The organism is Pseudomonas sp. MYb185, assembly GCF_002979975.1.
GTDB lineage: Bacteria > Pseudomonadota > Gammaproteobacteria > Pseudomonadales > Pseudomonadaceae > Halopseudomonas.
In genome coordinates this window covers 1-56,929 of record NZ_PCQD01000012.1, presented here as the reverse complement: position 1 = coordinate 56,929, position 56,929 = coordinate 1, and the positions used below count along the sequence as shown (strand labels likewise).

Here is a 56,929-nt window from a genome sequence, read left to right as displayed (position 1 = left end):
GGCCCACTGAGTGTGACCCACAGATCAGTCATTGTTTCAGTGAAAAGGACCCGAGGTGGCCGCAGCAGACGGTCGCTGGGTCATGCGGCGAGCAAGGGCAGTACCACTAGCGGTGCCAGCAGGCTGACCGGTACCACCAGGCGCGGCTGATAGCTCAACAGCAGTGCCTGCCCGGCCGCGGCAATGGTCAGTGCCGAGGCCCAGAGTGCCAGCCCTACGGAGGGGCCGAGGGCCTGGACCGCGGGCAGGATTGCCAGCCCCAGCAGCAGCCAGCCGAGCCAGCGCAGGGCGCGTTGGGCCAGTGGCTGCGGCTTGCGCTTGAACACCTGCTCGAAATGCCGCGGCATGCCCAGGCACAGGCTGCCGAAGGCGCTGACGCACAGCGCCAGACTCAGACTGATCATGCCGACACCTCCGTATGCACTGGCGCCTTGCGTGGCTGGCGTTGTGGACTGCGGGCGGGTTGGTGGCGGCTCAGGGCAAAGGCGGCGTAGGCCAGCAGCGCGGCACTGGCCAATAGCGTCAGGTCCATGCTCGCCAGCAGCCAGTTGCCGGCGGCCAGAGTGCTGGGCAGACCACTGTAAGGCAGGCTGAGGCCAAACAGCGGCAGACCGGCGAACAGTACGGCGGCGGCCAGCAACTGCTCCTGCCAGGCGCGCTTGTGCGAGCGCAGCAATGGATGCAGCAGGCACAGCAGCCAGGCGATGAGGAAGCTGCGAATCTCCCAGTCGCTGCGTTGTGTCAATCCGGCCGGTAGCAGGCGGTTGGCCCAGAAGTACACGGCAATCGCCACTGGCAGGCCGGCGACGGTGCCGACATTCAGCACCTCGACCAGGCGATGACCGAAGGGCGTACGGCCCAGCTTTCTGCGTTCGGGCAGGCGCTTGACCACCCACAACACCAGCCCGGTGGCGATCATTGCCGTACCCAGCAGGCCGCTGAGAAAGAACAGCCAGCGCAGCGGCGGACCGGCGAAACGGATCAAATGCAGGCTGCTGAACACGTTGTACACGGCATTGGCGCCCGGTATCGCTGCGGCGGCCGGTGTTGCCAGCGCGGCGCCGGTCACCCCGTTGAAGCGCAGCTGTCTGCTGCCACCGCGTTCGATCAGGCTGTCACCGCCACGCTCGCGCAGTTCGATCTGCGCCCGCTCGGTATTCGGATTGCTGATCTGGATGCTGGCTGCACCGCGTGGCCATTGCTGCTGCGCCTGGGCCAGCAGCGGCGCGAGGGCTGTCAGCTCCGCCGCCAGCGACTCGCCAGTGGGCCGCTGGACCCCGCGCTCGGGGGCGCCCCGGCGATTGCCGGCTTCGCTGAAATAGGCCTGCATATCACCCTGGTAGGCGCTGCTCACGCCCCAGGGCATGAGCATGTACATGAACAGCAGCAGGCCGCTGTAGGTGATCATGAAATGGAAGGGCAGCGCCAACACGGCAGTGGCGTTGTGCGCATCCAGCCAGGAGCGCTGGCCCTTGCGCGGTCGGAAGGTGAAGAAGTCCTTGAAGATCTTCTTGTGGGTAACCACGCCGCTGACGATGGCGACCAGCATCACCATGGTGGCGATAGCGACGATCCAGCGTGCGGTTACCCGGGGCATGCCATAGAGTTCGAAGTGGAAGCGATAGAGGAAGCCGCCGCCGCGGGTTTCGCGCACGGTCAGCGGCTCGCCGGTGGCGGCATCCAGCGTCAGGCGCTGGCCGCTGCCCCTGCCAATGCGCTCGCCCTGGGCAGCCCACTGGATCTCCAGGGCCGGGTTGCGCTCGCTGGGCAGATTGATGTTCCACTGCGCCGCATTGGGCGCCACTTGCTGCAGGCGCTCGATCGCACGCACGGCGGAGCTGCCGTCCGGGACCGAGCCATGCAGCTCGGGCTTCATCCAGAAGCCGATTTCCTGCTGGAAGAAACTCAGGGTCCCGGTGAGAAACACCGCGTACAGCAACCAGCCGAGCAGCAGGCCGGTCCAGGTATGCAGCCAGGCATTGGTCTGGCGAAAGCCGAGCTGTTTCATGACAGGGCTCCGCTGAGCAGCAGATGGGCGGCCGGTACTGCGCAGAGTACCGCCGTGACCAGCCAGGCGCGACGGGCAGTGGAGGCGGCATAGGCCCAGATGATCAGGGCGCAGTACAGGGCAAAGGACAGCTGGGTTGCGGTCAGCACCGCCTGTGTCCGGGGCAGCGGCAGGGCAAGAGCCAGGCTGGCGGTGCTCAGGGCGGTGAACAGATAACCACCGACGATCGCGAGCAGGGTCCGTGACAGGATGACGAGCCGGTAGCGCGCGGTCGACGACAGGTCAGTAAGAAAGCGGTATGACATGAGCATGGAAGGGTTTTTCCTGGGCTTCACTCAATGGACGGGCTTGCAGCTGAATGCTCAGCGGTTGCGACAAAGCTGCCTAATATACAAATAAGAATACTAATCATATGCATTTTGTTACATTCTTTACATCTGACTATTCCAGTTCCAACTGACCGGAGCCTGACAGGGCCCCGGCCGCGTGAAATTCATGAAGTTGCTTGTTGTTGAAGACCATCCGTCGTTACGTGACCTGTTGTCGAAGCATCTGCAGCGGGGCGGCTTTGTGGTGGATGTGGCCGAACACGGCCAGCAGGCCATGGCCATGCTCCGGTTGAGTCGCTACGACGCCATGCTGCTCGATCTCGGCTTGCCCGACATGGACGGGCTGTCGGTGCTGGCCGCGCGTAACTCGACGCGTAACAGCGACCTGCCCTGCATCATCCTCACGGCCTACGATTCCCTGGACCATCGCGTCGCCGGCCTGGATGCCGGTGCCGATGACTACCTGCTCAAGCCCTTCGCCATGCCCGAGCTGGAGGCGCGCCTGCGGGCGGTACTGCGCCGCGCCGGTCCACGCAGCGAGAAATGCCTGCAGTTGGGCAACCTGTCGTTCTTCCGGGAAAGCCGCGACGTGCTGGTCGGCACGCGCCCGATGCTGTTGTCCAAGCGCGAGCTGGCGCTGCTGGAGGAACTGCTGCGCCACGCGCCCCGGGTGGTGGTCAAGGATCATCTGGAGGATCGCCTGTATTCATTGAGTGAGGCCGTGACGCCCAACGCCATCGAAGCGCTGGTCTCGCGGCTGCGGCGCAAACTGGCGGCAGCCGGTGCCGATAGCGGCATCGAGACCCTGCGAGGGCTGGGCTACCGGCTGGCGGGCCCGGCCCAGGCACTCAGAAATTGAACGCCACCCCGACATTCAGGCGCCTGCCATCCAGTGTCTTGCCGTAGTCCTCGGCGGTGACTTCCTTGTCGAACAGGTTGTACAGGCCGGCATAGACGTCGAAGCTGTCGCTGACCCGGTACAGTCCTCCGATGTCCACCAGGGTGTAGGACGGGATCCGGCTTTCGCTGTCTTCCACTGTCTTGCTCTTGTAGCGAGCCTTGGCCCAGAGCCCCAGCGCGTCGGTAGCCGCCCAGTCCAGGCCGACGTTGAACATGTGCCTGGGCAGGTTGTTGAATGGCTGGCCGACGCTTTCCGGCGAGTCCTGCGAGTCGGTGATTTCGCTGTCCGAGTAGGTGTAGTTGGTCTTCAGCTGCACCGGGCCGAGGGGCACGTTGAAGAACACCTCGACCCCACGCAGTTCGGCCGAGTCGTGGTTGATGTACTGGCTGATGTACTCGCGGGTAACGCCATTGACATCGCACACCGGGTCGGAGCCATCGCGGGTGTCGCAGATGACGCGCTTGCCGATCTGGTCCTCGAACTCGGTGTAATAGACGGTCACGCCGGAGTTGATGCCATTGGCCGCATCCCACATCAGCCCGGCTTCATAGTTGATGCTGCTCTCGGGCTTGAGATCGGCGTTGCCCATGTCGAAGGCGCGGCTGCGGGCAGCGTTCTCGACGATATTGGGATCGGACTGCTTCAGCGTCGGTGCCTTGTAGCCACCGCTCACGCCACCTTTGACTACCCACTCGTCGGTGATGCGATACACACCGTAGAGGCGGGGGATCAACTCCTCGCCATAATGTTCGTTCTCGTCGTAACGCAACCCACCGGTGATCGACAGGTTATCGGTGACGTAGTACTCGTTCTCGATGAACAGCGCGCGCTGCCAGCGCTCCAGTTCCAGATTGTTGGCGCGACCATAGAAGCGGCTGGCATCGTGGTCGGTGGTTTCCCATTTGTACTCGGCACCCAGGGTCAGGGTCTGGTTGCTCAGTGGCAGCACCGTCTTGGTGTTGACCAGGGTGCTGCTGTACTGCGACTCGACGCTGCCGTTCTCGATCTCGACCTTCTCATTGATGGCGAAACTGCGGGTCTCGACGTTGTCGCCCCAATCCAGCTTGTGGGTCAGGCCATAATGGGTGCGGATATTGTTCATCTCGCCGGGCGCGCCGGATTTTTCCGTGCGCTCGTTGTCATGCTCGGCGCGACCGGCTTCCAGCTCGATGCTGTTGGCCTGGTTGAGCACCAGGTTGAGCTTGGCGGTGCCGTCGATGCGTTCCTTGTCGGTGTAGCCGCCCTGGATCCTGTCCTCGTCGCGCTGGTACTGCGAACCGAACAAGGTCAGGCCCAGACGATCCTCGACCAACGGGCCGCTGAGATAGAAGTTGGCCTGGTGTGAGCCGCCGGCGTCGCTGTCCTCGTGGAACAGCCTGTCGTAGCTGAGGCGGCCGCTCCACTTGTCACCCACGTCCTTGGTGATGATATTGATCACCCCGGCCAGCGCGCTGGAGCCATACAGCGAGGACATTGGCCCGCGAATCACCTCGATGCGCTCGATCGCCGCCAGCGGCGGCAGCCAGCCGACCTGCGTGGCCGAACCAAACCCGTTGTAGTAGGCCTCGGTGGAGGCCCCCAGCGGCTTGCCGTTGATCAGGAACAGGGTATAGGACTCGCCCAGTCCGCGGATATTGATACTGGTGCTTTCCAGTTTTCCGCCAGCCCCACCTTCAATGGAAACGCCGGGAATATCCTGCAGCGCATCGGTGACGTCGCGGTAGTACTTGCCTTCCAGGTCTTCCTTGCCGATCACCGTGATCGAGGCCGGAGCGTCGATCAACTGCTGCTCGTAGCCGGCGGCGGTCACCACCATATTGCTGAGCTGGACGGTCTCGACCTCGCTCGGTTCGGCACCCTGCGCCGACGTTGCGGCAATTGCCAGGGCGAGGGCGGCAGGTGAAAAGATCTTGTGGCTGTAGTTGGTTTGTGCTGGCATGCGCAAGTCATTCCCTGTAAGAAGAAATACAAATGATAGGTATTCTCACTTTGATCGGCGGCGAATATGCCATCACTAGCTGACAGCAACCTGACGGGCAGGGTGATGTCCCTGCTTGGGCGCAGCCTGCGCGCGCGCACCTTGATTGCCCTGTCGTTGGTATTCGTGCTGGGCTTCGGGATTTCCGCCATGCACATATACGGCACGCGGGATGAGCTGCGCCGCGCCGTATTGCTGATCCAGGCGAGGGCGGTCAGTGAGGGCTTCACCAGCGATCAGGCTCTGGAAGGGCTGCCGCGCTATCACGCCGGCGGCGAGATGGAATACACCTTGTATGCGCCAGATGGCCAGCTACTTGGCTATTCCGATTACATGAGCCGTCCCCGGCGCCTGCGCACCGCGCTGTTGTCGCGCGAGTCATCCTGGTGGCGCTGGAGCCCTTACGGCGGTGCGAGCATCAATGCCCCGGTACGACTGCCGGATGGCGCGATCCTGATGGTCTCGCGCAATGACCAGGCCGAGCGCGCCATGCTCGATGAGCTGCTGCTCGACCGGCTGCGCCACAGTCTGGTGCTGATGCTGCCCCTGGGGTTGTTGTGCATTCTGCTGATCCTGCTGTTGCTCAACTGGACACTGCGCCCGGTACGCCGTGCCGCCCGGCTGGCGCAGGGTATCGGCCCGGCGGCACCGACACGGCGCATACCCTTGCAGGGCCTGCCCGGTGAGTTCCACCCGCTGGCCGCGGCCGCCAACTGTGCACTGGATCGCCTGGCGCATGCCTATGAGGCCGAACGGCGCTTTATCGCCGATGCCGCCCATGAACTGCGCACACCGCTGACCGTACTCGATTTGCGCTTGCAGGATGCCCGCCGCAGCGGTGAGCTGGACTGGCCGGTGCTGGAAGCGGAGATGCGTCAGCTGCGCCGGCTGGTCGGCCAGTTGCTGGAGCTGGCGCGCCAGGAGGGCGCTGCCGAGCGTGGCGGGCCGACACAACACACCAATCTGTCGCGGCTGACTCGCGAAGTCACGGTGTCGCTGTTGCCGTTGTTCGAGGCGCAGGGGCGGGACATCGGGGCCCGTATCGAGGATGGCATGCTGTGCCGGGGCAATGCCGATGAGTTGCGCGAGGTCCTGGTCAACCTGCTGGACAATGCCCTGGTGCACGGCAGTGGCAGGGTGCAGGTCAGTCTATGCCGGAGCGCCGATGGCATTCGACTGGAGGTGGCCGATCAGGGCCCGGGGGTGCCGGCGGCACAGCAGGAGGCCATGTTCCAGCGCTTTCGCAAGGGGCGTCAGGGCAGCACCGGGACTGGTCTGGGGTTGGCTATCGTACGGGGCATTGTGGAGAACGCGGGTGGGCAGGTCGGCTTCGTTGCGGGGCGAGCGAACGCGTTATTTGTGCTGTTTATGGAGGGCGAGCCTGCCTGCCCGGTTTGACGGCAATGGAAGGATACTCTAGCTTAGGGGAATCAAACGATCGTTTGAGATGCCGGCCCGCTGGCAGGCCGAGCGCTCCGACAACAACAGTAGAAAACGGAACCAGGTCATGAGTACCCCCTCAAGCGCTGCCCAGGCAGATATCCGCTCCGAAAAGATCAGCATCACTGCCCGCGATGGTTACCGTCTGGGCGCCACGCGCTTCCATGCCAATGGGCAGGCCAAAGGTAACCTGCTGGTCGCCGGCGGCACCGGCGTACCGCAGCGCTTCTACCGCCGCTTCGCCGAATACGCGGCGCAGCAGGGCTTCAATGTATTGACCATCGATTACCGGGGCACCGGCGAATCCAGGCCCGCTTCGCTGAAAGGCTTCGAGATGGACTACCTGGACTGGTCGGAGAAAGACCTGCCGGCAGCGGTGGACCTGCTCAGCCAGGACCCGTTGCCGCTGTACTGGATCGGCCACTCCTTCGGCGGTCACGCCATTGGCATGCTGCCCAACCATGACAAGATCACCGCCTGCTTCTGCTTTGGCACTGGCGCTGGCTGGGCCGGCTGGATGCCCAGGAGTGAAGCATTCAAGATCCGCCTGTTCTGGAACGTCATCATGCCGGCGATCGTTGCCTGGAAAGGCTACATGGCCTGGAGCCTGCTGGGCATGGGCGACGACCTGCCGCGGGGTGTCTACCGTGACTGGAAGCGCTGGTGCAAGTTTCCCCACTACTATTTCGACGACCCGAGCATGCCCCAGGTGCATGACCGCTACGCTGCCGTACGCACCCCCTGCGCCTTCATTACCTCCCGCGACGACCCCTGGGCCCCGCCCCAATCACGGGATGCCTTCGCCAGGGGCTACCGCAATGCGCCGCAGACCATCTACGATATCGAGCCGGCCAAGGGCAAGGCGCCGATAGGGCATATGGGGTATTTCCGCAGCGAGGCGCAGCCGTTCTGGGATGAGGCGCTGGAGTGGTTGGTGGGGCAGGCGGGGGCGGTGGAGCGGAAAGCCGTTGGGGTGTCCTGAGAGCGTCGGGTTCCTGAGACAGGCACTCTCGGAAAACACGGCGGGGCCCACTGAGGGGCCCCGCGTGTCTGGTTATGACTGCCGATGGAGCGCCATCAATCAGGCGCCCGGTCCAGCGTAGGCATTGGCATTGCGCTTATTGTGTTGAATGACCAATCCGATAAAGCACACTACGGCGATCATGATGCCTATCGGTTTGCTGTATTCCTCAGGCAGGTTGAGACCAATGCCGGCTGTGGCGATATAGGACACGGTAATGGCAGTACCGATCACCGCTGGGATGCTGGCAATCCAGTGGAAGGTACCTCTATCCAGCAGGTACTTGGTTGCCAGCCACAATACGCTGGTCGACAGCAGCATGTTGGAAAACGCGAAGTAGCGCCAGATCAACGAGAAGTCCAGGAAGGTCATCAGATAGGCCACGCCGAGTATCGGTGCTGCCAGCGCCAGCCTGCGCATGGCGGACTGGGGGATATTGAACGCATCGGTGATCGTCAGGCGCAGTGAGCGGAAGGCCGTGTCGCCCGAGGTGATCGGGAAGATGGCTACTGCCAGAATGGCCATGACCCCACCGAAAACACCCAGATAACTGGTCGCGATATGATTGACCACCAGGCCCGGCCCACCCATGTCCAGCATGCCTTTCAGTTCGGCATAGCCGCCAGGGAAAGCGGCAATACCGGCGGTAGCCCAGACGCAGGCCACGATGCCTTCGCACATCATCGCGCCATAGAATACCGGGCGGGCATATTTCTCATTGGTAAGGCAGCGGGCAATCATGGGCGACTGTGTGGAGTGAAAACCACTGATGGCGCCACAGGTAATGGTCAGGAACAGCAACGGCCATATGGGCAGTCCATCAGGGTTGGGAGCCAGGAAGTCATGGTCATGATGGCCGTCGAAAAAGGCAAACACATCACCGAATTGCGGCAGATGGGGTGCTTCGAGCAATATCGCCCCGGCAACCAGGGTGGTCATGACGATCATCAGTAAACCAAACGCCGGGTACAGCTTGGTAATGATCTTGTCGATGGGCAGCAGGGTTGCGAAGAAATAGTACGCCAGGATTACCAGTACCCAGAAGGTATTGCCTGACAGGAAGGTACCTTCGAAATAGGAAAGGTTACTCAGCAGCCCGGCCGGGCTCATGATGAAAACCACGCCGACAAAGAACAGCAGCATGCAGGTGAAGACCAGCATGAAACCCTTGAAGATCACGTTGTAATAGTTGCCAGCGATCTCAGGCAGGCTCTTGCCATCTTCCTTGAGACTCATGACGCCAGAGAAATAGTCATGCACCGCACCGCCAACCACGTTGCCGATGACGATCCAGACCAGGGCTATCGGGCCATACAGGGCGCCCAGAATGGGACCGAAAATGGGACCGATGCCGGCAATGTTCAGGAACTGAATCAAAAACGCCCGTACCGGGCTGATGGGTACGTAGTCGACGCCATCATGCAAGCGCTGCTGAGGGGTTGTGGCTTCAGGATCTATACATGCTTGTCTCTCAACAAAGGGGCTGTAGAACTTGTAGCCAAGAAGAAGAATGGCAAGGCTGGCAAAGAAAATGAGCATTTATTAACCTCGTTGTCATGGGTGAAGACCCGTCAAGCGCTCTATTTTATGGGGGGTTATGCTAAAAGATGTCACGTTAGCAAGGGACGAGCCCCCTGAATACTAGCCTATGGTCGCAGACCAGGCAGTGCACTGATTGGAAAAGGGGGTATTTCCGTAATGATGTGCTGGGCGGTTGGAGGGGCTGGAGGACGTTCGCGGCTGGCGACGGGTATATAATGCCGCGGACGCCCTGCGAGTGACGCACCGATGGCCAACCACCTGTCCATACGATCCTACAGCCGCCAGCGCCATGGCCATGCACATGACTTCCACCAACTGGTGCTGCCGCTGCGGGGTGTGATCGAGATCGAATTCGATGCCTATAGCGGCAATGTCGCCCCCGGCGAATGTGTACTGATCAGACGTGGGCAAATGCATCACTTCACGGCGGACACCGAGGCCAGGTTCGTTGTCGCTGACATGGATACCCTGCCGGACAACCTGGCGGGCAGTAGCCCGGCGGTGTTTTCGATCAGCCCACCGCTGATGCGCTATCTCGACTTCATCGAAGCGCAGCTGGAGCATCAGCTCAATCCGGGGCTGGAGCAGTCGATGTTCCAGGTCTTTGCACTGCTGCTGGCCGAGCAGCGACTGATGCCCCAGGTCGACCAGAGGATTCGTCGGCTGCTGGGTTATATCGATGAGCGGCTGGGAGAAAGGCTGGGCATTCACCAACTGGCAAGCATCGCCTGCCTCAGTGAAACACAATGCAAGAAACTGTTCCGCGAGCAGGTGGGGCTTACGGTGATGCAGTACCTGACCCAGGTACGCATGGACAAGGCCAAGGCGTTGCTGCAGCACACCGACTACCCGGTCCAAGTGATCGCCGAGCAGGTCGGCTACACCGATGTGTCCGCATTCAGCCGGCGTTTCTCTGCCCATTTTGGGCTGTCGCCAACCCGGTTCGCCCGCTGATCCGTCTGATCAGCAGCAAATAGCGTCCTTTCAGCACAAAGCCCGACTGTTCCGACCAATACAATGCGGGTATCGCGAACGACCGCTTTGCCAGGTACAACATGCGTCGACTAGAACCCTATTCCCGTGGCGTGATCGCCATCATCGCTGCCAGTGTCATATGGGGTACCACGGGTACCGCCGCCAGTTTTGCTCCCGAGGTCAGCGCCCTGGCCATAGGCGCGTTTGCCATGGGGGTGGGTGGCGTTCTGCTGGTCATCAACGCGCTTGGCGAACTGCTACGGGACAAGGCGCTGTTGCTTGGTCACCGTCGCAGCCTGCTGCTTGGCGGCTTGTCGGTCGCCATCTATCCGCTGGCCTTCTACAGCTCCATGCGGCTGTCCGGTGTCGCCATCGGCACGGTGATCTCCATTGCCAGCGCTCCGCTGTTCACGGTCATGCTGGAGTGTCTTATCAGCAGGAGGCGGATATCCATGCGCTGGGGCCTCAGTTTTGTGCTCGGGGCTGCGGGAATCGTGTTGCTGGCGCTGGGCCAACGCCCGGTAGCGACAACCGTGACCTCTTCCCTGCTGTCTTATCTGGGTGTGGGGCTGGGACTGGTGGCCGGGCTGAGCTATGCGGCCTACTCGTGGGTGGCCAGGCACATGATCGAGCAGGGTGTGGATTCGAAGTCGGCCATGGCCAGCCTGTTCGGGATTGCCGCCATGCTGCTGCTACCAACGCTGGCGGTCACCGGGCACAACCTGTTTGCTACGGCAACCCACACGAGCGTGGCGCTATACATGGCCTGCATTCCGATGTTCGTCGGTTACCTGTGCTTCAGCTACGGCTTGAGATATATCGCGGCCAGCACGGCTACCCTGATCACGCTCCTTGAGCCGGTGGTCGCCGTGCTGCTGGCGGTATTGATCGTCGGAGAATGGCTGTCGGCGGCAGGCTGGATGGGCATACCGCTGATCATGCTGAGCCTGCTGTTGCAGACCATGCGACTGCCTGCGGACAGGCGAGGGGCGGCTATAAAAGCCTCGTCAACAAGCGCTGAAGAGCTGTGACGGCACCCGCCTGGGTGCCGCCGTTTGCGAAGGTAGCTGGTGTGTCAGTGATGCGATTCCATGGTGCTGAACTCCTGCTGGACCTCTTCGTTGTGGCGGTGCCCCATCAGCAGGGAAACGACCACGGCGACCAGGGCGCAGGCCAGGAAACCGGGCACGATCTCGTACATCAGCGCCTGCAGGCTGGGAATATAGCCCCAGAAACCCACGACCACCGCACCTGCGATCATCCCGGCCAGAGCCCCCATCGCGGTGAGCTTGCGCCAGAACAGCGACAGCAGGATGATCGGGCCGAAGGCGGCGCCGAATCCCGCCCAGGCAAAGGCGACCAGCCCGAGGATATTGGAGCGCGGATCGATGGCCAGCAGGGCGGCTACCACCGCGACTACCAGTACACCCAGACGTCCCAGGCGGACCTGCTGCAGCGCCGACAGATCCTTGCCAAAGATCTTGTACAAATCTTCGACCAGCGCTGACGAGCAGACGATCAACTGGGAGGAAACCGTGGACATGATGGCGGCCAGCACGGCCGCCAATACCATGCCGGCGATAAGCGGATGGAACAGGATCTGCGATAGCAGCAGGAAGACGGTTTCCGGGTTGGCCAGGGTTTGCCCGCTGGCGTGGAAATAGCCAACACCGATCAGGCCGGTGAAGACCGCACCGCTGGCGACCAGGACCATCCAGCCAATGCCGATCCGGCGGCCGGCCTTGGCATCTGCCGATGAACGCAGGGCCATGAAGCGTACGATGATATGCGGCTGGCCGAAGTAACCAAGCCCCCAGGACGCGGCCGAGATGATGGCCAGCAGGCTGCCGCCGAACAGCAATGAGGTGCGACGCAGCTCATCATCCGGGTTGGCCAGGTTGTGGGCGGCGTCAGCGGCATGGATGGCGTCAATCGTCTCACCCAGACCCCCCATGCTGACAATGGTGATCAAGGGAACAAGGATCAGCGCAGCCAGCATCAGCAGGCCCTGCACCACATCGGTCAGGGAGGCCCCCAGAAAACCGCCGAACAGGGTATAGGTCAGGGTGATACCGGCCACCAGCAGCATGCCGAACAGGTAGTGGGTATTGAACGAGGCTTCGAAGAATACCCCGCCAGCGACCATGCCGGAGGATACATAGAAGGTGAAGAACACCAGGATGATGATGCCGGAGGCGATCCGCAGCAGGCGGGTGTTGTCCTTGAAACGGTTTTCGAAGAAGCTCGGCAGGGTGATCGAATTGTTGGACACCTCGGTGTAGGAGCGCAGCCGGGGTGCCACGAAACGCCAGTTGAGATACGCGCCGATGGTCAGGCCGATGGCGATCCAGGCTTCCACCAGGCCCGATGCGTAAATGGCTCCCGGCAGACCCATCAGCAGCCAGCCGGACATGTCCGACGCACCGGCAGACAGCGCGGCGACGCCCGGCGAGAGTTTGCGCCCGGCGAGCATGTAGTCGTCCAGGTCGGTGGTCTTGAAATAGGCGTAGTAACCGATGCCCAGCATCGTCAGGAAGTACAGGCCGATGGCGATCAACTGATAGGTCTGGTCTGTCATGGGAATGCCCTCTGCTCTGGGGAAGCCCCGCAGGCGGGGCAGTGGCTATTGTTGTTATTCAGCATTGAAACAACTCCTTGTAGGAAGGGGAGGTAATCAGTCATCTCCCTGCGCCAGCAGGCTGGCATTACCGCCTATTGCCGCGGTATTGATGGTACGGGTTTTTTCAGTGACAAAGCGCAGCAGATAATGCGGCCCGCCAGCCTTGGGGCCTGTACCGGAGAGCCCCATACCGCCAAAGGGCTGAACGCCCACAACAGCGCCTATCATATTACGATTGATATACACATTACCTATGCGAACTCGTCGTTCGATGTCAGCGGCGAGTCCTTCATTACGGCTCTGGATGCCAAACGTCAGGCCATAGCCGCAGCGGTTGATGCTCTCGATAACCTGGTCTATTTCTGTCGCGCGGTAGCGAATGATGTGCAGGACCGGACCAAAGTGCTCGGCTTCCAGCTGATCAATGCGGTCCAGCCTGAGGGCCACCGGAGCCACGAATTCGCCATTCGCTCGCCATGCGTCGGGTACAGAGGTTTCGGCCAGTACCCGGTCCTGCTGGCGGCATTGCTCGATATGCGCCTGCAGTTTCTGTCTGGCCTGGGCATCGATCACCGGGCCGACATCGGTGGCCAGAGCGCGTGGATCACCCAATTGCAATTCCTGCATGGCACCGGCAAGCAGTTCTTCCACCTTGTCAGCGATATCCTCCTGCAGGAACAGCACCCGCAAGGCGGAACAGCGTTGTCCCGCGCTGGCAAAAGCGGACTCCACAACATCGGCAACGACCTGCTCGGGCAGGGCGGTGGAGTCGACAATCATGGCATTCTGACCGCCGGTTTCGGCAATCAGTGCCGCCAGAGGGGCGCCTTGACGCTGGGCGAGGTTGAGATTGATCTGCCAGGCGGTCGCGGTTGAACCGGTAAAGACCACGCCGACAACGCGAGGATCACTGGTGAGCAAGGGGCCAAGCTCCTTGCCGGAGCCGGGCAGGAGCTGCACGACATCCCGCTCGATGCCGGCTTCATACATCAGCTCGATGCAACGATGGGCCACCAGTGATGTCTGCTCGGCGGGTTTTGCCAGTACCGTATTGCCTGTAACCACAGCGGCAGCCACCTGGCCCAGGAAAATGGCGACCGGGAAGTTCCACGGGCTGATGGCAACGAACACGCCTCTACCGGTGAGATAGAGTTCATTGGATTCACCGGTGGGGCCTGGCAGTTGGATTGGTTGTCCCATCTTCTGCTCGGCCTGATGGGCGTAATAGCGGCAGAAATCCACGGCCTCGCGGATTTCGGCAACGCCATCGGAGAGCTGCTTGCCAGCTTCACGGGCACACAATGCCATCAACTCGGCAAAGTGCATTTCCAGCAGGTCAGCCAGGCGCCGTAGTTTGGCGGCGCGCTCCGTCACCGCAACGGCATTCCAGCGCGGGAAGGCGAGCGCGGCGGCGTCCAGCGCACGTTGCACCTGCTCGGCCGTGGTCCATTCGATCTGCCCAACCTGCTGGCGGCGATCAAAGGGGCTGATTACGCTCCGGCTTGGCCCCGCGTCGGTATCAGCCGCCTGAGCCAGCAGGGGCCGGCCTTGCCACTGATGTTGATCCCAGGACCGCATGGCCTGGAGCAGAGGATCAAGCTGGCTATTGATCAGCAGGTTCACCCCTTTGGAGTTCGGCCGTTCCGGTCCGTAGAGGTCATGGGGCAGCGGGATGCTGGTGTTGCGATAGGCCGCCTTGCCGCTGAGGACTTCCAGAGGGTGGCGACAGAGTTGCGCCACGGGAACGCGCTCATCGACCAGTTGATGTACAAATGAAGAGTTGGCTCCGTTTTCCAGCAGGCGGCGTACCAGGTAGGGCAACAAGTCCTTGTGCGCCCCTACCGGTGCATAGATGCGGCAGTAGCTGCCCGCCGGGGCAAGCTGCAAGGCCTGCTTGTACAAGGCTTCACCCATGCCATGCAGCCGCTGGAACTCGATGGGCCTGTCTCCTGCCATGTCCAGCAGGCAGACCAGCGTGTGGGCATTGTGGGTCGCAAACTGGGGAAACAGTCGGCCACGGGTGAGGTCCGAGAGCAGATAGCGAGCGCAGGCGAGATAGGCAATATCGGTGTTGGCTTTGCGTGTATAAACCGGGTAGTCGGCGAGCCCTTCTATCTGCGCCTGCTTGATCTCAGTATCCCAGTAGGCACCCTTGACCAGGCGAACGGGAATCTCGTCACCCTGTTCGGTTGCCAGGCGGGTCAGCCAATGCAATACCGGCAGTGCACGCTTGGAGTAGGCCTGTACCACCAGGCCCAGCTTGCCCCAGCCCTTGGCCTGCTGACGATAGACCTGCTCCAGCACCTCCAGCGAGAGTTCAAGCCGATCCGCCTCTTCGGCATCCAGGGTGATCGCTACATCCAGCTCTCGGGCACGGGTCACAAGCAGGCCCAGCGTGTTGCCGAGCTCCTTGAGTACCCTGTCACGCTGGCTGCGCTCGTAGCGTGGGTGCAAGGCCGACAGCTTGATCGAAATGGAGGGCGCAGGGGCCGCAGCCGTGACCTTGGTGCCGGCCTGGCCAACACGCTCGATGGCATCCAGGTAGGCGGAGAAATAACGTTGGGCATCCTGGTGGGTGCATGCCGCTTCGCCGAGCATATCGAAGGAATAGGTGTAGCCCTGCTTGAACAGGGGTTTGCCATTGGCGAGGGCTTCCGGCAGGGTGCGACCGAGCACGAACTGATGTCCCATCAGTTTCATCGCGTGGGACATCACCTGACGCACGACCGGCTCGCCCAGACGGCTGATCAAACGATTGAATACGGGGACAGGCTGATCATGGCGCGGGTCCATCTTCACCACCCGCTTGGTCAGTATCAGCCCCCAGGTAGAGGCGTTGACCAACAGCGAATCACTTTGTCCCAGGTGGCTTTTCCAGTCAGCGACGGACAACTTGTCGCGAATCAGGGCTTCCGCGGTGCGGGAATCAGGAACACGCAGCAGTGCTTCCGCCAGGCACATCAACAGCACGCCTTCCTGGGTGTCGAGACTGTACTGCTGCAACAGTTGATCCAGGCTGTCTATGGCATCGCCCTGGCTGCGTACCCGCTCAACAAGCTCTGCGGTGCGCTCATGCAGCCGTTGAATATGCTCTGGCTGGTGATCCAGCAACTGGATGAGCTCAGGCATCAAGGTGTTTTCATCCACCATGTAATGCTGGCTGATCTGCCGAGCCAGTTGCTGCAGGCTCTGGTGTTCCAGATCGGGATGCAGCAGGTCGTCAGCTGCGCCGTGTTGTTGCCTGTTCTGATCATGCAGCGGGTGAGGTAGAGGCATGGTGCACCTTGGCATTTTTGATTTTGATCAGCAGTGTGGCGGGAAGAGGCAAACGCTGTCTTGATCAGAGCTCAGTTGTTTTTGTTTCAGGCTCGGAAACCTCGGAGCGCCTCACTGGGGTTGATGGTGTCAAAATGTGTCATATCTCACTATAGTTGACCGTTACAGACTTTGGGGGAAAAGGAGCTGGGTATGCAGGCCAGAATCCGTCACTGCACGCTGCCGACCAGCGGCATGCACCATGACCACCCCTGGCATCAGATGGTGATTGCCCTGTCCGGTCAGGCCGAGTTCGAGATTGCCGGTCACGGTGGCCGGGTGGATGCCATGCATGGCTGTCTGGTGCCGGCGGGTGAAGTGCACTTCTATGAAGGCAAGGGGGACAATCGCCATGTGGTGCTTGACCATTACAATCCTTCCATGCCGGAGCTGGAGCGGTTGTTTGATCGACCGCGCTACTTTACTGCCGATGCCAGCCTGCGCCTGTTGCTGAGCTTTGTCGATCAGGAAGAAAACCTGTGGCAGGAGTCTGCATTGGCGGCAGAGGGCATGGCGCAGGTTATTGTTTCCAGCCTGTATCAACGCCTGTTTCATCAAGTGCAGCGCCTTCCCTCGCCCAGGCAGCGACTGGACCTGGTTCAGCTGGAGACCTATATCCAGCAGCATCTTGCTGCGCCATTGACGGTGGCGGAGTTGGCACAGGTGGCCTGTGTCAGTACCGGTCACTTTCATCAGATATTCCGCCAGGCGACGGGCAGGACACCTGCGAACTATGTGCTACAGGCCCGTCTGGAACGTGCCCGTGAACTGTTACTGCATACCCGCCTGGGTCTGGGCTGCATTGCGGAACAGGTCGGCTTCTCCAGCCAGAGCGCACTGACCCATGCCTTCCGCCGTCACTGGGGCAGCACACCGGGGCTGCTCAGACGTCACGGTAGTGCAGACGGTCGATGATCAGCCGCCGCCAACGAGGCCTATCTCGGGTGGCGGCTAGCCTGAGAAGTATTTTCAAACCACGGCTGGGCCGGTAGAAAAGCGGCTAAACACTCCATGAATACCTGTGCCCGTGCCGATGACGACAAGCGATGTGGGCGTATCAGGTAGATGTCGCGACGTTGTCCAGCCCATTGCGGTAGAACCCTGATCAGTTTCCCGGTGGTCAGGTCGTCCCAGATCTGACTTAACGGCAGTAATGCCAACCCGGCGCCAGCCCGTACCAAGGTGGCCACCAGCGCCAGATCATTGACCACATATTTATGCTGTATGCGTATCGTCGCCTGCTCATTCGCGTTGCTGGTTAGGTGCCAATCTGCGATGGCGCGACTGGTCACCGTGGTATGGCGCTGGATGTCCCCAGGTGTCTGCAAGGTAGCAAGGTCAGGCAAGGAGGGACTGGCAACCAGCACGGTGGGAATGGCCCCCAGATAGCGCTGAACCAGTGCTGAGTCCGGCTGCGGGCCGATGCGAATGGCCAGATCGGCCTGGGCGTGCAGCAGATCGTCAACATCGTTGTTCATCTCAACGGTGAGTTCGATGTCTGGGTAGCGTGCAATGAAGTCTGACCAGAAACTATCCAGTGGGCCGGTGGCGAAATTGGTGGGTGCCAATATCTTAAGCGGTCCGGCAAGGCTGTGTAGTGCGGCGCTGAGGTTGTCGAGCCTATGGTTGAGTGCGCGCACGTGCCCGCTGCACTCATCGAAATAGGCACGGCCTTCCCGAGTGAGTGTCAGGCCGCGGCTCGAACGATGCAGAAGACGGCAGCCCAGTTGTTGTTCCAGGGCGTTCAGACGGCGCGATGCCGTTGCAATCGTCAGCCCGGTGCGTTGGGCGGCAGCGGTCACACTACCTTCTTCCACGGCCGCAATGAACAGATGTAGAGCATCGAGCATGTTTGCATATACGAGAAATAAGATTCGAAAAATGACTCTACTTGCAAATTTATCTTATTGGTAGCCTGTCTGCTTCCAAAAGGAGATAACCATGAGCGTGTACTACTTGAGTGCCCGGATCCGGGCAACCGATACCCAGCGTCTGGATGAGACAAGGCGAAAACTGGCAGAGCTGGCAACCGTAACCCGCAAGGAGCCTGCTTGCCATCTGTTCAGCGCATTCGAGGATAGTCAGCGTAGCGGTGACTTCATCCTGTGGGAGTGCTGGGAAGGAAAGGCCGGGCTGGAAGCGCATCACGCCTACAGGCATACCCGGGAGTATCTCGCGCAGGAACTGACCGAGGTTGTCGAAATCACCGAGTTGACGGCCCTGCTGAGAAAGGAACTATGAACGCACGTTACCGCTGTGTGTTTGCGCTCATCATGTCGCTCTTGCTGTGTTTCCTGATGACCGCCTGGGTGACATGGACCAACCTGGGATGGCAGGATGACTATTTCCTGCAATGGATGCATGCCTTCATCACCGCCTGGCCAGTGGCAGCCCTGGTCGCCTTCGCCTTTGGGCCGGTGGCCCATCGTCTGACCCAGCGCCTATTGCGATAGTCGCACGAGCAGGCGTGGTGCAATGATAGGCCGCGGGCCATTGCGTTCCGCAGAGTGCCAACCTGGAGCTCTGAACAATGAAAAGGACAGTTCAAGGTGAAAGAGCGTGCCAGGCATATCTTCAGGCTGCTGGAGTCGGAGGTCGCGGCCAATAGGTTGATTCTGCCTTCCCTGCCGGAGGTGGCATTACGGGTGCGCACGCTCACCACCATGGACAGTACCACCTTTGCCGAGCTGGAGCGGGAGATCGCGCGGGATGCAGGTATTGCTGCACGCGTGATGAAGGTGGCAAATAGCTCATTGCTACGGCGAGGTGTACCCATCGCCTCCCTGAAGCAGGCGGTCGCCTGTCTGGGGATGAACCTGGTGCGCTCCCTGGTTACGCAATTGGCGGTACTGCAGACCATGCAGAGCGCGGGTGGTAATAGGGAGCGGCTGCGGGGATTTGTGGCTGGGGGTGTGCATATCAGCGCTCTGTGCCACTGCCTGGCAGAGCCCTTTCCTCATCTTGATGCTGAACTGGCTGCCCTGGGTGGACTGCTGCACGATATCGGCAAGCTGCCATTGCGCGAGCTCTTGCAACGCCAGCCGGAGTTGAGCTCGCTGGAACGGCTGCAATTCGAGTTGATGCTGCATCCCCATGTGGGTGCCATGCTGCTGCGTCACTGGCAGATGTCCGACGAGCTGGTGCAAATGGCTCGCTGGCATGAGTCCATCCTGCGCGAGACCGGTAATCCACAGCCCGACTACGTGGACCTGGTGATCGCCGCCAATCTGCTGCATTACGGTACGCAGAAGGGCCGCTACGCACGTTATGCCGGCATCGATATCCCGGCGGTGGGCAAAGTCGCCAATACTGGGCACCGCGTCAATGACCAGAATGGTGCACAGTTGCGAGTCGAGTTGATGCAGGTATTGGTCAGCGGCTGAGTGTTGGCGGTGCCCAAATCTTTCATGAGACAGGAGGTCATTCATGAGTAATCAGAACCTGGCAGACACCCTGTACACTTCCATTGCCGATGTTATCCAGCAGGCGCGACATCAGCTCCGTCAGGTGGTCAATCAGCAAATGGTACAAGCCTATATATTGGCCGTCTGATTGTTGAAGAAGAACAGCGGGGGCGGGAGCGGGCGGAGTATGGAAAGCGGCAACTGGAGACGCTGGCCAGGCGCTTGCAAGACGAGTTTGGCAAGGGCTTTGATGCTACCAACCTGAGGAAAATGCGTCAGTTTATCTGACCTTTCCAATTCGAGACACACTGTGTCTCGAATTGAGCTGGTCGCATTACCGCTGTTTGATGCGTATTGAAAACGCTCGTGCCAGGCAATGGTACGCAGAGGAAGCCGCACAGCAAAACTGGAGCGTGCGCGCCCTGGAGCGCCAGATCGGCGTACTCTATTACGAGCGCCTGCTGGCCAGCAAAGACAAGGTCGCCGTTGAGCAGGAAGCACAGCAGAAAACCGCCTCCCTGCTGGAAGACCCCAGGGAGTTTCTGCGCGATCCCTACATCCTCGACTTTCTCAACCTGCAGGACAGGACCTACCAGGAAACCGATCTGGAGCAGGCCGTCATCAGCAATCTGCAGCAGTTCCTGCTGGAACTGGGCAAATGGACATGTATGTACGCATGTACGAAGAACAGAGGCGCCGCGCCGACGACAACCCGACCATCGGCCTGATTCTGTGCAGCGAGCGCAGCAACACCGTCGCCAAATACTCGGTACTGAGTGAAGGCAAGCAGCTGTTCGCCTCAAGATACCTCACCGAGCTACCCAGCGAAGAAGAGCTGGAGCGGGAACTGGAGCGCGAGCGCGACAGAGTGCTACGCATTCAGGAAGCCGCAGCCCGATACCAATCAGACGCTCGGCAACAGGACACCGGAATGACTCATGCTGGCAGGCAAGATCCGTAACCACATGGACAAGTTCTGGGAAAAGTGCTGACTGGCCATCCACTTGGAAAGAGCTCAAAGGGGCATCGACTCCCCGCAATGCGCCGCTGCGATTTGCACATAATGGACATCGGCCAACGCAATACTAGCATCATAGTAAGCCGCAGTTGCTGGTGATAATCGAGCAGCAAGGGCTGACCCGTATCTTGCCACTGACCGCAACCGGAGGAGGCTGTATGCGTATTTTACTGACCGGCGGCACCGGATTGATTGGCCAGGCGCTGTGCCAGCTCTGGCTGAAGCAGGGCCATGAACTGATCGTCTACAGTCGCCGCCCGCAACAGGTCGCCCGGCTGTGCGGCAGCGGAGTACGTGGCGTGGCTACGCTGGAGGAGCTGGGCGGCATCCGGCTGGATGCGATCATCAATCTCGCCGGTGCGCCCATTGCCGACCGACGTTGGACCAGCAAACGCAAGGCAGAACTGCGAGCTAGTCGCATCCATCTGACCGACCGGCTGGTCCGCTGGATGGGTACGCTGTCACAACCGCCAGCCACATTGGTTTCCGGCTCTGCCACCGGTTGGTACGGCGATGGCGGTGAGCAACTGCTGCATGAAGACGGTCCGCCGGCCAGCAGGGATTTTGCCAGCCAGTTGTGTATGGACTGGGAGCAAAGTGCACTGCGCGCCGAGGCGCTGGGTGTGCGCGTCGTGCTGGTGCGCACGGCACCGGTGCTGGCGGACGGCAAGGGTTTCCTGGCCCGGCTGCTGCCACTGTTCCGCCTGGGGCTGGGTGGACGCATCGGTAGCGGTCAGCAATGGATGCCCTGGATTCACCTGCAGGACGAGGTGGCAGCGATTGACTTTCTGCTGCGTCATTCCGATGCCCGCGGCGCCTATAACGCCTGTGCACCCGGAGCGGTGCGCAACATCGAGTTTACCCGCTGCCTGGCCAGGGTTCTGCACCGGCCGGCATTGCTGCCGCTGCCGGCCTTTGCGTTACAGGCGATGCTGGGCGAGCTGTCCGGCATGTTGCTGGGTGGCCAGCATCTGCAGCCGGAACGCCTGCAGGCACTGGGCTTCGAGTTTCGCCATGCCATGCTGGAGGAAGCGCTAATGGATCTGCTTGGTTGATATCTACCGGTGATGGCGAGGGCGATGCATTCAAGTGGTCGATCGTCAAGGTAGGCAAATGTACGGATATGAATTTTGACACAAAGCTCCCTGTAAATTCGGCCTACTATCGACTCTGCCAACCCACGACGGCCCTGGCGACACTGGGACCGATCGATAGCATAATCAGCAGACGCAGGAACTGCGAAGCCAGTATCAGCGGCAGATACACATTGGTGTCCCGTGCAATGATGACGATGGTTTCGATACCGCCCGGACTCATTGCAAGGTAGGCGGTGAGAATATCTGTGTCCAGCACCATTCGCGCCAGCACCAAGGCTACCAGCCCGCAAACGAAGACCACCAGCACAATGGCCGCCAGCATGATTGGCAACAGGCCAAGGCAGTACCTTATGGTGCTACGAGTAAACATCAGGCCTACGTACCAGCCGGTCACGGCAAAGGCCGGGATAAAGATAAAGGACGGAATTTCAAACCTCACGAGGCCTGCACCCTGCAGCGCTGCCCCCCCGAATGCCGGAAGAAAGAGCGCGAGCGAATTGATGCCGCTCAGTCTGGCTGCGATATACCCGGATAGCGCCAGCGCCAGTCCCGCAAGCAAAGGGCTGTAGTCTGCCGGCGCGGACCAGACCAGCCCCAGCGGTCCCGAGTCGCCGACACCCTCCTGCCCCTGATCAAGCAGCGCCGCCATGGCAATGGACGCAACCGAGACCATGACAATTCGGGTGTACTGCATCATCGCCACAATGCGTGCGTCAGAGCCCTGGCTGTCCGCCAGCAGCACCATTGCCGAAGCCGCACCGGGGAAGAGTCCCCAGACTGCCGTGCTGTCGGGCAGCCATTTGCGCCGGGTGATCAAGGTCGCCACGGCAATGATGAGCAGCAGGGTGGCGATATTGGCTGCGCTGAGCGCCAGCCAGTGGTCGCGGTATACCGTCAGCAGGCTGGGCGTGATGAAGCCTGCTATCAGGCAGCCCATGATGCTTAAAGCCCCGATGGAGAACTGCCGATGCACCCGTAGTCCGGCGCCGCTGATGGCGAACACTACCGCCGCCAGCATCGGGCCAAGCATGAAAGCACCTGGCAGTTGCAGCCGATACATCAAGGTGGCGGCCGCCACAGACAGTAATGCCAGTACCAGCCATAAGCCCACTCTGCGTTTGCCGTTGTTCATTATCGGGGCCTTGTTGATGTGAAATCCATGCAGCATCTCGCTGCGCCCTACTGAAGATGGAGAAAATATACTGTTGATAGTTTTTCGTAAATCTGTATGAAAATTATCCATGCGTATAAATATGTAGTGTACAAATTAAGTACACATTTACATCGAATTTGTGCATGCGTATCCTCCATTCCCAATCTTACTGCTCGTCCTTTGACGAGCAGAGCGCGCGCAGATTTCGAGTTACCGGTGGAATTATCTGGAGCAGCCATGCAGCCGAAAACCCTCTACGACAAACACATTGATTCCCACACCATCTGCAAGCTCGACGATCAGGGACATGTGTTGCTCTACATCGACCGCCAGGTCGCCAATGAGTACACCAGCCCGCAGGCTTTCAGCGGGCTGCGTGAGGCAGGGCGCAGGGTGTGGCGGCCTTCTGCGACCCTAGGGGTGGTGGACCATGTAAACCCGACTTCCGCCGTGCGTACGGCGGAGGTTGCCGATGCCGGTGGTGCGCGTCAGGTCTCCTATTTCGGCGAGAACTGCGAGGAGTTCGGCATAGAACTGTTCGACATCCTGGACGAGCGGCAAGGCATCGAGCACGTGGTGGCCCCTGAGCAGGGCTACATTCTGCCGGGCATGGTGATAGCGGCCGGCGACAGCCATACCACCACTTATGGTGCGCTGGGCGCATTCGGCTTCGGTATAGGCACCTCGGAAATCGAGCACCTGCTTGCCACTCAGACCCTGGTGTACAAGAAGCTCAAGTCCATGCGTGTTCTGGTGCGGGGGGCGTTGGGTACGCAGGTGACGTCCAAGGATGTGATCATGGCGTTGATCGGTCAAATTGGTGCCTCGGGCGCCTCCGGGTACGCCATCGAGTTCCAGGGGCCCGTAATCGACGCCATGTCGGTGGAGGCGCGGATGACCATCTGCAATATGGCGGTTGAGGCGGGAGCAAGAGGTGCCTTCATGGCGCCGGACGACAAGGTCTTTGCGTACCTGGCTGGCAAACCCAGGGCACCCAGGGGTGCGCTTTGGGATGCAGCTCTGGCCCGCTGGGGCGAGTTATACAGTGATCCTGACGCCCATTTTGACCTGGAGGTTGAGCTGGACGCCGATACGCTAAAACCTATGGTGACCTGGGGCACCAGTCCAGATCAGGTGCAGAGCATCGATGGCCAGATACCGGACCCGGAGTCCGAGCCCGATCTGCTTAAGCGCATGGATATGCAACGAGCGCTGCGCTATATGGATCTGCAGCCCGGCACACCGTTCAGCGAGATACCCATTAGCCATGCCTTCATAGGTTCGTGCACCAACTCGCGCATCGAAGATCTGCGTATGGCCGCGACGATATTGCGCGGGCGTCGGGTGGCCAGCGGGGTGCGCGCGATCATTGTGCCGGGTTCGACCATGGTCAAGCACCAGGCGGAGGCCGAAGGCCTGGCGCAGCAGTTCATTGACGCAGGCTTCGAGTGGCGGCAATCGGGCTGTTCGATGTGCCTGGCAATGAATGATGACGTGCTGGAGCCTGGCGATCGTTGTGCATCAAGCACCAATCGCAACTTTGAAGGCAGGCAGGGGGCTGGTTCGCGAACGCACCTTATGAGCCCCGTGATGGTGGTGGCTGCCGCTATAGCCGGAAAGCTGGCGGATGTCAGAGACCTTTTCGCCGAGCAGGAGGACTAATGGAAACCTTTACCAAGGTGCAGGGTGTGGCCGCCCCCATGCTGGCGGCCAATATTGATACAGATGTGATAATGCCGAAGCAGTTCCTGAAGGGGATAGACCGTTCAGGCCTCGACCGGGGCCTGTTTCACGATTTGCGGTTTCTCGCCGACGGCTTGCTCAATCCTGATTTCATTCTGAATCAGCCGCCCTGGAGTAAGGCGCAATTCCTGGTGGTAGGCCCCAACTTCGGCTGCGGCTCAAGTCGCGAACATGCCGTATGGGGGCTGCGCCAACTTGGTATCCGAGCATTGATCGGCAGCAGCTTTGCCGGAATTTTCTTCGACAACTGCAAGCGCAATGGTGTTTTGCTGATCGAGCTCGACAAGGAGCAGGTCAGTGCCATCGGTCGTACTGTCTCGCAGGCAAGCGGCGCCGAACTGGAAGTAGACCTGCCCGCCCAGCAGATCAGGCTGGCGGATGGCACCAGTGTGCAATTCGCGATAGATGGCCTGCGCAAAGAGGCGCTGATCTCCGGCCTTGATGCGATAGGCAGTACCCTGACGCTGAGCGAGGCGATAGAGCAGTTTGAGGCGGGGCACTTTGCCGCCAATCCCTGGCTGGAATGAAAACCAGGGGCCAGCCGGACCCGATTGGAACCGGCTGGACGGACGCTACAGCGGAAGCTTGCCGACGTAGTTGGCGCGCTGGCGAGATATGGGCAGTTGACACTGTTCGCTGGCGTGAGCAATCCAGCCAATGGTCCGGGCGATACCAGCCAGGGCCAGCTCCTGGCCGACAAGGTTGCATTTGCGTCCGACGAAACTGGCCAGTAGGACAAATTCCGGTGGCTTGCGCACCAGCTCATTGGCCACTTCCACCGCTTTCATCAGGTTCTGGAACTCCTGATCGGACTCGAACAGCTGTGTGAGAGCGGTCAGCAGGTTCGCTACGCGTGGATCTTCGAGCTTGTGCGTGGAGTGGTTGAACCCCGGTATCTCGCCGCTCTGGCTGAAGTACTGCAGTATCGCTGGGGTCGGGTCCTTTGCCACGCATATTTCGGTAAGCAGCCGATTGGCTGCCTGGTGCCGACTGTAGGCCGTGCGTCTGCCCTGGTAGGTCGTCAGCCCGGCAATCGCGGCGTAGTAGGGTGTGACCCCGGTGCGCGCGGCGGCCCTGACGCTATAGGTGCAATGGTCAAACTCATGGTCAATGAACAGCACCATCAGGCGCCTGATCAGGTCCTTGTAGGCGGGGTCGACCTTCAGTTCGCTGGTCATGAACTCATGCAACGGCTGTGTGCTTGGCGCGCCGCGGCCGGCTATAAGTGAGGCAAGGATGCGCACCACATCCGCGCCCGTTCTGGCGTAGGCATCGGGTGACAGATCGAAAGCTCGTGGGTTTTCCCGCTCAACCAGCGGAAACAACGCAATGGCTTTCTCCGATACGCTCATGTCGCTGTAAAGGTCCAGCAGAGTCTTGGTGCATGCTGGCATGGTTGGCAATGCTTCGGAAAAGGCGCCAGAGGATTGCCAGATGAGCTCCGCCGCCTCCTCTACCGATGCGGCGTCGGCCAACTCGGTAGCGCTGACGCCGCGGTAATAAACGCCGTTATCGGTCAGCAGGGTAATGGCGCTGCTCTGATTGCCCAAGCCCAGCATCGGCTGCTCGGCCGTGCCGGGTCGCTTGTTACCCTTGGTCAGCCTCTCGATATCTGCGGCCCAATAGCGCCGCTTGCGGGAGCCCTCCACCTTGACCGAACGAATATTTTTTCGGCTTACGTAAGCATAGAGAGTCGGAAGATTGACGCCCAGAATGCCTGCAGCTTCCTCGGCCGATAGGTAAAGATGATCGTCGCTCACAAGCAATCGCCCTAGTGAATAAGTGAACGTGGTTGAGCGCTGTTGGCGCAGCACGCTGATTAGAGCATGTATGCATTATTAATGTAAATATGCATGTATAAAATCAAGATTTACACATCAAAAATCAATGTGTACTGTCCCATCCTAATCACCAACAGGGTGGTTCGCGTAGCTTAAAATAAGAAGGAAAAGACAAATGGCTTGGATTGGATTCGGTATGGTGATCACCTTCATGGTGCTCATCATGACCAAGCGGTTATCAGCGGTAGTAGCTTTGATTCTCGTGCCCGTTGTTTTTGGTCTGGCTGCCGGTTTGGGCGGTGAAATGGGCGGGATGATCATGGGTGGCATGCGGCAGGTCGCCCCGGTAGCGATCATGTTGATTTTCGCGATATTGCTATTCTCGATCATGTATGACGCCGGCTTATTCGAGCCGCTGGTCAAGACCATTACGCGCTTTGCCGGCCACGACCCTTTACGCATAGCCCTGGCCACGGCCTTTCTCGGCGCCGTGACCTCCCTGGACGGCGACGGCACCAGCACAGTGTTGATCGTGGTCACCGCCTTTCTGCCGGTCTATCTGCGCATAGGCATGAACCCGCTGATCATCGCGCTGCTCATCCTGCTGACTAATACCATGATCAATATCATCCCCTGGGGCGGCCCTACTGCGCGAGTAGCCAGTGCGCTGAACCTGGATGTGATGGAAGTGTTTGCCGGCCTGATCCCGGCGGCGCTCCTGGGCCTGGTGTACGCAACAGGCGTAGCCTGGTGGCTGGGCCTGCGGGAGCGCAAGCGTCTGGGCTGGGAGCCCGGCAAGGATATGTTGTTGTCAGAGGCGGGGGGAGTAAAGGTGCCCGAGATTGATCGTAGCCATCAGCGCCCGAAGCTGGTCTGGGTCAATCTGGTTCTGATGCTTGGCATGGCGGGTGCCATGGGGACTGGCGTGGCGCCGTTGCCGGTGGTGATGGTGGTGACCTTTGCTCTGGCACTGCTCATCAACTATCCGCGACTGGCTGAGCAAAAGAAGCGCATCGCAGCCCATGCGGAGAACGCCATCACTGTAGCGATGCTGATCTTCGCTGCGGGTGTGTTCACCGGGATACTGACCGGTTCGGGGATGGTGGATGCCATGTCCGAGTCCTTTGTAGCCGTGATCCCGGAGTCGGCAGGCAGTCATATGGCGTTGATTACCGCCTTCTCCTCACTGCCTTTCACCTTCTTCATGTCCAACGACGCTTACTTTTTCGGCATTGTGCCGATATTGGCTGCCGCCGGAGCGGAATATGGCGTCGATCCGATGCACATTGCCCGTGCTTCCATGCTGGGCCAGCCGGTACACGCACTCAGCCCCTTGATTGCGGCCATTTATGTCATCGCCGGACTTCTTAATAAAGAAGTGGGAGATCTTCAGAAGTTTGCTCTATTGCCGGCGATAGGTGCCTCGCTGGTGTTTATTGCGGGTGCGGTACTGACCGGCGCTATTTCCTAACACTAAAAAACACATCTCGAAGTTAGCCGCCAGCGCTAGTGCGGTGGCTAAGGGATTCTGTTGCCAAAATAAATATAAAGGACACTCAGATGACAACCAGAAACGTGACATGTGCAGTTCTTGCCACAGCTGTGCTTGGTGCTCAGCTACCTGCTTTGGCGTCGACCATTCACGATTACGACAGGACCAATAATTCCGGCAAGTTCAACGTGTATCTGCGGACCGTTCATATCGATACGCGCATTGAAAACGAACTGATAGAGGACAATTTTGGTGGTTTCCCCTTTGGCGATCGCCTCGGTGGCACTGCTCTGGGTCTGGTGGCGGACTACAACTCGGGATACTGGCGAGACAGCATCGGGTTTGATGCATCGTTTTATGGCGTAGCGAAAATCGACGCACGGCCGGAAGACCGGGATCTCTTCGACGACACCTCAGGTACGAACAAAGGCTTTGCAAAACTGGGTCAGGCCAACTTGAAGTTCCGCCGTGGTGGCGAAAACTGGACCGCCGTCCTTCAAACCGGACGCGGGCGATTCGACGCCGGTACCGTCAGCACTCTGGATACCCGGGCGGTGCCGGGGAGTCTGCAGGGCGCCCGTGCGCAGTTGGCGATAGATGGACTGGATATCGGGCCGCTGCCCGGCGTACTGAATATCGATGGCGCCTATTTCAATCGCGTGTCGCCGCGTGACCGTGAGGATTTCGAGAAGATTCTCAGCAACAGTGGAGAACAGATCGACGATATCAAGACCTTCGGTATCGGTTATGACGCCAAGCTCTTCGCCCTGAGATATGCACGCGGAGTCGCCGCCGATTTCAACAAGAACACCAGTTACGGCGTGACATTGCGAGCGCCCATCGGCAAACGCGGGGGGGCCATTTTCGAAAGCATCTACTACGACATGCGCAGCGATGGTGACGTGTGGCAGCGTGACTGGGCGGTAGGCGATGCCGGATTCGACGATAAGGCCACCTGGCTGAACCTCAACCTGGGGCTGCAGGTGGATAGCTGGAGCCTGGGGCTTTCCTACTCCAAAACCAAAGCGGAACTGACCAACGGCCAGCTGGGCTACGCCTACTTCGACCACGGCGACAATGTGGATGGTCGCATGGATGCATGGACCCGCTCGGGTAATGATTTCAACAACGATGGTGAAGAAACCTGGCAGGTGGCGGGCAAGTATGACTTCAAGAACGCATCGCTGGGAGGCTTATCTCTGGATGGCTTCAACGTCATGGCGCTGTTCAAGCGCGGCGAGTTCGATGCCACCAATCCTTTCACCAGAACAAGTACCAGCATTCAGGAAAGCCAGGCCGAGTATCGCCTGAACTATCGCTTTGAAGAAAAGGATTATCAGGGCCTCTCAGTCGGAGTTATCTACACACGTTATTGGATCAATGAGGACTTTGTCGCTCTGGTGTCGGCGCAACCCAACAACGTGGTTAACGGTAAAGAATTACGAGTGTACATGGATTACGCGTTCTAGCAGCCGGAGGGGTGTCAGTACGCAAAACAACGTCAAACGGTGGGCTGGATATGGTGAGCAAAAACAAATCGGTCGTTATTACCCCAAGGTTTATCGATGAGGCGACGATCGGCTTTCTGGAAGGGCATGGCTGTTCCGTAACGGTAGCGCGCTTCCCGGAGGGGAAGAACGATGCCAACGCGACGGAAGCCGAGCTGATTGCACTGCTGTCGGAGGCCGATGCCTGGATCGTCGGCCATGCCCGGATCACGCTGGGTCTGCTCCAGGCGCTGCCGAGGCTCAAGGTCATTGCCCGCCGCGGAGTGGGCTACGAAAAAATTGACCTGAGCGCGGCAATCGAAACCGAGAAGGTAGTGACCATTGCTGCGGGTGGTAACGAAGAAAGCGTAGCGGATCGCACTCTGGCTCTGATGCTCAGCGCTGCGCATCGCATTCGCGAATCGCAAGAGCAGCTCATAGATGGGCCAGGCGCCATCCTGCTGGGAAGTGATCTGTATGCCAAAACAGTGGGCGTGATTGGTCTGGGCCGCATCGCCAGGAATGTCGTAAAGCGGCTGAAAGGCTTCGATACCACCATCCTGGTAAATACCCCACGGCCTTCTTCCGATCATGGGCAGTCGATGGGTATCGAATACGTCGATCTTGAGACGCTTCTGCAGCGTAGTGACTTCGTGTCCATTCACGCACCTTTCATGCCTGAGACCCAGCATCTCATCAATGCAGATCGGCTGGCCCAGATGAAAAGCACAGCGTTTCTGATCAACACGGCGCGTGGTGGCCTGGTCGATGATCGGGCGCTTCTGGCTGCGCTGAAGGATGGGCGGCTTGGCGGAGCAGGGTTGGATGTATTTGAAAGCGAGCTGGACGCCCGGCTCGCCGACGTGACCAAGGAACTGGTACGCCTACCGAACGTGGTGGCCACTCCGCACTCGGGGGCTTCCACACATGAAGGGCTGCAGCGCGCCAATGCTGTCGCGGCGCGCTGTGTCAGCGCCGTGCTTGATGGCCACCAGCCACCGCCGGGTTGCCTGATTGTGGACGGAGCGGCAGTGCGGCCCTAGCCAGCAACTGACTCTAGGTTCAATAGGAACATCTTTGACATTTCAAGCTATAAGACGGGACGGATATGAAGACGAATTTTGATGGTGCTATCAAGGTCATTGTGCCCTGCGGCTCTTTGGGTGCCGGGGTTGTAGAGGAGGAGATTGCCTATGGGCTGCAGCTGGGCGCGCAGGCCATTGCCACGGACGCGGGTTCGACCGACAGCGGCGCAGCCTATTTGGCCCTGGGCAAGTCCAAGAACAACCGCGGGGCGGTCAAACGCGACCTGACCATTCTGATGAAGGCACAAGCAGCAAGTGGCGTACCCATCATCGTCGGCACCGCCGGGCAGGCCGGTGGCGACCTCAACCTGGCGTGGACGCGTGATATCGTACTTGAGGTCGCTGGTGAGCTGAATATGGCGCCGAAGGTCGCTCTGATCCATTGCGAGCAGGAGCGTGAGACGATCAAGAAGCTCAACGCCGAAGGGCGCATCAGCCCGCTGGCACCATCTTCGGAGCTGGATGACGCCACGGTAGATTCCTGCGTGCATATCGTCGCTGCTTTGGGGGTGGAGCCGTTTGTAGCCGCGCTGGAAGCGGGTGCAGACATCATTCTTGCCGGTAGAGCAACCGACACGGCGGTAATTGCTGCCTTCCCGATCTGGAAAGGGGCTCCGTGGGGGCCGTCCTGGCATGCCGGGAAGACGGCCGAATGCGGGTTGCAATGTGCAGAAAACCCTACCGCCGGATCAGGCGTTCTGTTGACCGTCGACCAGGACGGCTTTGAAGTGGAGCCGCTGACTACTCACAATCGCTGTACGCCCAATAGCGTGTCCGGGCATATGCTGTACGAAAACAGTGATCCTTTCCGGCTGACCGAGCCCGGTGGTGTGCTGGATGTCAGTAATGCCGAATACAAAATGGTGCGCGAGCGAGCAGTACGGGTGACCGGGTCTGCCTGGGAGCCCAAACCCTACACCATGAAGCTTGAGGGCGCTGCCGCCGGGCTGTATCAGACCATCATGCTGGTCGGCATTCAGGACCCTGATGTGTTGGCGGATATCGATGGCTTCCATGACCGCCTGCTGGAAGCTCTTTATGAGCGTACGCGCCAGTGTATCCCGGCCGAGGAGCTGGGCGAGTTTCACATCTCCCTGCGCATGTACGGCTGGAACGCGGTCACTGAGGTGAGGCCAGCGCCGGGCACGGCCACGCCTCCGGAAGTTGGCATGCTGTTCGTGTCGACGGCCGCAACCCAGGAGCTGGCCAATGCCATAGCGCACGCCTGTAACCCCTACTTCTTCCACTACCCGAGCATCATGGGCAAGGAGCTGCCCTCATACGGGTTCGCCTTCTCTCCTGCCGATATCCCCCGTGGTCAGGTTTATGAGTTCAAGTTGAACCACGTGGTGAAAATGGAAGACCCCTTTGAATTGATCAGTATCGAATGGCTGGATCTTGCCGAAACAGGCACTGGTAAGGAGAAGAGCAATGCCTAAGTTGAAAGACGTATGTCGCTATATCAGATCCAAGCAGGCGGGCCCCTTCTGGATCACCTTCGATATCTATTTCGACAGTCGCGAGAGTTTTGACCGTTATCACGATGACGAAGCCTTATCCGTAGAGTCCTTCGCAAAGCTTTACGGGGCGGATCCTGCTTTGGTCAAGCGTATACCTGTGCCCCAGCTCGAGATGATAAAGATTTCTTACCCAAGATCGACGCCGCAAGGCGGCATCATTGAACGGGATATGCATGCCGGTCAGCAATATGTGCGCCTGTCGAATGTATCCGTAGGTTGATAGTCAGCAAGCCCTTGTAAGCCCAAGGGCTTTTCCAGGAGCTTCAACGCCAGCTTTATCCTAATGGAGGACATGATGACACAAGCAACATTAGCAAGCAGGCTCGCCCGATATGTACATGCGTTTCCTACGGCAGACCATGCTGGGGACCTCGTTGCCTTGGTGCAAAGCCGGGTCCTGGACAGTCTGGCCTGCGTGTTGGGGGCTTATGGGGCCGGGCCGGTGGAGGCCAGTGTGGCTTATGCCTCCTCGATTCCGGGCAGTGCCAGTGTTTTTGGCACGCGTTACAAGACTTCGCCGGAAAGCGCCGCATTTGCCAATGGCATCATGGTTCGTTTTCTGGATTACAACGACGGCTACATGGGGATGGAGCCGGGACACCCGAGCGACAATATTCCCGGCTGCCTGGCGGTAGCGCAAGTGGAGAAGGCGAGCGGACTGGAACTGATCTCGGCAATTCTGCTCGCTTACGAAATCCAGATGCGGCTGCAGGATGCGGCAAGCTTGAACAAGCGTGGCTGGGATCACGTGAATTATCTCAATGTATCCATGGCCGCTGCGGCAGCCAAGTTGATGAAACTGAGTGAAGAGCAGACGGAGCAGGCGATCAACATTGCTCTGAGCGGTCATCTGGCCATGCGACAGGTTCGCTCCGGCACCCTGTCAGACTGGAAGGGCTGCTCCGCTGCCAATGCCGTGCGCAACGCCATCTTTTCCGCCCAACTGGCGCGCCACGGAATGACCGGCCCGGCACCCATATTCGAGGGTGAAATGGGCTTCTACAATCAGGTAACGGGGCCCTTCGATCTGGATGTGGCTGGCTTTGGAACCGCAGGGGATGGCAATTACGCGATCAAGCGCTCGCTGACAAAGACCTTTCCCACTAACGGTGAACTTCACACCGCCGTATGGGCAGCTATCGAGCTGAAAAACAAGGTCGGGAATATTCTTGATATTCAATCCATCTGTATCGAAACCTCCGAGTTTAACAAGCGCGTGTTGGCAGATGGGTCCAAGTGGTGCCCAGAGACCAGAGAAACGGCGGATCATAGCCTGCCCTATAACGTGGCCCGGGCTCTAATTGATGGCGATATTTCGGTCGATTCCTACTCGTTGAAAAAGATTACCGATCCGCTGGTTGTTGCACTCATGGAAAGAACGTCGGTCGTCGAAGATTCAGCGCTGACAAAGCTGTTTCCGAAGCATCTGGCAAACCGGGTCACCGTCCTGCTGGCGTCCGGGGAGAAACTCGTCAGTGAAGCCATTACCGGACCCGGCTCTGTAGAGACGCCGATGACCACAGTGGAATTCGAACGCAAATTCCGCAAGATGGCGACACCGCACTTGTCTGCACACGCCCAGGATCAAGTGCTGGATTTTGTAGCGACGCTTGAACAGCGGTCTGACTACGAGTCGCTTTTTACCGCCATGGAGCGCAGCGAAGGAGAGCCCTCATGAGAAGCCCGACACCGACAGGCTTGGCGAACTGCGCAGCATGATCCCTTTGCCGCAAGTGCATCCCGATGTGACCCGGGTCGCCTCGCGCCTCCACGGCACCGGGCTAACCCCGCCGGTCGCCGGGAGTCTTCAGAGCGTGCGGGAGTATCTTGAACGCTTGACGGAATTCGTTTCTGCGTCCAGCACACCACTGCTGGAGGAGCGCCTGCTCCATTTTCCCGCGGGCGGCCGCAGTGTGCCTTGCAAACTCTACTGGCCGGATAGCGGGTCTGCGCCAGGGCTACTGTTCTATTGCCATGGTGGCGGCTTCCGCCACGGCAGTTTGTCGGGCTGGGATGCACCGCTCAGGCAACTGGTGCGTGACAGCGGTGTAGCAGTGCTCTCCATAGAATACGCCCTGGCACCCGAAGCGCCGTTCCCCATCGCTTTTGACGAGGTGTGTTCGATCACCCAGCAGGTGATTGCCGAGGGCGCACTGGGTGACTTTGCGGTTACTCGCTTTGCTCTTGGTGGCGATTCCGCCGGTGCCAATTTGGCGTTGGGCGCGGCTGTCGCGTTACGGCAGCGCGGCGTACGGAGTCTGCAGCACCTGCTGCTGTTTTACGGGGTGTTTTCCACCGACACGGAATCCGATTCATGGCAGCGTTTGAGCGGCTACGCCGGCCATGCACTGTCTGCCGATTCGATGCGCCAGTACTGGGCCAGCTATCTGCAACAGAACGAGGCCGACTGGCGGGCTCAGCCCCTACAGGCGGAGCTGGCGGGGCTGCCCCCTACCAGGCTGGTGGTAGGCGATCTGGATCCGCTGCTGGACGAGAACCTGAAGTTGCACCAGAAACTGCTGGATTCCGGCGTGGAGTCGCAGCTAACGGTCTCGCCAGGCCTTATCCATGGTGTGTTGCGCTTTTGCGAACTGGCGGAGGTGGTACGTGATCTGATTGCTGTCGAAGCTCAGGCATTGCGCAGGTCATTTACGTCCTGATTGGCCAGCGCTAGCTTTGCTGCCTTCGCCGTCTGCTTCGAAGTAACGCAAGCAATTGACTCTAAGGAAAGTGGCGCCTTCGGAGGTCAATCTGGTACAGCGACTGAAGCTGGTTCTGAATGGTATTAAGCGGCTCTAAGCTGCGGTGCCGCTGAGGGATGCCACGAGTGATCAGAATGAAAGGGGATGTCGCCTCGGGTCTTCGTCGAAAACAATGCCGGTGAGGGTACGCATACGCTCCGGGACAGCTACCGCATTGGGCGGGATGGACTTTCCCATACAGCGGGTACCCTACCGTTCAGGCAACATGCCCTTGAGTACATCATCCCGGTCGACAAAGTGGTGTTTCAACGCCACCAGAATATGCCCACCAACCAGCGCCCCACAGAACCATGACATATAAGTGTGGGTAGCCTTTGCCAGGTCATACAGGTTTTCGTCTGGCCCGACCATTGGCGGCAGCGCAAACAGACCGGCGACCATGATGGGCTTGTCGGCTACCGAGCTCCAGAACCAGCCGGTCAGTGGTAACCCGATCAGGGCTACGGCGTATAGCAGAACATGGCCGAGTACAGCGCCTCGCTGCATAAGTGGACTCATGGTGTCGGGCATCGCAGGGGTGGGGTGGGTCAGGCGCCAGGCCACACGGATGATAATCAGAAAGAGCAGGGTGCTGGCAATTGCTTTGTGCAGGATCGTCAGGCCATGTCCCGGGTTCAGCTCGTCCCGCCAGTGGGTCGCCAGGATGCCGATAAACCAGGCGGCAATCCAGATCAAGGCCATGCCCCAATGCAGCCATTTTGCGGTAGCGGTGTAACTTCCTGACCTGGCCATCATGCGCCTCCTGTTTGGAAAGTGACGGATTATCTCCTTTAAGGCATATCGAATGAACAGTTAAATACTGCTGGTTACTATCGAATTTGCAGATGGTTTCATTACGGTTTTCAACGGGCGCGAGGCTGCTGGCGCAACGTGAGGGGCCGGGAGGCCCCGATTGTCCAGAGATCAGGCCGGAGGATGACCGTGCAGGGCGCGGGTCAACATGGACTCGATGGCCTCCTGCTCGAATGGTCGGGGGTTGTAGTAGGGGCTTGCGCAGGCAATGCGCGCTGTCTCCGCTGGACCGTCGTCAGGCAGGCCGATGGCAGACAGAGCCTGCTCGATACCCAGCTGATGGTTGAGTTCGAACAGCAGTGAACCCACTTCTTCGGCATGCTGCCCACCCAAGGCACGAGCGGCACGGGCCAGGGGCTCGGCAGCGGCCTTGTGGTTGTAATGAGCTGCATGTGGCAGCACTGCGGCGTGAGCTTGGGCGTGGGGCAGGTTGAAGGTGCCACCGAGGGTATGGCAAAGCTTGTGATGGATAGCCATGCCTACCGAGCCCAGACAGATACCGGCCAACCAGGCACCATACAGGGAACGCCCCCGTGCCTGCACATCCTGTGGAGTTCTGACCACCTCAGGGAGTGATCCCGCCAGCGCTCGGATCGACTCCTCGGCCATCAGGCTGATGACGGGATTGGCGTCCTTTGCGTAGAGCGCCTCCACTGCGTGAGCCATGGCGTTCATGCCGGATGCAGCGGAAATGCCCGCTGGCAGGCTGACAATGAGCTCCGGATCATAGATTACCGTCTTGGGCAGGACCCTGGGATCGTGTCCGGTCTTCTTCAGTCGGTTTTCCGTGAGACCGTAGATGGTGGTCATTTCTGAGCCGGCATAGGTAGTGGGAATGGCCAGGATCGGTAAACCCGAATCCATGGCAATTGCCTTGCCCAGGCCAATGGTAGAGCCGCCACCAATAGCCACACAGCAGTCGGCATTCAGCCGGGCAGCCTCGGCCCTCGCGGCCTGGGCCACCTCGATTGGCACATGCATCACTGCTTTTGGATAGATGCCGGCAGAACGCTCTCCAAGCAGGTCGGCAATACGTTGTCCCAACGCCTGCTGTTGCGGCGTGGTCAGGATGAGCGCCCGGCGGGCGCCAAGACGTTCGATTTCATCAGCCAGGCTATAGAGCTTGCCGGCCCCGAAAACGACGCGGGACGGCATGCCCTGGTAAACGAAACTGTGCATTTGAATTATCTCAGCGCTTGAAATGGGGGGCGTTTGGCCCTGATTCTGAGGGGTATGTACATGAAGGAGCAAGGTGGGCGGGGTATCAATGCAACCGGTTTCAAATCTGACAGCAACGTGGCTACGATCAGGGGGACACGGCATTTTCAGTGTTTTTTAGTGCGGGAGGGCGGAGGTCATGGAGCGAGACGGTTGCAGCTATAGATAATGAGTACTGTTTTCTGTGCCCGCCGACTTAGGCACAAAGAGTGTGGCGTGGAAAATGGCGCACCCGACAGGATTCGAACCTGTGACCCCTGCCTTCGGAGGGCAGTACTCTATCCAGCTGAGCTACGGGTGCGTAAGCGCGGCATGATACCCATAGATGAGGCATTCGTCCATGCTTTCGCTACAATACGGCGGCCTGTCGCCTGGCTGCCCGGGGGTGCGACGCCTTGTCGCTGAGGAAGGTTGCTGTTTTGCCGTATATGGGTTTACCGGTATACTCGCGCAATTGTCCGGGCACTGTACTTGGGCTCATACCTATAGCCATGATGAGGATGTATAAGTGACGATTGTGAAAAAATTGCTGGCTGCCTCTGCCGCCGCGCTTGCCCTTATTGCCGGTAGCTCCTTTGCAACTACGGACGAGGCTATTGCCGAGCGCATCAAGCCCTACGGTACTGTCTGCCTGGCCGGTGAAGAATGTGCCAATGCCGTTGCTGCGGCGCCGGCTGGCGATGCTGCCGCTGCTGGTGCGGGGCGCAGTGGTGAAGCGGTATATGGTCAGTACTGCACTGCCTGCCACAGCACCGGTCTGCTGAACGCGCCGAAGACTGGCGATACCGCTGCCTGGGAAGAACATCTTGCCGCGGTTGGCGATATGGATGCCCTGGTGCAGTCCGCGATTGCCGGCAAGGGCGCCATGCCGCCCAAGGGCACCTGCGGCGACTGCTCGGATGACGAGATCCTCGCAGCCATTCAGCATATGTCCGGACTCTGATACCGGTCCGATATACGAAAAAGCCACCCTGCGGGGTGGCTTTTTCGTTGAGGTAAGGGGTTAACGACCCAGCAGGTTGCGGATATCCGCCAATGCGGTATTGCCGCGGGCCTGCTTCTGCTCCACCGGCACGTCCTCGGTGCCTTCCCATTCCAGGTCGTCGCTGGGCAGTTCGTCGAGGAAGCGGCTGGGCAGGCAGTCGATGATTTCGCCGAACTGGCGACGGCGGGCGGCGAAGGTGAAGGTCAGGTTGCGCTTGGCGCGGGTGATGGCCACGTAGGCCAGGCGGCGTTCTTCATCGACGCTGTCGGCTTCGATGCTGGAACGGTGCGGGAGGATTTCTTCCTCCATGCCCAGTACGTACACGTGCGGGTATTCCAGACCCTTGGAGGCGTGCATGGTCATCAGCTGCACGCGATCGGCGTCTTCTTCCTCTTCCTGGCGCTCGAGCATGTCGCGCAGCACCAGCTTGGCGATGGCATCCTCGAAGGTGGTTTCGCCGGTTTCATCCCGGTCCATGGTGTTTTTCAGCGAGTCCAGCAGGAACCAGACGTTGCCCATGCGCTTGGCGGCGATCTCGTCGCTGGAGCAGTTCTGTCGTACCCAGTTCTCATAGTCCAAGTCCATGACCATGCTGCGCAGGGCGGCGATGGGTTCGTGCTGGGCGCATTGCTGCCGCACTTTACCCAGCCAGCTGGCGAAGCGCTGCAGGCGCTCGTGGTAGCGTGGCTCCATGTGTTCGGCCAGCCCGACCTCGCTGCAGGCGGCGAACAGGCTGACATCACGCTGATTGGCATAGGTACCGAGCTTCTCCAGGGTCGCCGGGCCGATTTCCCGGCGGGGTACGTTGATCACCCGCAGCAGGGCGTTATCGTCGTCCGGGTTCACCAGCAGGCGGAAGTAGGACATCAGGTCCTTGACCTCCTGCCGGCTGAAGAAGCTGGTGCCCCCCGACAGGTGATAGGGGATCTGGTGGTGCTGCAGCTTGAGTTCGATCAGCCGTGACTGGTGGTTGCCGCGATAGAGGATGGCGACATCCTTCCATGGAATCCGGTGCTTGAGGTGCAGGTTCTGGATGTCGGTAGCCACCCGCTCGGCTTCGGCATCCTCGTTGCGGCACCGGATCACCCGGATCGGGTCACCGTAGCCCAGCTCGCTCCACAGCTGCTTCTCGAACACATGCGGGTTGTTGGCGATCAGGGTGTTGGCGGCCTTGAGGATGCGACTGGTGGAGCGGTAGTTCTGCTCCAGCATCACCACCTTGAGCGCGGGGAAGTCTTCCTTCAGCAGGGCGAGGTTTTCCGGACGGGCGCCGCGCCAGGCGTAGATCGACTGGTCGTCATCACCGACCACGGTGAAGCGCGCCTGGTTGCCGACCAGCATCTTCACCAGCAGGTACTGGCTGGCGTTGGTGTCCTGGTACTCGTCGACCAGCATGTAGCGGATACGGAACTGCCACTTTTCCAGTACGTCCGGGTGGTCGCGAAACAGCAGCACCGGGATCAGGATCAGGTCGTCGAAGTCCACCGCGTTGTAGGCCTTGAGCGTGCGGTTGTAATGTATGTACACGCTGGCGGCGGTCTGTTGCTGGGGTGTCTTGGCCTGGGCGAGTGCCTCATCGGGGGTGATCAGGTCGTTCTTCCATGCCGAGATCTGCGCCTGGATGCCTTCGACGCCATCATCGGCGCCGTAGTCCTTGTGCATCAGGTCGGTGATCAGGGCCTGGGCATCATTCTGATCGAAGATCGAGAAGCCGGGTTTGTAGCCCAGGCGCTGATGTTCCTTGCGGATGATGTTCAGGCCGAGGTTATGGAAGGTCGACACGGTCAGGCCGCGGCCTTCGGCGCCGCGCAGCAGGGAGCTGACGCGCTCCTTCATTTCCCGCGCGGCCTTGTTGGTGAAGGTAACCGCGACGATATTCTGCGCGCGGATGCCGCACTCCTTGACCAGGTAGGCGATCTTGCGGGTGATGACGCTGGTCTTGCCGCTACCGGCACCTGCCAGCACAAGCAGGGGTCCACTGATGTAGTGGACTGCTTCCTGTTGACGGGGATTGAGTTGCGACACATTGACCTCACACAACGCTGGGCGCGCAATTCTAGCATAGGGTATGCTGGCCGCTGCGCCGGAAACGCTCGACAGCATTATGGCCAAAGACTACGCTGGACATATCGCGCTTTAATATCATGCCTGAGGCGAGGGTAAGCATTGTACGTTGACAGGCCATTACAACGGATTGTATTGCTGGATGAAGGCGCGGCGGCCGCGCAGCTCGCCACTCGCCTGTTAGCGGGCGGAGCCCCACCCGTGGATGTGGTGCCTGACTGGGAGCAGGCGAGCGCGCTGTTGAATACCCAGCCGGGTGCGGTGCTGCTGATCGGGGACGGCTTCCTGCCGGTACCGGCGACTTGCACCGTGCCGGTGGTATGCCTGACCCCGGATGCGGATGCCGCGACCTTGCCGCTGAGCGTGGTGGACAGCGTTTGTCGCCAGGCGAGCATGCCGGAACTGCTCCGCTGCCTGCGCTACGCCAGTGAACGTCAGCAATTGCACAATGCCCTGGCCCGTGCTGCCAGTGATGACCCGCTGACCGGCTGCTGCAACCGGCAGATGCTGCAGGATCGTCTCAAGCACAGCATGCAACGCGCCGTGCGTGGCAACCAGCCGCTGGCGGTACTGTCTCTGGATCTGGACAACTTCAGCCATGTAAACGACAGCCTAGGTCACAGCGCCGGGGATGCGATCATCCGCGAGGTCGCCGATCGTCTGCGCAGCGTGCTGCGCACCACCGATACGGTCGGGCGGATGGGCAGTGACGAGTTCACCATGATCATCGAGGACTACGCCAACGCCGGCAACCTGATGCACGTGGTGAAGAAGGTCGTCGGCGAGCTGACCGAGCCGTTCAATACCGGCAGCGACAGCCTGCTGCTGAGTTCGAGCATCGGTATCGCGACGTTCCCGGAAGGCGGGCAGACGGTCGACAACCTGTTGCTGCATGCCAATCTGGCGATGCAGCAGGCCAAGGGGCAGCCCGGGTGCAGTTATCACTTCTACGATGAACGCATCAACCTGCAGGCCCACAGTCAGATCGAATTCGAAGTGCAGTTGCGCCGTGCGTTGCGGAACAACGAGCTGGAGTTGCACTACCAGCCGCGGGTGGACCTGCGCAGCGGCAAGATCGTCGGGGTCGAGGGGCTGATTCGTTGGCGCCACCCCGAGCGCGGCCTGCTGGCGCCCAATGAGTTCATTCCCCTGGCGGAGGAAACCGGGCTGATCGTGCCGATGGGCTACTGGGTGATCGCCCGCGCCTGCCATGACCTGCGTACCCTGCAGCGCCGCGGTCTGCATCTGAACGTGGCGGTGAACATGTCGTTCCGGCAGTTTCTCGATAGCCGGCTGCTGGACACCATCGAGCGGCTGGTGGAGAAAACCGGCATCGACCCGAGGATGCTCGAATTCGAATTGACCGAGACCGCTGTCATGCAGCGTCCCGAGCAGGTGCAGATGGCCATGGCCGGCATGACCGGACTGGGCGTGCGCTTTTCACTGGATGACTTCGGTACCGGCTTTTCCTCCTTCGTGCATCTGCACAGTCTGCCGATCAATCTGCTCAAACTCGACCGCAGCTTCGTTCGCGGTATCGTCGATTGTCCGACGGACCGGCGCCTGGTGGGCGCGATGATCGAAATGGGTCACAGCCTGGGACTGGAAGTGGTGGCCGAAGGCGTCGAGCTGCGCGCGCAGATGGAAGTCCTGCGCGGGCTCGGCTGTGATCAGATCCAGGGCTTCTTCATCAGCCCGGCGTTGCCGTTCGCCGAGCTGTGCTACTTCGCCGATGCCTACAGCATGGGGCGCGAGGATGTACTCAGCGCCAACTCCAAGGTGGTCAGCATCAGCTGAGCGGCTGCCTGTCCAGTTGCCGATACTGCAGCGCTTCGGCCAGGTGCGCGCGGCCGATCAGGGCGCTGTCTTCCAGGTCGGCCAGGGTCCGCGCCACCTTCAGCGCCCGGTGAGCGGCCCGCCGCGACAGTCCCAGCCGCGCCACCGCCTGTTCCAGCCAGGCTGCATCCTCCTGTTGCAGTGCACAATGTTGACGCACCGCGGCCAGATCCAGATGCGCATTCAGGCAGCCCTGGCGGCTGAGTTGATGATTCCGTGCGCGGGCCACCTGGGCGGCGGCTTCGCGGCTGTCGGGTTTGCCCTGGCTCTGGCCGGTGAGACTGAAGGTCTCGTTATGCATGGCCAGATGCAGGTCGATGCGGTCCAGCAGAGGGCCGGAGAGTTTGCCGCGGTAGCGCTGGATCTGTTCCGGAGTACAGCGGCAGCGGCCCGAGGGGTCACCCTGATAACCGCAGGGGCAGGGATTCATCGCGGCGATCAGCAGGAAGCGAGCGGGGAACGTCAGTTGCTCGCGGGCGCGGGCGATATGGATCATCCCGGACTCCAGCGGCTCGCGGAGCATCTCCAGCACCTTGCGGTCGAACTCGGGCAATTCATCGAGAAACAGCACGCCATGATGGGCCTGGCTGATTTCCCCGGGTCGGGGCTGGCTGCCGCCGCCGACCAGCGCTGCGGCCGAGGCACCATGGTGGGGCGCGCGGAATGGTCGCTGCGGCCAGCGATCCAGCAGCTCACGCCCGCAGACCGATTGGATCGCCGCCACTTCCAGCGCTTCGTCTTCTGCCAGCGCCGGCAGGATACCCGGCAGGCGGCTGGCCAGCAGCGTCTTGCCGGTGCCCGGTGGGCCGAACAGCAACAGGTTGTGCGAGCCGGCCGCGGCCACGATCAGCGCGCGTTTTGCCTGGGCCTGACCCTGTACCTCGGCCAGGTCGGCCACATGCTGGTCGGTCGGCGGACAAACGCCGGATTCCACTGCCGGCAACAATTGCTCGCCGCGCAGATGCTCACATAGCTGCAGCAGGTGCTCGGCAGCGATGATATTCACTCCAGGCACCAGCGCCGCCTCGGCGGCATTGGCCAGGGGCAGTAGCAGGGTGCGCTGGTTGTCACGGCAGGCCAGTGCGGCTGGCAGCACGCCCTGCACCGGGCGCAGTTCGCCGGACAATGCCAGTTCACCCAGCACCTCACAATGCTGCAGGCAGTCAGCGGGAATCTGGTTGCTGGCCGCCAGCAGTCCGAGGGCAATGGCCAGATCGAAGCGGCCACCTTCCTTGGGCAGGTCGGCGGGAGCCAGGTTGATGGTGATGCGCTTGAGGCTGGGAAACTCCAGGCGGGCGTTCTGCAGGGCACTGCGTACCCGGTCCTTGCTTTCCCGTACGGCGGTCTCCGGCAACCCGACCAGGGTCAGGTTGGGCATGCCGTTGGCCAGATGCACTTCAACGGTGACAGGCGGCGCCTGGATACCCAGCTTGGCGCGACTGTGGACAATCGCCAGGGACATCGATCACTCCTTGATCGCCTGTCTGGTGCAGGCGGGGTTAGGGTTTGCTTTCCAGCTCCGCCACCCGCTTTTCCAGTGCCTCCAGACGTTCCCGAGTCCGCAGCAGGACCGCCTGCTGGGTCTCGAACTCCTCCCGGCTGACCACATCGAGCTTGGCCAAGGCACTGTTGAGCAGGGCCTTGAGCTGTTTCTCAATGTCCGGGGCGGGCAGGCCACGGTCATTGTTCAACAGGCGCGCGGCCTGGTTGCCTACGGTATCAATCAAGACTTTGTGCAGCATGCCTGTACTTCCGTTCCCGATGGCTGATGAACCGGCAGGGGCCGGTTTGCTGTGGCGAGTCTAGCATCCGCAGAGCCATGTCCCCAACCGCAGAACGGGTCACGGCGCCCTGTAGTAGCCCACGACTGTCGTGCGGCCGCACCGAAATGGTGCGTTGGGCTGGTGGCGAATGCGCTCCGGAGGTGCATGATTTTTATTAACCTATTGAAATAAAAAGAAAAATATAAATGTGGCAAGCTTTCTGCAAAGCCTGGATAGCGCTGATCCGCTGGCTGGGATCGCCGCCGCGCTGTATTGAAACTGTGATCTGGTGCCACTCGGCAGCGGCAATGGTGCAGCGGATGATCGCTGAGAGGAGCCACCAGACGGAGATATAGCCGGTTTATCAGAGCGATAGGAGCAAAGTCCGATTTTAAAAGGCTTTAACTCGGCATAGACTTGTCCTGTCCCCCAGGGCAGTCCATCTAACGGGAGTATCGAAGATGAAATTAGTAACGGCTGTAATCAAGCCATTCAAGCTGGATGACGTTCGGGAATCGCTTTCCGAAATAGGCGTTCAAGGCATTACCGTCACCGAGGTCAAGGGGTTTGGTCGGCAGAAGGGCCATACCGAACTGTATCGCGGCGCCGAATACGTGGTGGACTTCCTGCCCAAGGTGAAAATCGAAGTGGCCATCGGCGACGACATGCTCGATCGCGTCATCGAAGCCATCACCAAGGCGGCCAATACCGGCAAGATCGGTGACGGCAAGATCTTCGTCGTGGCGCTGGAACAGGCCATCCGTATCAGAACAGGTGAGACCGGCACAGACGCTATCTGACGCCGTGTTGCACCGCATGCAGTAATCCAAGCCTATCTGGGGGGCTTAGTAATGGAAGATATCGTACAGATCAAGTACGCACTTGATACGTTCTACTTTCTGGTGTGTGCCGTACTGGTGATGTGGATGGCCTGTGGTTTTGCCATGCTGGAAGCCGGTTTGGTGCGCACCAAGAGTACCACTGAAATTCTCGCCAAGAATATTGCACTGTTTGCCATTGCCTCGGTGATGTACCTGCTGGTTGGCTACTACATCATGTACTCGTCCGACGGCGCGGTGTTCCCGAGCCTGGGCTTTCTGATCGGTGGTGAAAACAGTGTCGCCGACGCCATGACAGGCGCAGATGATGCACCCTATTACTCCAATCGTGCCGACTTCTTCTTCCAGATCGTGTTCGCTGGAGCCTGTATGTCAATCGTGTCGGGGGCGGTTGCCGAGCGTATGCGCCTGTGGGCCTTCCTCGCCTTCGCGGTGGTCATGACCGGCTTCATCTACCCGATCCAGGGCGCCTGGAGCTGGGGTGGCGGCTGGCTGGACGGCATCGGCTACTCCGATTACGCCGGCTCCGGGATTGTGCACATGGCGGGTGCCGCGGCTGCGTTGGCCGGGGTGATTCTGCTGGGGGCACGTCAGGGCAAATATGGTCCGAACGGACAGATCAATGCCATTCCCGGCAGCAACCTGGCGCTGTCGACACTGGGTATCTTCATCCTGTGGATGGGGTGGTTCGGCTTCAACGGTGGTTCCGAGCTGAAGATCTCCGACATTGACTCGGCCAACAACGTGGCTCAGGTAATGGTCAACACCAACCTGGCGGCGGCCGGCGGCCTGATTGCAGCGCTGATCACCTCGCGGATCCTGTTCGGCAAGACCGACCTGACCATGGTACTCAACGGTGCGCTGGCCGGCCTGGTATCGATCACCGCCGACCCGCTGTCGCCCTCCGCGCTGTCTGCCATGCTGATCGGTGCTGTTGGTGGGGTGATCGTGGTGTTCAGTGTGCTGGCGCTGGATCGCCTGAAGCTCGATGACCCGGCTGGTGCCATCTCTGCCCACGGCTCGGCCGGTATCTGGGGTGTGCTGGCGGTGCCGCTGACCAACGCTGATGCCAGCTTCGGCAGCCAGCTGCTGGGTGTGATCGCCATCTTCGGCTGGGTGTTCCTCGCCAGCCTGGTGGTCTGGGGCATTCTCAAGGCGGTGATGGGTATTCGCATCACTGCTGAAGAGGAGTATGTAGGGGTAGACCTGGTCGAATGCGGGATGGAAGCCTATCCCGAGTTCACTGCCGGCAAGAAGTAACCCTTCGTTCGGGTTGCAACAGGGCGCTTCGGCGCCCTGTTTGCATTTCCGGGTCGCTGTCTGGCGAGAAACTGCAAACTTGCGGTGCTGCCTGTAGTCCAAAGCAGGACCCGAGCCAATCACCAGGGAGATTCTCATGCAGGCTGAGACCTACGATTACCTGTTGCAGTGGACCAGCGAGGCGCATGCCGTCATTGCCGATCGCCTGGAGCAGGCGATCACTGCCGATACCGACCAGCGCAGCCGCTGGCTGATGGAGTATATTGCCGGCCATGAGCGGGATATGGCCAGGACCGTGGAGCAATTCCGTGCCCACGCCGGTGAGGCCGAAAGCAGGACCTGGTTGTACGAGCACATTGGCGAAAACGTGCCGCCAAGGGCGCGCTGGGAGCTGACCTTCGCCGGCAAATCGTTCGATGAGATCAGCGAGCAGGTCTTCGAGCTGCATGGCCAGTTGATCGAAGTCTACACTTCCATGACCGGACGCGCCGCTATCCCGGCGGCTGCCGAACTGATGCGCAATGTGCTGGCCATGGAGCAGGCCGAAACGCGCCGTCTGGCTGAACAATGCGGCCGCCTGTACGACCTCTGAGCCCTGTCATACCTGCGATTCGTCCAGCCGCACTGGGAAGGAACGTCCTCTGCCGGTGTGGAGACAGGGCGACACTCGGTAAAATTTTCTCTTTCCCCCTTTTCAAATCGCTCTGTTGCGCTATATATAGCCAAGTTTTCAAGCGGAGGAACGCCATGAGCGCAGACGATATCGAAGATGATGACTTGCAGGAAGAAGAGGTAGATAACAGTGTCGTTGACGAAGCCGATGAAATGGAAGTCGATGATGAGCCGGCGGTAAAGCCACGCAAGAAAGCGGCGGCGGCCCAGGATGATGCCCTTGACGGCGTATCCCTGGAAGCCAAGGCGCGTGAGCGGGAAATGCTGGCGCGGCAGATGGAGGAATTCCTGGCCCGTGGCGGCAAGGTCCAGGAGGTCGATAACAACGCCCTGAGTGACCCGCCGAAGAAGCCGGAAGGGAAATACGGCAGTCGACCTATCTGAGGTATCGCTGTAGACATGGGCCTGCCCGACGGGGCAGGCCCATTGCGTTTGGCTGGATCAACCCTGGTAGTTCTTCAACCAGTCGGGAATCTCGCTCAGGCAGCGCACTTCGCCATGCGGACGCTCGGCGCCCGACCAGGCCAGCCCCAGCCGGTTGAACCACAGGGTGTGCAGGCCGACACCGCGTGCGCCCTGGATGTCATCCACCGGATGGTCGCCGATATGCAGCGCCTGCTGTGGCTCCACGCCGGCCCGTTCCAGGGCAGCGAGGAAAGGCGCCGGGTCTGGCTTGCTCAGGCCGATCTCATCGGCGGAGACGATGATCTTGAAGTACTTTTCCAGCCCCAGCCGACGCACGTCGGCATTGCCATTGGAGATGGTCGCCAACTGGTAGTGTCTGGCCAACTCCTCCAGCAGCGGCTCGCAGTGGGGAAAGAAGGTCAGTGCATGGCGGGCCTCGAGAAATACCTCGAATCCCGCCTGGGCCAGCTCGGTAGCCTGTTCGGGGGTGTAGCCGGCCTTGCGCAGGCCATGCTCCAGCACCGCGATGCGCAGCGCGGTGACGCGGTGGCGCAGGGTCGGATCAGCCGCCAGCACTTCCTGGCGCAGTGCACGGCGGGTGTCGCCATCCAGTTGCTGGGTGAAGCGCGGAGCATGCTGGTCGAGCCATTGCAGCAAGGTCTGCTCGGCGGCCATCACCACCGTCTCGGTTTCCCACAGGGTGTTGTCCAGATCGAAGGTCAGTAATTGAATCATCTCGGCAGGCTCGCGGATCAGTCTTCGGACTTGCGTCTGGCACGTGGGTGGGCGCGATCATATACCTCGGCCAGATGCTGGAAGTTCAGATGAGTGTACACCTGGGTAGTGCTGATATCGGCATGCCCGAGCAATTCCTGCACCGCGCGCAGGTCACCCGAGGACTCCAGCAGGTGACTGGCGAAGGAGTGGCGGAGCATGTGCGGATGCAGATGCTGGCCGATGTGTTCGATGCCGTAGCGCCGTACCCGCAACTGGATCGCCCGGGGCGTCAGGCGCCGTCCCTGCATGCCGACGAATACCGGCTGGGCGGTATCTGTGGTTGCCGGACGTACCTTGAGCCAGCGGCGCAGCGCCTCGCGGGCCATGCGTCCGACCGGCAGCAGGCGGGTCTTGTTGCCCTTGCCGACCACCCGTACCTCGCCTTCGTTGAGGTCGAGCTGGTCGATGTTCAGTCCGGCCAGTTCCGACAGGCGCAGGCCGGAGGAGTAGAACAGCTCGAGCATGGCATGGTCGCGTAGTGCCAGCCAATCGTCGTCGCCATCGTCGTTGAGCAGTTGCGTGGTCAGGTCGGCGTCCAGCAGCCTGGGCAGTTTGCGGGGCGCTTTCGGCGCGCGCAGGTCCAGGGCCGGGTTATGCCGGCAGCGGCGCTCGCGGATCAGATAGTGGTACAGGCTGCGCACCGCGCTGAGTTCGCGCTGCAGGCTGCGCCCGGACAATCCCGCCTGGTGTCGGCTGGCCACGTAGCGGCGCAGCAGGGCGGTATCCAGCCCATTCCAGTCATCGACCTGATGTTCGCCAAGGAACCGGCAACAACTGTGCAGATCGCGGCCGTAGGCCTCCAGGGTGCGCGCGGACAGTTGCCGCTCGCTGCGCAGGTGACCGATGAAATCATCCAGTGCCGGTAGCAGCGGGGCGCTGGGCACTACTGGCTCCGTGGCTCGACGGCCAGCGGACGCTGGCGTAGCAGCACCCTTGCCAGGGCATCGGCTATGTAGCTGAGGAACAGGGTGCCGGTGGCACTGCGGTACTGCTGCGGGTCACGGCTGCCCAGGGCCAGTACGCCATGCAGGCCCTGATGCTGGATCGGCGCCAGGGCAGTGGATGCCACCTCGTTGCCCTGTTCGCCGAACAGGAAGCTCAGTTCATGGCTGCGCAACACGCCGCTCAGGGTCTTGCCGCTGTCCAGCAGGTGGCCGATGGCTTCCCGCGCCTCGCCGTGGCTGACGCAGCGGGTGTTGCAGAAGCGCTGGGTTTCGCTGAACAGGATCAGGCTGACGAAGGGCACCTGGAAGTCATCGCGCAGACTGTCCTCGATGCTGGCGATCACCTGTTCCACATCCTGGGACTCCAGCAGGTTGAGAATCAGCCGGCGGCTTTTCTCGAACAGCCGGTCATTCTCCCGGGCTACCTCCATCAGTTGGCTGAGGCGGTGGCGCACATCGATGTTGCGCTCGCGCAGCAGCTTGACCTGGCGCTCCACCAGGGATACCGCCTGGCCGGCCTGATGCGGAATGAGCAGCTCGGGCAGCAACTCATCATATTCGACAAAGAATGCCGGGTGCCGACGCAGGTAATCCGCTACCTGGGCGGCGTCCAGCTCCTGGGTGGGCTGACTGGTTTCGCTCATACGCGTATCTGTCCTTCGTAGACCCGGCTGGCTGGTCCGGTCATCATCACCGGCTGGCCAGGGCCGGCCCATTCGATTTTCAGGTTGCCGCCGGGCAGGCGGATGGTTACCGGGGATTGCAGCAGACCACGGCGGATACCGGCGACGGCGGCAGCGCAGGCGCCGGTGCCGCAGGCCAGGGTTTCGCCGGCACCGCGCTCGTGCACGCGCAACTGGGCGTGGTGCTGGTCGAGCACCTGCATGAAACCGGCATTGACCCGTTGCGGGAAGCGCGGGTGCCGTTCGATCAGTGGACCGAGCTCGGCTACCGGGTAGCTGTCCAGGTCCTCGACCAGGGTCACGCAGTGCGGATTGCCCATGGACAGTGCCGATACCTCCAGCGTCAGGTCATTGACCTGCAGGGGATAACTTATCGCTTCGCTGTCCGCCTGGAACGGCACCTGCTGCGGCGCCAGGCGCGGCGCGCCCATGTTCACCGTAACCTGGCCGTCACGGCGGACCTGCAGGGTGATGCGGCCGCCGGCGGTCTCTACCTGAATCTCCGACTTGGCGGTCAACCGCTTGTCCTGCACGAAGCGGGCAAAGCAGCGGGCGCCGTTGCCGCACTGTTCCACCTCGCTGCCATCGGCATTGAAGATGCGGTAGCGAAAGTCCACGTCCGGGCTGCCTGGTGGCTCGACCACCAGCAACTGGTCGAAGCCGATGCCGAAGTGGCGATCGCTCCACTGGCGGATCAGCTTCGGCGACAGCTGGGCATGCTGGGTCACCAGGTCGATGACCATGAAATCATTGCCCAGGCCATGCATCTTGGTGAAGCGCAGCAGCATGTCAGGCCTCGGGCAGCAGCGACTCGCCGGCGAACAGCTCGCTGACGGTTTCGCGGCGGCGCACCAGGTGGCTGGCTGCGCCATCCACCATCACCTCGGCAGCACGGGGGCGAGAGTTGTAGTTCGAACTCATGACGAAACCATAGGCACCAGCCGAGCGTACCGCCAGCAGGTCGCCTTCGGCCAATGCCAGCTCCCGGTCCTTGCCGAGGAAGTCGCCGGTCTCGCAGACCGGACCGACCATGTCCCAGGCCTTGGCGTCGATGTCGCTGCGCGGCCGCACCGCATCGATCCCCATCCAGGCGCTGTACAGTGCCGGGCGGATCAGGTCGTTCATGGCCGCATCGATGATGGCGAAGTTCTTGTGTTCGGTGGGCTTGAGCAGGTTGACCTGGGTCAGCAGCACGCCGGCATTGGCGGCGATCGAGCGGCCCGGCTCGAACAACAGGGTCAGGTTGCGCCCGGCGACCTTGTCCCTGACCTTGCCCAGGTACTCGCCCGGGGTCGGCGGAACCTCGTCCCGGTAGGTCACGCCCAGGCCGCCGCCCAGATCCAGATGGCGGATGTGAATGCCTTCCTCGGCCAGTTGGTCGACCAGCATCAGCATGCGGTCCAGCGCATCGAGCAGCGGGGTATCGTCGGTCAGTTGCGAGCCGATGTGGCAATCCGCGCCCTGTACTTCCAGGTTCGGCAGCTCGGCCGCACGGCGATAGATGGCCAGCGCCTGGGCGATGTCGATGCCGAACTTGTTTTCCTTGAGCCCGGTGGAGATGTACGGGTGGGTCATGGCGTCCACATCGGGGTTGACCCGCAGCGACACTGGAGCCTTGACGCCCAGCGCGGCAGCGACCTGCTGCAGGCGCTCCAGCTCGGCGGCCGACTCGATGTTGAAGCACTTGATGCCAACCTCGAGCGCGCGGCGCATCTCCTGTTCGGTCTTGCCCAGGCCGGAGAACACCACCCGCGCCGGATCGCCACCGGCGGCCAGTACCCGCTCCAGCTCACCGCCGGAAACGATATCGAAGCCGGAGCCCAGGCGGGCCAGCACATTCAGTACCGCCAGGTTGGAGTTGGCCTTGACGGCAAAGCAGACCAGATGGGGTATGCCATTCAGCGCCGTATCCCAGGCGTTGAACGCCTGCTCGATAGCGCGGCGCGAATAGACGTAACAGGGTGTACCATACTGCGCGGCGACGGCGGACAGGGCGACGTTTTCGGCATGCAGTTCGCCATTGCGGTATTGAAATTCACTCATGAAATGTTTCAGTTTTCCGTAGGTTGCTGGATCAGTTCTTCCCGGGCCGGATCAACCGGCTGGGCGGCAGTCTCTTCGGGCATGTACAGGGGGCCTTTCTGGCCGCAGCCCGCAAGTGACAGGAGTACAAAGAACGCCGCGATGGATCGTTTCATGATGGAACCCTGGTTGATAAACGGACAATATGCGGCAGTATACCGAGCCTGGGAGTCCGACGCACCCGCCGCAGAAACAGGATAAGGAAAGGCAAATGAGTGATTTGACTGAAAGCGAGTTCCATCATCAGGTTGACCTGATTCAGGACCGGATCGAGCAGGCATTGGATGCTGCCGAGCTGGATCTGGACATGGAGCAGACCGAGGGTTCACTGATATTGATGCTGGCGAGCGGCCCGCGGCTGGTCATTGGCCGGCAGCCGGCCTCACGGGAACTGTGGCTGGCCACCCCCGATGGTACCCTGCATTTCGGCTATCAGCCGGAGCAGGGCTGGACACATGACAGCGATGGTGAAGCGCTCGGCAGCGTGCTGGCCCAGGTCATCGGTGAACTGACCGGGGATGAGCTGGAACTGGAGCTGGACGAGTAGGGGCATGAAGCGGGCTGCGAGAGCAGCGCCATTCATGCCCTCAGAGGTGGACCGGTCAGGCCCGCAGAATGGTCAGCAGGCGCTGCGCCTGCTCTGCGGCTTCCAGCCCCAGGCTGGTCAGATAGCCGCCGTCATCCATGGTGATCAGGCCGCGCTGGTGCAGTCGCTCAGCGGCGGCGATGATGTTGGGTGAGGCCTCGCGTTGATGTACCTTCAGCCCCTCCAGGGTATTGCCTAGGTTGAATTGGGCCAGCAGATTGATGTCGTCAACTTCTTCGGTTGTCAGAGACATGGGCAGCACCTTTTCCAATGGGTAATCTACTCCCGCAGTCTAGCCGCAAAACGCACGCCGGTGGTGAACTGGATGCTGGTGTCGTATTCAGCGGCGTGATGGACTGGAAATTCGCCACGGGCGCGAGTACAACTGACCCTCATTCCTACAACAAGACACAGGAAGGACCCCATGCTGCGACTTCATGGCTTTGCCGTCAGCAACTATTTCAACATGGCCAAACTGGCCCTGCTGGAAAAAGGTGTGGATTTCGAGATCAATACCATCCACGCCAGCCAGACTCCCGAGTTCCTGGCGATGAGCCCACGCGGCAAAGTGCCGTGCCTGGAAACCGAGCAGGGTTTCATCAGTGAAACCAACGTGATCCTGGAATATATCGAAGAGACCCAGAGTGGCAAGGCGTTGCTGCCGAGCGACCCCTTCGGCCGTGCCCGGGTCAGGGCGTTGACCAAGGAAATCGAGCTGTATATCGAGCTGCCGGCGCGCAGTTGCTATCCGGAAGTGTTCTTTGGCGGCAAGGTGGAACAGGCGGTCAAGGACAAGGCCAAGGCTGACCTGCTGGCTGGTGTCGCCGCCTTGCGTCGGCATGGCAGCTTTGCGCCTTACGTGGCCGGCAGCGAGATGACCATCGCCGACATCATGTTCCTGTTCAGCATCGATCTGGCCCAGGCGGTTGGCCGGAAGCTGTTCGGTATCGACCTGCTGGGCGATTGGCCGCAGGCGCGGGATCTGCTCGAACAGCTCCGGCAGAACCCCAATGTGCAGCGTATCGAAGCGGACAAGAACGCCGAGATGGCCGCTTTCATTGCCGCGATGGCCGGCCAGCGCAAGTAACGGATACGGGTAACGCAGGGGAGGTGCCGGCTAGTCCGGGATCTGTGGATTGCTTCACCGCGTAGCGGTTCGCAATGACGGGAGGGCGGGGGCCTGCTTTTGCATCCGTCGTTGCGAGCCCGAAGGGCGCGGCAATCCATTGTTCGAGCCCGTGGGCTGCAACGTCCTGCTCGTAATGGGGTGTTACCAACATCTGATGAAAGCCTCGCTCCAACGAGGCCTGTCATCTGAGCGACTCAGTCGAGCATGTCGGAAAAGCGTCCGTCCTTCTTGAACACCAGCGGCTGACTGAAGCCGGGGATGCGCATCTGTTCGGCGCTGATCTGGATCTCGCGCTCATCGATCATGTCATTGCCGAAGTTGTAGATCACATCCAGCTGGCCCTTGAGCGCCCGCTGCTCGTACGCGGCGGCTGCCTTGCGGGTCTCGGCACGGCGGATTTCGTAGTCGGCGAAACGCTCTGCGCCGTAGCGCTTGCGCAGCATGCGCTCCACCGGGCGCGGGCCCAGTACCACAGCGCTGGAGTTGTTGCCGCCAAACCCCTTGGAGTTGATGAAGCACACTTCCAGCGGATTGTCGCTGCGCGCGACATCGCTGGTGCTGAAGCGCAGATGCTTCTGGTGCACATCGGGGGCGATATGGTCGATGGTCTTGATGCCGGGGAGGATCTGGTACTTGAAGGTACCCAGGGCTGAGGCCAGCTGATCGGCGCTGGCGCTGGCCAGGGAATGGCCGACGAATGCCTTGACCGCGGCCACCGGCAGCTCCTCGATACCGAAGGCGGCCGCCACCTCGTCGAGTAGTTGGGACTCGGTGACGCGGTTGGCTGGGGTGCTGGAGCCGTGGGCATGCACGAAGCTGCGCTGGCGTACCGCCTCCGGACCGAGGATCTGCATGGCGCTGTATACCGACTTGGCCATGGTCAGGTAGTTGCCCGGGCCGGGCGCGGAGATGGACTTCTTGAAGCCGTCGGCGCTGACGAACACATCCGGTACAGCTCCGTGGATATCGGCGCCCAGCTGCAGTGCCAACTCGTCATCCATCAGCATGAAGAATTGCCCGGATTCGGCCAGGGTGAAGCCGCAGTTGTGGCTGAACGGCCGGCTGGCGCGACGGAAATCGACATCGTCGCGGCCTTCGATATTGCGCAGGCCCTCTTCGGTGGCCAGCGCGCTCATGGCACCATAACCTTCGATGCACTCCTGGGTGATCGGTGCCTCGCTGCTGCCGACCAGCACCACGCGGGCGCGGCCGTTGCCGATCATCTCGATGCCTTTCTGCAGGTTGTACAGGAAGCTGGCGCAGGCGCCAGTGATGGCACCGGTGGTGCCGACGCTACCCAGCACATAGGCATTGATGAAGTCCGCCGGCATGCTGTTCAGGCCCAGTGCCAACTGCTTGGCGCTGACCCGATGCCCCTTCAGGCGCGACTGCATCATGCCGCCGAAGCTGAACTCGTCCAGCTGGCTCATGATGCTGCTGGCGAAGACCGCCACCTCGTCGGGCTCGACCTGTTCGAGAATATGCTGCCAGGACAGGCCGGTGGAATGCAGCGCATCGGCTGCCGCGACGATGGACATCTGCAGACCGCGGGGGTGGAAGCGCGAATTGTACTGCTCACCCGGCTCGAAGCCGGTAGGCAACTGGCCGGCGGACTTGACTGCCAGCGGGCGGTAGCTGTCGACCTTCAGCTCGCAGTCGGCGGCGATGCTGACGCGCACCTCGTTACCGGCCAGCGGCTCGACGCTCCAGCCCGCCGGCAACGGCTCCGGCAGCTGCTTGGCCAGGGTGATGAAGGACAGCGGCTGTGCCGCATCGACACCGACCGGCAGGCTCTTGTGCCAGTGCGCGGCATCCACATCCAGGTGGCGCTTCTCTATGCGCCGTACCAGGGTGCCCTCGAGAATCTGATCGGCGAAACGCTGCTCGATATCAGCGGGCGTCAGTACTTGCCCGGTGCTGTCCAGGTAAGCATCGTTCTCCACTCGCACCAGCTTCATCAGTACAGCCAGTCCGGCCAGGGTTTCCTGGCGCTCGGCAGGGGGCAGTGATTCGATCACGGTACGGCGAAACGCATGGTGGAACGAACTGCGGCCGGCGGCATTGTAGCCACCGAAGCCGACTATGACCGGCAAACGCGACATCTCGCAAGACTCCTCGCAGGGCCCGCATGGTGGTGATACATACCAACCATGTCAGTAGACGGGCGCACATCTCGCCCGCCGGGGCGTTATTCGAATAGATTAGCTGACGAGGAATGTAACCGCTTGGTCACGTCCAGACCATGGTGTATCGGATTTTTTTGTGCGCAGCGGCTGGCTGCCCCGCAGCAGCATCATCCGCCGTGGTAACCCAGTCCGCGTCCAACCTGCAGTCGGCGAGGTGGAAAGTGCGGCGAGCGGGTTGTTCATGGTGACACCCTCCTGCAACGGGACAGTGGGTATTGTTTGTTCCTAGTCTGTGTCAAATAAAACAAACGGGAAGGTGAGTGGTAACCATGGCCTGCGGCAGTGTTTCTCTGTGCTCAGCGGTGGAGATTCCCGGTTGGGGGTAATGGCTGTGTCCCGGTGACTGTCAAATATATTGAATGTAGCATGGCGTGGGCGTATGTTTTCAGCCCTGTTAACGTAGTCGGAGAAGGCAGTCGATGCGTTGGAGCACCTACTGGATAGTCACTGCAGCCGTGGTGGTGGTCGGTCTGGCCATGGGTATCACCCTGCCACTGGTGTCGCTGCGCCTGGATCAATGGGGCTATGACGCCTTTGCCATCGGCATCATGGCGGCGATGCCGGCGATCGGTATCCTGCTCGGCGCACGGCTGGCCGGGCATCTGGCCGGCTATCTGGGTTCGGAGCGCTGCATGCGGCTGGCGCTGGTCAGCAGTGCGGTCTCGGTGGGGTTGCTGACGGTATGGAGTCATTACGGGCTGTGGCTGGTGCTGCGCCTGCTGCTCGGTGGCAGTCTGACCATCACCTTCATCCTTGGTGAAAGCTGGATCAACCAACTGGTCGAGGATCGCCTGCGCGGTCGCCTGGTGGCGGTCTATGGCAGTGCCTTTGCGGTGAGTCAACTGTGCGGGCCGCTGTTGCTGGGGTTGCTCGGCACCACCACCGATGCCGGCTTCTGGCTCTCCATCATGCTGTTACTGCTGGGCGCCGTGGTGCTGTGGCAGGTCGATGGAGCGCCGCAGGTGAATGCCGGGAACGCGTCGGGTCGTGGCGTGGGGACCTTCGTCCGGCGGATGCCGGCGGTGGCCTGGGCGGTGATTCTGTTCGCCGGCTTCGAGGCCATGGTGCTGACCCTGCTGCCGGTGTATCTGATCCGCGAGGGGTTCGCCCAGGCGCTGGCGCTGCTGATGGTCAGCACCGTGGTGGTGGGCGATGCGGTACTGCAACTGCCGATCGGCTGGTTGGCCGACAAGGTCCGGCGCACCACCCTGTTTCGGCTCTGCGGACTGGTATTGCTGGCTAGCAGCCTGAGTATGCCATTGCTATTGCACAGCCCCTTCATCTGGCCGGTGCTGATGCTGTTCGGCGCCAGTGCCGGTGGTTTGTACACCCTGTCGCTGATCCTGGTCGGGCAACGATTCCGGGATGATGCCCTGGTGCGCGCCAATGCCCATATCGCCCTGTTGTGGGGTGCTGGCTGCCTGTTTGGCCCGCTGACCACGGGTGCGGCCAGCCGCTGGCTGAGCAGTCACGCACTGCCGCTGCTGATGGCCGGCATGGCGGCGGTGTTTCTGCTGCTGGCGCTGCGGCGTGGGGCATTCGATGCGGTGCGGGTGGATGGTCAGGGATAGTACGGCCCCGGCTTGACTGACCCATTGGAGGGGCGATCGCGACCCGGTCGAGTTCCATCTCGACCAGCGGCGCGGCGGGAGACACCGCAGGCCGGGATGGAACCCGGCCTTCCAGGTGGTAACTTCGAATCCCCGTTCAGACCATGGAGGGTCGAGTTCCATCTCGACCAGCGGCGCGGCGGGAGACACCGCGGGCCGGGATGGAACCCGGCCTTCCAGGTGGAACTTCGAATCCCGTTCAAGGCCATGGAAGGTCGAGTTCCATCTCGACCAGCGGCGCGGCGGGAGACACCGCTGGCCGGGATGGAACCCGGCCTTCCAGGTGGTGACTTCGAATCCCCGTTCAGACCATGGAGGGTCGAGTTCCATCTCGACCAGCGGCGCGGCCCGAGACACCGCAGGCCGGGATGGAACCCGGCCTTCCAGGTGGTGACTTCGAATCCCCGTTCAAGGCCATGGAGGGTCG

At 60.8% G+C, this 56,929-nt stretch carries 51 protein-coding genes, 1 tRNA gene and 1 pseudogene; 29 read left to right on the top strand and 24 right to left on the bottom strand.

Features of this window, described 5'->3' with window-relative positions; all coding sequences use genetic code 11:
• Positions 1–80: 80 nt before the first annotated feature.
• From CQ007_RS15980 to CQ007_RS15970, 3 genes are read right to left on the bottom strand one after another with little or no spacing between them, the layout of a single operon-like run.
• Entirely contained in the window at positions 81–404 is a 324-nt protein-coding gene (locus CQ007_RS15980) for a DUF3325 domain-containing protein (protein WP_105646826.1), read from the bottom strand.
• Entirely contained in the window at positions 401–2,008 is a 1,608-nt protein-coding gene (locus CQ007_RS15975; RefSeq protein WP_105646825.1) for a PepSY domain-containing protein, read from the bottom strand. The genes CQ007_RS15980 and CQ007_RS15975 overlap by 4 nt, the downstream gene beginning before the upstream one ends.
• Positions 2,005–2,319 (bottom strand): hypothetical protein, encoded by a 315-nt coding sequence (locus tag CQ007_RS15970; protein ID WP_105646824.1) that lies wholly within the window; start codon positions 2,317–2,319, stop codon positions 2,005–2,007. Before CQ007_RS15970 ends, CQ007_RS15975 begins: the two co-directional genes overlap by 4 nt.
• A 184-nt stretch (positions 2,320–2,503) precedes the next feature.
• Between CQ007_RS15970 and CQ007_RS15965 the strand changes: the two genes are divergently transcribed.
• A complete protein-coding gene (locus tag CQ007_RS15965; protein WP_105646823.1) occupies positions 2,504–3,196 on the top strand; it encodes a response regulator transcription factor in 693 nt (230 codons plus the stop codon).
• On the opposite strand, the gene CQ007_RS15960 is transcribed toward CQ007_RS15965, so the two are convergent.
• Positions 3,186–5,177 carry a TonB-dependent receptor domain-containing protein gene (locus CQ007_RS15960; protein ID WP_105646822.1) on the bottom strand — a complete coding sequence of 664 codons (1,992 nt, stop codon included), beginning with the start codon at positions 5,175–5,177 and terminating at the stop codon, positions 3,186–3,188. The genes CQ007_RS15965 and CQ007_RS15960 overlap by 11 nt on opposite strands.
• A 66-nt stretch (positions 5,178–5,243) precedes the next feature.
• Here CQ007_RS15960 and CQ007_RS15955 point away from each other — a divergent pair, with 66 nt between their 5' ends.
• Together CQ007_RS15955 and CQ007_RS15950 are read left to right on the top strand one after the other, a co-directional pair.
• Positions 5,244–6,614 (top strand): HAMP domain-containing sensor histidine kinase, encoded by a 1,371-nt coding sequence (locus tag CQ007_RS15955; RefSeq protein ID WP_105646821.1) that lies wholly within the window; start codon positions 5,244–5,246, stop codon positions 6,612–6,614.
• 109 nt (positions 6,615–6,723) lie between these two features.
• On the top strand, positions 6,724–7,638 hold the full coding sequence (locus CQ007_RS15950; RefSeq protein ID WP_105646876.1) for an alpha/beta fold hydrolase: 915 nt from the start codon (positions 6,724–6,726) through the stop codon (positions 7,636–7,638).
• A 99-nt stretch (positions 7,639–7,737) separates the two neighbouring features.
• Here the strand turns inward: CQ007_RS15950 and CQ007_RS15945 are convergent, their stop codons facing one another.
• The gene (locus CQ007_RS15945; protein ID WP_105646820.1) at positions 7,738–9,216 is read right to left on the bottom strand and encodes a carbon starvation protein A; all 1,479 of its coding nucleotides are present in this window, start codon (positions 9,214–9,216) and stop codon (positions 7,738–7,740) included.
• A 249-nt stretch (positions 9,217–9,465) separates the two neighbouring features.
• Between CQ007_RS15945 and CQ007_RS15940 the strand changes: the two genes are divergently transcribed.
• Both CQ007_RS15940 and CQ007_RS15935 read left to right on the top strand, forming a co-directional pair.
• Positions 9,466–10,173 (top strand): AraC family transcriptional regulator, encoded by a 708-nt coding sequence (locus CQ007_RS15940; RefSeq protein WP_105646819.1) that lies wholly within the window; start codon positions 9,466–9,468, stop codon positions 10,171–10,173.
• Between the two features lie 101 nt (positions 10,174–10,274).
• Complete coding sequence (locus CQ007_RS15935) at positions 10,275–11,225, top strand: DMT family transporter (RefSeq protein ID WP_105646818.1); 951 nt, start codon at positions 10,275–10,277, stop codon at positions 11,223–11,225.
• A 44-nt stretch (positions 11,226–11,269) separates the two neighbouring features.
• On the opposite strand, the gene putP is transcribed toward CQ007_RS15935, so the two are convergent.
• Both putP and putA read right to left on the bottom strand, forming a co-directional pair.
• The gene (gene putP / locus CQ007_RS15930) at positions 11,270–12,772 is read right to left on the bottom strand and encodes a sodium/proline symporter PutP (RefSeq protein WP_105646817.1); all 1,503 of its coding nucleotides are present in this window, start codon (positions 12,770–12,772) and stop codon (positions 11,270–11,272) included.
• 96 nt (positions 12,773–12,868) lie between these two features.
• Complete coding sequence (gene putA / locus CQ007_RS15925; RefSeq protein ID WP_105646816.1) at positions 12,869–16,090, bottom strand: bifunctional proline dehydrogenase/L-glutamate gamma-semialdehyde dehydrogenase PutA; 3,222 nt, start codon at positions 16,088–16,090, stop codon at positions 12,869–12,871.
• Positions 16,091–16,282: 192 nt separating this feature from the next.
• On the opposite strand from putA, the gene CQ007_RS15920 reads away from it, so the two are divergent.
• Complete coding sequence (locus CQ007_RS15920) at positions 16,283–17,044, top strand: AraC family transcriptional regulator (RefSeq protein ID WP_218278896.1); 762 nt, start codon at positions 16,283–16,285, stop codon at positions 17,042–17,044.
• Between the two features lie 20 nt (positions 17,045–17,064).
• Here CQ007_RS15920 and CQ007_RS15915 read toward each other — a convergent pair whose 3' ends face one another.
• On the bottom strand, positions 17,065–17,979 hold the full coding sequence (locus CQ007_RS15915; RefSeq protein WP_105646815.1) for a LysR family transcriptional regulator: 915 nt from the start codon (positions 17,977–17,979) through the stop codon (positions 17,065–17,067).
• A 91-nt stretch (positions 17,980–18,070) separates the two neighbouring features.
• On the opposite strand from CQ007_RS15915, the gene CQ007_RS15910 reads away from it, so the two are divergent.
• The 5 genes and pseudogenes from CQ007_RS15910 to CQ007_RS15890 all read left to right on the top strand — a co-directional run bounded on the left by CQ007_RS15910 (position 18,071) and on the right by CQ007_RS15890 (position 21,606).
• Entirely contained in the window at positions 18,071–18,370 is a 300-nt protein-coding gene (locus CQ007_RS15910; protein ID WP_105646814.1) for a putative quinol monooxygenase, read from the top strand.
• On the top strand, positions 18,367–18,582 hold the full coding sequence (locus tag CQ007_RS15905; RefSeq protein ID WP_105646813.1) for a DUF2798 domain-containing protein: 216 nt from the start codon (positions 18,367–18,369) through the stop codon (positions 18,580–18,582). Before CQ007_RS15910 ends, CQ007_RS15905 begins: the two co-directional genes overlap by 4 nt.
• 96 nt (positions 18,583–18,678) lie before the next feature.
• Entirely contained in the window at positions 18,679–19,512 is an 834-nt protein-coding gene (locus tag CQ007_RS15900) for an HDOD domain-containing protein (protein ID WP_105646812.1), read from the top strand.
• Between the two features lie 43 nt (positions 19,513–19,555).
• Positions 19,556–20,494 (top strand): annotated as a pseudogene (locus CQ007_RS15895) (PDDEXK nuclease domain-containing protein).
• A 215-nt stretch (positions 20,495–20,709) separates the two neighbouring features.
• Positions 20,710–21,606 carry a TIGR01777 family oxidoreductase gene (locus CQ007_RS15890; protein ID WP_105646811.1) on the top strand — a complete coding sequence of 299 codons (897 nt, stop codon included), beginning with the start codon at positions 20,710–20,712 and terminating at the stop codon, positions 21,604–21,606.
• Between the two features lie 106 nt (positions 21,607–21,712).
• Here CQ007_RS15890 and CQ007_RS15885 read toward each other — a convergent pair whose 3' ends face one another.
• A complete protein-coding gene (locus tag CQ007_RS15885) occupies positions 21,713–22,891 on the bottom strand; it encodes an AbrB family transcriptional regulator (protein ID WP_256582312.1) in 1,179 nt (392 codons plus the stop codon).
• A 147-nt stretch (positions 22,892–23,038) separates the two neighbouring features.
• Here CQ007_RS15885 and leuC point away from each other — a divergent pair, with 147 nt between their 5' ends.
• Positions 23,039–24,463, top strand: coding sequence for a 3-isopropylmalate dehydratase large subunit (gene leuC / locus CQ007_RS15880; RefSeq protein ID WP_105646810.1), 1,425 nt, complete (start codon positions 23,039–23,041; stop codon positions 24,461–24,463).
• Positions 24,463–25,071, top strand: coding sequence for a 3-isopropylmalate dehydratase small subunit (leuD, locus tag CQ007_RS15875; protein WP_105646809.1), 609 nt, complete (start codon positions 24,463–24,465; stop codon positions 25,069–25,071). The genes leuC and leuD overlap by 1 nt, the downstream gene beginning before the upstream one ends.
• Positions 25,072–25,116: 45 nt before the next feature.
• Here the strand turns inward: leuD and CQ007_RS15870 are convergent, their stop codons facing one another.
• Positions 25,117–26,358, bottom strand: a complete 1,242-nt coding sequence (locus tag CQ007_RS15870; RefSeq protein WP_256582311.1) for a citrate synthase — start codon at positions 26,356–26,358, stop codon at positions 25,117–25,119.
• Positions 26,359–26,500: 142 nt separating this feature from the next.
• On the opposite strand from CQ007_RS15870, the gene CQ007_RS15865 reads away from it, so the two are divergent.
• From CQ007_RS15865 to CQ007_RS15835, 7 genes are all read left to right on the top strand, one after another.
• Positions 26,501–27,796 (top strand): CitMHS family transporter, encoded by a 1,296-nt coding sequence (locus tag CQ007_RS15865; protein ID WP_105646807.1) that lies wholly within the window; start codon positions 26,501–26,503, stop codon positions 27,794–27,796.
• Between the two features lie 89 nt (positions 27,797–27,885).
• A complete protein-coding gene (locus CQ007_RS15860; protein ID WP_105646806.1) occupies positions 27,886–29,286 on the top strand; it encodes an OprD family outer membrane porin in 1,401 nt (466 codons plus the stop codon).
• Between the two features lie 11 nt (positions 29,287–29,297).
• Positions 29,298–30,347, top strand: a complete 1,050-nt coding sequence (locus tag CQ007_RS15855; protein ID WP_256582310.1) for a phosphoglycerate dehydrogenase — start codon at positions 29,298–29,300, stop codon at positions 30,345–30,347.
• 65 nt (positions 30,348–30,412) lie between these two features.
• Positions 30,413–31,828 (top strand): acyclic terpene utilization AtuA family protein, encoded by a 1,416-nt coding sequence (locus CQ007_RS15850; protein ID WP_105646804.1) that lies wholly within the window; start codon positions 30,413–30,415, stop codon positions 31,826–31,828.
• Entirely contained in the window at positions 31,821–32,129 is a 309-nt protein-coding gene (locus CQ007_RS15845) for a DUF4387 domain-containing protein (RefSeq protein WP_105646803.1), read from the top strand. The genes CQ007_RS15850 and CQ007_RS15845 overlap by 8 nt, the downstream gene beginning before the upstream one ends.
• Before the next feature lie 75 nt (positions 32,130–32,204).
• The gene (locus tag CQ007_RS15840) at positions 32,205–33,587 is read left to right on the top strand and encodes an MmgE/PrpD family protein (RefSeq protein ID WP_105646873.1); all 1,383 of its coding nucleotides are present in this window, start codon (positions 32,205–32,207) and stop codon (positions 33,585–33,587) included.
• The gene (locus CQ007_RS15835; RefSeq protein ID WP_256582309.1) at positions 33,520–34,569 is read left to right on the top strand and encodes an alpha/beta hydrolase fold domain-containing protein; all 1,050 of its coding nucleotides are present in this window, start codon (positions 33,520–33,522) and stop codon (positions 34,567–34,569) included. Before CQ007_RS15840 ends, CQ007_RS15835 begins: the two co-directional genes overlap by 68 nt.
• A 291-nt stretch (positions 34,570–34,860) precedes the next feature.
• Here the strand turns inward: CQ007_RS15835 and CQ007_RS15830 are convergent, their stop codons facing one another.
• From CQ007_RS15830 to CQ007_RS15820, 3 genes are all read right to left on the bottom strand, one after another.
• Positions 34,861–35,403, bottom strand: coding sequence for a cytochrome b (locus CQ007_RS15830; protein ID WP_105646872.1), 543 nt, complete (start codon positions 35,401–35,403; stop codon positions 34,861–34,863).
• Between the two features lie 171 nt (positions 35,404–35,574).
• The gene (locus CQ007_RS15825) at positions 35,575–36,642 is read right to left on the bottom strand and encodes a maleylacetate reductase (protein ID WP_105646801.1); all 1,068 of its coding nucleotides are present in this window, start codon (positions 36,640–36,642) and stop codon (positions 35,575–35,577) included.
• A 263-nt stretch (positions 36,643–36,905) separates the two neighbouring features.
• Positions 36,906–36,982: transfer RNA gene (locus CQ007_RS15820), tRNA-Arg, on the bottom strand.
• 207 nt (positions 36,983–37,189) lie between these two features.
• Between CQ007_RS15820 and CQ007_RS15815 the strand changes: the two genes are divergently transcribed.
• Complete coding sequence (locus CQ007_RS15815) at positions 37,190–37,624, top strand: cytochrome c5 family protein (RefSeq protein ID WP_105646800.1); 435 nt, start codon at positions 37,190–37,192, stop codon at positions 37,622–37,624.
• Positions 37,625–37,684: 60 nt separating this feature from the next.
• Here the strand turns inward: CQ007_RS15815 and rep are convergent, their stop codons facing one another.
• Positions 37,685–39,691, bottom strand: coding sequence for a DNA helicase Rep (rep, locus tag CQ007_RS15810; RefSeq protein WP_105646871.1), 2,007 nt, complete (start codon positions 39,689–39,691; stop codon positions 37,685–37,687).
• A 141-nt stretch (positions 39,692–39,832) separates the two neighbouring features.
• Here rep and CQ007_RS15805 point away from each other — a divergent pair, with 141 nt between their 5' ends.
• Positions 39,833–41,527, top strand: a complete 1,695-nt coding sequence (locus tag CQ007_RS15805) for a putative bifunctional diguanylate cyclase/phosphodiesterase (protein WP_371919837.1) — start codon at positions 39,833–39,835, stop codon at positions 41,525–41,527.
• Here CQ007_RS15805 and CQ007_RS15800 read toward each other — a convergent pair.
• On the bottom strand, positions 41,520–43,028 hold the full coding sequence (locus CQ007_RS15800; RefSeq protein ID WP_105646799.1) for a YifB family Mg chelatase-like AAA ATPase: 1,509 nt from the start codon (positions 43,026–43,028) through the stop codon (positions 41,520–41,522). The two genes, CQ007_RS15805 and CQ007_RS15800, sit on opposite strands and share 8 nt — an antisense overlap.
• A 37-nt stretch (positions 43,029–43,065) precedes the next feature.
• Complete coding sequence (locus CQ007_RS15795; RefSeq protein WP_105646798.1) at positions 43,066–43,308, bottom strand: accessory factor UbiK family protein; 243 nt, start codon at positions 43,306–43,308, stop codon at positions 43,066–43,068.
• Positions 43,309–43,790: 482 nt separating this feature from the next.
• On the opposite strand from CQ007_RS15795, the gene glnK reads away from it, so the two are divergent.
• The 4 genes from glnK to CQ007_RS15775 all read left to right on the top strand — a co-directional run bounded on the left by glnK (position 43,791) and on the right by CQ007_RS15775 (position 46,484).
• A complete protein-coding gene (gene glnK / locus CQ007_RS15790; RefSeq protein WP_036988956.1) occupies positions 43,791–44,129 on the top strand; it encodes a P-II family nitrogen regulator in 339 nt (112 codons plus the stop codon).
• Between the two features lie 51 nt (positions 44,130–44,180).
• A complete protein-coding gene (locus tag CQ007_RS15785) occupies positions 44,181–45,428 on the top strand; it encodes an ammonium transporter (protein WP_105646797.1) in 1,248 nt (415 codons plus the stop codon).
• Positions 45,429–45,564: 136 nt separating this feature from the next.
• The gene (locus CQ007_RS15780) at positions 45,565–46,020 is read left to right on the top strand and encodes a hypothetical protein (RefSeq protein ID WP_105646796.1); all 456 of its coding nucleotides are present in this window, start codon (positions 45,565–45,567) and stop codon (positions 46,018–46,020) included.
• A 155-nt stretch (positions 46,021–46,175) separates the two neighbouring features.
• The gene (locus CQ007_RS15775) at positions 46,176–46,484 is read left to right on the top strand and encodes a hypothetical protein (protein WP_105646795.1); all 309 of its coding nucleotides are present in this window, start codon (positions 46,176–46,178) and stop codon (positions 46,482–46,484) included.
• A gap of 57 nt (positions 46,485–46,541) precedes the next feature.
• On the opposite strand, the gene CQ007_RS15770 is transcribed toward CQ007_RS15775, so the two are convergent.
• From CQ007_RS15770 to CQ007_RS15745, 6 genes are read right to left on the bottom strand one after another with little or no spacing between them, the layout of a single operon-like run.
• Positions 46,542–47,240 (bottom strand): HAD family hydrolase, encoded by a 699-nt coding sequence (locus CQ007_RS15770; protein ID WP_105646794.1) that lies wholly within the window; start codon positions 47,238–47,240, stop codon positions 46,542–46,544.
• A 17-nt stretch (positions 47,241–47,257) separates the two neighbouring features.
• Positions 47,258–48,151, bottom strand: a complete 894-nt coding sequence (xerC, locus tag CQ007_RS15765) for a tyrosine recombinase XerC (RefSeq protein WP_105646869.1) — start codon at positions 48,149–48,151, stop codon at positions 47,258–47,260.
• Positions 48,152–48,165: 14 nt separating this feature from the next.
• Positions 48,166–48,870: a DUF484 family protein gene (locus tag CQ007_RS15760; RefSeq protein ID WP_105646793.1), complete on the bottom strand. Its 705-nt coding sequence runs from the start codon at positions 48,868–48,870 to the stop codon at positions 48,166–48,168.
• Positions 48,867–49,697 carry a diaminopimelate epimerase gene (gene dapF, locus CQ007_RS15755; RefSeq protein ID WP_105646792.1) on the bottom strand — a complete coding sequence of 277 codons (831 nt, stop codon included), beginning with the start codon at positions 49,695–49,697 and terminating at the stop codon, positions 48,867–48,869. The genes CQ007_RS15760 and dapF overlap by 4 nt, the downstream gene beginning before the upstream one ends.
• A 1-nt stretch (position 49,698) precedes the next feature.
• On the bottom strand, positions 49,699–50,952 hold the full coding sequence (gene lysA / locus CQ007_RS15750; RefSeq protein WP_105646791.1) for a diaminopimelate decarboxylase: 1,254 nt from the start codon (positions 50,950–50,952) through the stop codon (positions 49,699–49,701).
• 8 nt (positions 50,953–50,960) lie between these two features.
• Positions 50,961–51,107 (bottom strand): lipoprotein, encoded by a 147-nt coding sequence (locus tag CQ007_RS15745; RefSeq protein WP_105646790.1) that lies wholly within the window; start codon positions 51,105–51,107, stop codon positions 50,961–50,963.
• Positions 51,108–51,202: 95 nt separating this feature from the next.
• On the opposite strand from CQ007_RS15745, the gene cyaY reads away from it, so the two are divergent.
• Positions 51,203–51,538, top strand: a complete 336-nt coding sequence (gene cyaY / locus CQ007_RS15740) for an iron donor protein CyaY (protein WP_158256785.1) — start codon at positions 51,203–51,205, stop codon at positions 51,536–51,538.
• A gap of 55 nt (positions 51,539–51,593) precedes the next feature.
• On the opposite strand, the gene CQ007_RS15735 is transcribed toward cyaY, so the two are convergent.
• Positions 51,594–51,830 (bottom strand): TIGR02647 family protein, encoded by a 237-nt coding sequence (locus CQ007_RS15735; RefSeq protein WP_105646868.1) that lies wholly within the window; start codon positions 51,828–51,830, stop codon positions 51,594–51,596.
• Positions 51,831–52,001: 171 nt separating this feature from the next.
• Between CQ007_RS15735 and CQ007_RS15730 the strand changes: the two genes are divergently transcribed.
• Complete coding sequence (locus CQ007_RS15730; protein ID WP_105646788.1) at positions 52,002–52,664, top strand: glutathione S-transferase family protein; 663 nt, start codon at positions 52,002–52,004, stop codon at positions 52,662–52,664.
• 236 nt (positions 52,665–52,900) lie between these two features.
• On the opposite strand, the gene CQ007_RS15725 is transcribed toward CQ007_RS15730, so the two are convergent.
• Complete coding sequence (locus CQ007_RS15725) at positions 52,901–54,808, bottom strand: beta-ketoacyl synthase (protein WP_105646787.1); 1,908 nt, start codon at positions 54,806–54,808, stop codon at positions 52,901–52,903.
• 503 nt (positions 54,809–55,311) lie between these two features.
• On the opposite strand from CQ007_RS15725, the gene CQ007_RS15720 reads away from it, so the two are divergent.
• Positions 55,312–56,463, top strand: a complete 1,152-nt coding sequence (locus CQ007_RS15720) for an MFS transporter (protein WP_105646786.1) — start codon at positions 55,312–55,314, stop codon at positions 56,461–56,463.
• Positions 56,464–56,929: the final 466 nt, after the last annotated feature.

Bases quoted from the DNA above. Each gene is read 5' to 3' on its own strand.
- CQ007_RS15920 (WP_218278896.1), top strand. From the start codon at position 16,283: ATGCAGGCCAGAATCCGTCACTGCACGCTGCCGACCAGCGGCATGCAC.
- CQ007_RS15915 (WP_105646815.1), bottom strand. From the start codon at position 17,979: ATGCTCGATGCTCTACATCTGTTCATTGCGGCCGTGGAAGAAGGTAGT.
- CQ007_RS15775 (WP_105646795.1), top strand. From the start codon at position 46,176: ATGAGCGCAGACGATATCGAAGATGATGACTTGCAGGAAGAAGAGGTA.
- CQ007_RS15885 (WP_256582312.1), bottom strand. From the start codon at position 22,891: ATGGATAATTTTCATACAGATTTACGAAAAACTATCAACAGTATATTT.
- CQ007_RS15770 (WP_105646794.1), bottom strand. From the start codon at position 47,240: ATGATTCAATTACTGACCTTCGATCTGGACAACACCCTGTGGGAAACC.
- CQ007_RS15760 (WP_105646793.1), bottom strand. From the start codon at position 48,870: ATGAGCGAAACCAGTCAGCCCACCCAGGAGCTGGACGCCGCCCAGGTA.
- dapF (WP_105646792.1), bottom strand. From the start codon at position 49,697: ATGCTGCTGCGCTTCACCAAGATGCATGGCCTGGGCAATGATTTCATG.
- CQ007_RS15735 (WP_105646868.1), bottom strand. From the start codon at position 51,830: ATGTCTCTGACAACCGAAGAAGTTGACGACATCAATCTGCTGGCCCAA.
- CQ007_RS15720 (WP_105646786.1), top strand. From the start codon at position 55,312: ATGCGTTGGAGCACCTACTGGATAGTCACTGCAGCCGTGGTGGTGGTC.
- CQ007_RS15745 (WP_105646790.1), bottom strand. From the start codon at position 51,107: ATGAAACGATCCATCGCGGCGTTCTTTGTACTCCTGTCACTTGCGGGC.
- lysA (WP_105646791.1), bottom strand. From the start codon at position 50,952: ATGAGTGAATTTCAATACCGCAATGGCGAACTGCATGCCGAAAACGTC.
- CQ007_RS15840 (WP_105646873.1), top strand. From the start codon at position 32,205: ATGACACAAGCAACATTAGCAAGCAGGCTCGCCCGATATGTACATGCG.
- CQ007_RS15845 (WP_105646803.1), top strand. From the start codon at position 31,821: ATGCCTAAGTTGAAAGACGTATGTCGCTATATCAGATCCAAGCAGGCG.
- glnK (WP_036988956.1), top strand. From the start codon at position 43,791: ATGAAATTAGTAACGGCTGTAATCAAGCCATTCAAGCTGGATGACGTT.
- CQ007_RS15830 (WP_105646872.1), bottom strand. From the start codon at position 35,403: ATGGCCAGGTCAGGAAGTTACACCGCTACCGCAAAATGGCTGCATTGG.
- CQ007_RS15860 (WP_105646806.1), top strand. From the start codon at position 27,886: ATGACAACCAGAAACGTGACATGTGCAGTTCTTGCCACAGCTGTGCTT.
- CQ007_RS15960 (WP_105646822.1), bottom strand. From the start codon at position 5,177: ATGCCAGCACAAACCAACTACAGCCACAAGATCTTTTCACCTGCCGCC.
- CQ007_RS15730 (WP_105646788.1), top strand. From the start codon at position 52,002: ATGCTGCGACTTCATGGCTTTGCCGTCAGCAACTATTTCAACATGGCC.
- CQ007_RS15965 (WP_105646823.1), top strand. From the start codon at position 2,504: ATGAAGTTGCTTGTTGTTGAAGACCATCCGTCGTTACGTGACCTGTTG.
- cyaY (WP_158256785.1), top strand. From the start codon at position 51,203: ATGAGTGATTTGACTGAAAGCGAGTTCCATCATCAGGTTGACCTGATT.
- putA (WP_105646816.1), bottom strand. From the start codon at position 16,090: ATGCCTCTACCTCACCCGCTGCATGATCAGAACAGGCAACAACACGGC.
- CQ007_RS15905 (WP_105646813.1), top strand. From the start codon at position 18,367: ATGAACGCACGTTACCGCTGTGTGTTTGCGCTCATCATGTCGCTCTTG.
- CQ007_RS15935 (WP_105646818.1), top strand. From the start codon at position 10,275: ATGCGTCGACTAGAACCCTATTCCCGTGGCGTGATCGCCATCATCGCT.
- CQ007_RS15890 (WP_105646811.1), top strand. From the start codon at position 20,710: ATGCGTATTTTACTGACCGGCGGCACCGGATTGATTGGCCAGGCGCTG.
- CQ007_RS15795 (WP_105646798.1), bottom strand. From the start codon at position 43,308: ATGCTGCACAAAGTCTTGATTGATACCGTAGGCAACCAGGCCGCGCGC.
- CQ007_RS15780 (WP_105646796.1), top strand. From the start codon at position 45,565: ATGCAGGCTGAGACCTACGATTACCTGTTGCAGTGGACCAGCGAGGCG.
- CQ007_RS15970 (WP_105646824.1), bottom strand. From the start codon at position 2,319: ATGCTCATGTCATACCGCTTTCTTACTGACCTGTCGTCGACCGCGCGC.
- CQ007_RS15955 (WP_105646821.1), top strand. From the start codon at position 5,244: ATGCCATCACTAGCTGACAGCAACCTGACGGGCAGGGTGATGTCCCTG.
- leuD (WP_105646809.1), top strand. From the start codon at position 24,463: ATGGAAACCTTTACCAAGGTGCAGGGTGTGGCCGCCCCCATGCTGGCG.
- CQ007_RS15940 (WP_105646819.1), top strand. From the start codon at position 9,466: ATGGCCAACCACCTGTCCATACGATCCTACAGCCGCCAGCGCCATGGC.
- CQ007_RS15865 (WP_105646807.1), top strand. From the start codon at position 26,501: ATGGCTTGGATTGGATTCGGTATGGTGATCACCTTCATGGTGCTCATC.
- CQ007_RS15945 (WP_105646820.1), bottom strand. From the start codon at position 9,216: ATGCTCATTTTCTTTGCCAGCCTTGCCATTCTTCTTCTTGGCTACAAG.
- CQ007_RS15800 (WP_105646799.1), bottom strand. From the start codon at position 43,028: ATGTCCCTGGCGATTGTCCACAGTCGCGCCAAGCTGGGTATCCAGGCG.
- CQ007_RS15850 (WP_105646804.1), top strand. From the start codon at position 30,413: ATGAAGACGAATTTTGATGGTGCTATCAAGGTCATTGTGCCCTGCGGC.
- CQ007_RS15980 (WP_105646826.1), bottom strand. From the start codon at position 404: ATGATCAGTCTGAGTCTGGCGCTGTGCGTCAGCGCCTTCGGCAGCCTG.
- leuC (WP_105646810.1), top strand. From the start codon at position 23,039: ATGCAGCCGAAAACCCTCTACGACAAACACATTGATTCCCACACCATC.
- CQ007_RS15785 (WP_105646797.1), top strand. From the start codon at position 44,181: ATGGAAGATATCGTACAGATCAAGTACGCACTTGATACGTTCTACTTT.
- CQ007_RS15725 (WP_105646787.1), bottom strand. From the start codon at position 54,808: ATGTCGCGTTTGCCGGTCATAGTCGGCTTCGGTGGCTACAATGCCGCC.
- CQ007_RS15910 (WP_105646814.1), top strand. From the start codon at position 18,071: ATGAGCGTGTACTACTTGAGTGCCCGGATCCGGGCAACCGATACCCAG.
- CQ007_RS15975 (WP_105646825.1), bottom strand. From the start codon at position 2,008: ATGAAACAGCTCGGCTTTCGCCAGACCAATGCCTGGCTGCATACCTGG.
- CQ007_RS15950 (WP_105646876.1), top strand. From the start codon at position 6,724: ATGAGTACCCCCTCAAGCGCTGCCCAGGCAGATATCCGCTCCGAAAAG.
- CQ007_RS15825 (WP_105646801.1), bottom strand. From the start codon at position 36,642: ATGCACAGTTTCGTTTACCAGGGCATGCCGTCCCGCGTCGTTTTCGGG.
- putP (WP_105646817.1), bottom strand. From the start codon at position 12,772: ATGACAGACCAGACCTATCAGTTGATCGCCATCGGCCTGTACTTCCTG.